Raw genomic sequence first — 55,396 nt, 5'->3', positions numbered from 1 at the left:
GGCGCGATGATCGCGTTCTACCTCGACCGCACGCACAAGGCTCAGAACGGCGAATTGCCTGAGGACATCCTCACGAGCGACATCGACGACGGAGACCCCGAGCTCGGCGAGTTCAGCCCCTGGTCCTGGTGGCCGATCGTCCTCGCGGGTTCCGCTGCCGTCTTCGTCGTGGGACTGGCCGTCGGACACTTCCTGCTTCCGATCGGCCTGGCGATCTTCGTCGTCGCGATCGTCGGCTGGGTCTACGAGTACTACCGCGGGAACTTCGCCCGCTGATCTGCATGCAGAAAGCCCCTGGGATCTCCATCCCAGGGGCTTCTGCATGTCCTGTCGCTACGCGCGGCTGCGGACCCGGGCGATGCCCGTCAGCGGGTCGACAGGCCGACGGTGGACGCCGTCGGCGTCCTCCACGGGATAGCCCTCCCTGACCCAATACTCGAACCCGCCGATCATCTCGCGCACGGCGTAGCCGAGCTTCGCGAACTCCAGAGCGCCTTTCGCGCCGGCGTTGCACCCCGGGCTCCAGCAGTAGACGACGACGGCGGCGTCGAGGGGGATCTCGGCAGGAGCGCGGCTCGCGATCTCGCTGTAGTGCATCTGTGTCGCTCCAGCGACGCGTCCCTGCGCCCACGCTTCCTCTGAGCGGACATCGATGATGACGATGTCGTCTCCGGAGCGGAGAGCGGCATACACATCGCTCGCATCGGTCTCGTAGGTGAGCTTGGCGGCGTAGTAGTCAGCGCGATCGATCATGCGCTCAGCCTAGGCAACGGCGCGAGGTCCCGCCGTCATCATCCGGACGGCGGCGCACTGGATTCCGCCAATGTGGACTGCAGGCTCAGAGCTCCACTGTCATCTGGACGCGGCGTCCGTATCGGTCGAGGCCGAGGGAGGCCTCGGTCTCCACCAGGCCGCGCTGGAACGGCGTCTCGGGGATGCTCTCGAGGAACCCGCACGACGCGTAGAAGGGCGCGTTCCACGGGATCTCGGCATAGGTCCGCAAGGTCATGCGCGTGTAGCCGCGATCCCGCGCCTCATCGAGTGCAGCGCTCACAAGGCGGCGACCGAATCCCTGTCGTCCCACGGTGGGGAGGACAGACAGCTGTTCGAGGTGCGCATGACCGTCGGAGTCCAGGACATGGACGAAACCCACAGGGGAGGAGCCCTCTGACTCTTCCAGAACGAGAACGAATCCCGGCTCGGCGAGGCGTTCGGCACCGTTCGCAGCGGGAGGCCAGACTGGCGCCCCCAGACTGTCGATCAGGAGAGCGTCAGCCTGGGCCTCGATGGCGGTCAGGAGCTCCGCATCCTCGGACGTGGCGGGCCTGATCGCAGCGCTCATCGGTTCGCCTCCGCGATCGCAGCGACCGCTTCGATCTCCACCAGCTGGTCGTCGTACCCCAGCACGGTGACGCCCATGAGTGTGCTCGGTACGTCGTGCTCCGCGAAGGCCTCGTGAACGACGTTCCATGCCGTGACCAGATCAGCCTGAGACGACGACGCCACGAGGACCCGCGTGCTGATGACGTCGGCGATCGTGGCGCCACTGGCGCGCAGCGCGAGATCGAGGGTCTCCAGGCAACGTGACGCTTGCGCGGCGTAGTCGCCGGGGGCCGTGGTGGTTCCGTCGTCCTCGAGCGGGCAGGCGCCGGCGAGGAAGATGAGTCGGGAGCCCGCCGGAGCAGTTGCCGCGTGGGCATAGGGGGCGGCAGCGAGATCGGCGGATCGGATGAGTTGGACTGCGGAGCTCATGGCACGATCCTTCCACGTTCACTTGAGAGCCTTCCGGACATGAAGAAGGCCCTGTCCGGAACGGACAGGGCCTTCTTGCGGGGGAGCGGCGATGTTACTCGTCGTCCTCGGACTTCTTCTTGCGAGGCTTCTTCACCGGCTCGGTCGCGATGACCGTGCTGGGAGTGTTCGCCGTCTCGTCGACGTGCGTCTCGCTGACCGTGATCGGAGCGTCGGGGACGCCGGCGCGCTCATGGGCGCCCTGGATCTCCGCCGCCTCGGTCTCATCGTTCTGAGCCGTGACGTGGTGCTGGTGAGCGTCCGCAGCTTCGATCTCCGCCTGCGTGAGCGGCGCGAGCCGGTCCTCGAAGAACCACCGTGAGATGGAAGAACGGAGGTTCTCCGTCCACGAGATTCGTCCCTTCGCGTTCGGACGCACGACCAGAGGCTCGTAGTTGTCCACATCGATGAGCTTCCAGCGGTCGTACGTGTCGACCGGCTGGTGCACCTCGATGAACTCGCCGCCGGGAAGGCGGACGATGCGGCCGGACTCGAAACCGTGCAGCACGATCTCGCGGTCCTTCTTCTGCAGCGCGAGCGCGATCCGCTTGGCGATGAAGTAGCCGAGGACCGGTCCGACGAACAGCAGCGCCTGGAGCGCGTGGATCACGCCCTCCATTGTCAGCATGAAGTGCGTCGCGATGAGGTCGGAGGATGCTGCAGCCCACAGGACGGCGTAGAAGATCACGCCGGCGACGCCGATCGCGGTGCGGGTCGCCGCGTTGCGCGGACGCTGAGCGATGTGGTGCTCGCGCTTGTCTCCCGTGATCCACGCCTCGATGAAGGGGTAGATCGCGACGAGCACGATGAAGAGCCCGAGGACGACCAGCGGCAGCAGGATCCCGAACGACCAGGTGCGATCGAGGAAGACCACGTCGAGGTTGGACGGAGCGAGGCGCAGGGCGCCGTCCGCGAATCCGATGTACCAGTCAGGCTGAGTACCGGCGGAAACGGGGGAGGGGTCGTACGGGCCGTAGTTCCAGATCGGGTTGATCTGGAAGAACGTCGCGATCAGCACGATCGTGCCGAAGACGATGAACAGGTAGCCGCCCATCTTCGACATGTACACCGGCATCATCGGGTAGCCGACGACGTTGTCGTTCGTACGGCCGGGGCCGGCGAACTGCGTGTGCTTGTTGACGATCATCAGCATGAGGTGCACGGCGATGAGGCCGATCACCAGCAACGGCAGCAGCAGGATGTGCAGCGTGTACAGGCGACCGACGATGTCCGTACCCGGGAACTCGCCGCCGAAGAGGAGGAACGAGGTCCAGGTTCCGATCAGCGGGATGCCCTTGATCATGCCGTCGATGATGCGGAGACCGTTGCCCGAGAGCAGGTCGTCGGGAAGCGAGTATCCGGTGAAGCCCTCGGCCATCGCCAGGACGAACAGCACGAAGCCGATCACCCAGTTGAGCTCGCGGGGCTTGCGGAATGCGCCGGTGAAGAACACGCGCAGCATGTGCACGCCGATTCCCGCGACGAAGACGAGTGCGGCCCAGTGGTGGATCTGGCGAACCAGGAGACCACCGCGGAGGTCGAACGAGATGTGCAGCGACGACTCGAGTGCCGCCGACATCTCGATGCCGCGCATCGGAGCATAGGCGCCCGTGTAGTGCGTCTCGACCATGGAGGCCTGGAAGAAGAACGTCAGGAAGGTTCCGGACAGGAACACGACCACGAAGCTCCACAGCGCGATCTCACCGAGCATGAACGACCAGTGGTCGGGGAAGATCTTGCGTCCGAGCTCCTTGACGAAGCCGGAGATGCTGGTGCGCTCATCGATGTAGTTCGACGCGGCGCCGACGAATCGGCCGCCGAGAGGCGCCTTGTTGTCCTTGTCCTCTTTGGACAGCGTTGCGGTGCTCAATGGCGCTCCCAGAAGCTCGGGCCGACGGGCTCGGTGAAGTCACTGCGTGCGACGAGGTAGCCCTCGTCGTCGACGGTGATGGGCAGCTGCGGCAGCGGACGCGCGGCAGGTCCGAAGATGACCTTGGCGTGATCCGTGACGTCGAACTGCGACTGGTGGCAGGGGCAGAGGAGGTGGTGCGTCTGCTGCTCGTAGAGTGCCACCGGGCATCCGACGTGCGTGCAGACCTTCGAGTACGCGACGATGCCGTCGTACGACCAGTCCTTGCGGTCTTCGGCCTCGATGAGCTGCTCGGGGCGCAGGCGCATCATCAGCACAATGGCCTTGGCCTTCTCCTCGAGGTAGCCGTCGTGGTGGCTGAGCTCTGCGAGATCCTCGGGGATCACGTGGAATGCGGATCCGAGGGTCACATCCGCTGCACGGATCGGGGTGCCGTCGGGGTCGCGCACGAGACGCTGGCCCTTCTCCCACATGGTGTGCTTCAGCAGCGTGACCGGATCGCCCGCGGTGGGGTCGTCGGGTGTGCTGTGCGGAGCGAGACCGCGGAAGAGCGTGACACCGGGGATGATCGAGGCCACGATCGCCGCGAACAGCGAGTTGCGGATCATCGTGCGTCGTCCGAAACCGGACTCCTCGTTGGCGGTGGCGAACGCCTCGACGACCGCCTCTCGCGTCGAGTCCTTGCCCCGAGTGGGGTGACGGTGCTCGATGTGCTCCTTGTCGCTCATCAGCGCCTTGGACCAGTGGATCGCGCCGATGCCGATCGAGAGCAGCGCGAGTGCGATGCCCAGACCGATGAAGAGGTTGTTCTGACGGATGTCGATGAGCGCGCCGCTCTCGATGGGGAAGAGCATGTAGGCGGCGACCGCCCAGATGCTTCCTGCCAGCGAGAGATAGAACAGCGTGTAGACCGTGCGCTCTGCAGCCTTCTCAGCGCGCGGGTCCTTGTCGGTCATCCGCGCGCGGTGCGGCGGCAGCCCCGGGTTCTGCACGGGATCGCTGACTGCGACACCCAGCCCCGGAGAGGGCTGGTAGGCCCTGTCAAGAGCCTGCGAGTCGTCGTCGTGTGCCATGGTGCTCCTCGTACGTTCCTCTTCGATGAATAAGCGTCAGTTGGACTTCGCCGTGATCCACACGGTGATGGCGACGAGCGCGCCGATGCCGAAGATCCAGACGAACAGGCCCTCGGAGACGGGACCGAGCGAACCGAGCGAGAAACCGCCGATCTGCACGGACTGCTGCTGGTAGAGCAGAGCCGAGATGATGTCGCGCTTGTCTTCGTCCGACAGGTTCATGTCGCCGAAGACGGGCATGTTCTGGGGGCCGGTGACCATGGCTGCGTACATGTGCAACGCGCTGGTCTCGGTCAGTGCGGGGGCGTACTTGCCCTCGGTGAGTGCTCCTCCGGCGGCCGCCACGTTGTGGCACATCGCGCAGTTGACGCGGAACAGCTCCGCGCCGTTGGCGACGTCGCCTTCACCGTCGAGGATGTGGTCCTCGGGGAAGGTGGGGCCGGGAGCCGACTCCTGCACGAAGGAGGAGATCGCGAGGATCTGCTCCTCGGTGAACTGCGGCTCCTTCTGCGGCGCCTGGGGCCCCTGCATCTGCAGCGGCATGCGGCCGGTCGACATCTGGAACTCGACCGCGAGCTCGCCGACGCCGTAGAGGCTCGGTCCGTTCGCCGTGCCCTGCAGATCGAGACCGTGGCAGGTGGCGCAGTTGGCCGTGAACAGCTTCTCGCCGTCCTCGACGGTGAGCGTGCTCGCCGCGGTGGTCTGGGTGTCGGTCGCAGCGAAGGCTGCGGACGTTCCGGCGTACACGGCGCCGGTGATCATGAGGCCTGCTCCGATGAGGGCTGCCGCAGCCAGGGGACTGCGACGGCCATTCGAACGGCGCTTCTTCTCTCGTGCCATCTCGGGGATCAGCTCCGCTCTTATTTCAGGAAGTAAATGACGACGAACAGCACGATCCAGACGACGTCGACGAAGTGCCAGTAGTAGGACACCACGATCGAGGAGGTCGCCTCCTTGTGCCGGAAATTCTTGACGGCGTACGCACGGCCGATGACGAGGAGGAAGGCGATCAGACCGCCGGTGACGTGCAGGGCGTGGAAGCCGGTCGTCAGGTAGAACGCGGATGCGTAGGAGTCAGCGCTGATCGGCATGCCTTCTGCGACGAGCTGCGCGTACTCCCAGACCTGCCCGGAGACGAAGATCGCGCCGAGGGCGAAGGTGAGGAAGAACCACTCGACCATGCCCCAGCCGAACAGGCGACGGCGGCCGGCGCCGTTCTTCTGTCCCTTGGCGATGCGGTACGGCTGCAGGTCCTCGGCCGCGAACACGCCCATCTGGCACGTGAACGAGGAGAGCACGAGGATCGCCGTGTTCACGAACGCGAACGGGACGTTCAGCAGTTCGGTGCGGTCGGCCCAGAGCTCGGGGGAGGTGCTGCGGAGCGTGAAGTAGATCGCGAAGAGTCCCGCGAAGAACATCACCTCGCTGCCGAGCCACACAATGGTGCCGACAGCTACCGGGTTGGGGCGCTTGATCGTTCTTGCCGCCGGGGCATACGTCGCTGAGGTCGTCACCATTCCATTATGGCCGATCTCCGGGCGTGATTCTCGCACCGGAGGCCCTCGTTTCGCCCGCGAACGACTTAGGGGACCCTAAGAAAACGCTGCGAATCCTCGGTGAATACGCGGGAAACGAGGGATGATCGACGCCCGGCGCCCGTTCTGCAAGAGTCTGCACGTTTTCCCTGCGCCGATAGGATCGCACACATGGCTGATTCCCTGACCTGGTCCGACGTGCTCACCACTCTTCTGGAGCGTCGCGACCTCAGCGTCTGGGAATCGACGTGGGCGATGCGTCAGATCATGCGCGGCGACGTCACGCAGGCGCAGCTCGCCGGTTTCCTCGTCGCCCTCCGCGCCAAGGGAGAGACGATCGATGAGATCGTCGGATTCCGTGATGCGATCCTCGAGGCGGCGGTCCCGCTGCCCGTGTCGCCCGACGTCCTCGACATCGTCGGCACCGGCGGTGACCGTGTCGGCACGGTCAACGTGTCGACCACCGCGGCGGTCATCATCGGGGCGACCGGCATCCCGGTGGTCAAGCACGGCAACCGCGCAGCCAGCTCCGCCTCCGGCTCATCCGACGTGCTGAGCGCGCTCGGGCTGGAGCTCACCCTCGATCCCGCGGCGGTGTCGTCGATCCTCGACCGCACGGGCATCACGTTCGCCTGGGCGGGCGCCTTCCACCCCGGGTTCAAGCACGCGGGCGCCGTCCGTGCCGAACTCGGCGTCCCCACTGTCTTCAACATGCTCGGCCCCCTCTGCAACCCGGCTCGGGCCGAGGCGAACGCCGTCGGGGTGGCGCAGCTCGAGCGCGTCCCCCTCATCACGGGAGTGTTCCGGACGCGGGGCGCCACGGCCCTGGTGTTCCGCGGAGACGACGGCCTCGACGAGCTGACGACCACGGGGCACAGCCGCATCTGGGAGGTCACGCGCGGTGACATCCACGAGCACGATCTCGATCCTCGAGATCTCGGGATCCCGATCGCGGACCTCGCGGATCTGATCGGCGGAACGCCCGACCACAACGCGGCGGTGCTGCGCCGGACGCTCGAGGGGGAGACGGGCGCGGTGCGAGACATCGTGCTCCTCAACGCGGCGGCCGGGATCGTCGCGTTCGAGCTGTCCCAGGACGCGACTCAGGTACAGCGACCGATCCTCGAGCGTCTCCGCGAGGGCTACGAGCGGGCAGCCGCGGCGGTCGACGACGGTCGCGCCATAGCGAAGCTCGACGAATGGATCGGCGTCAGCCGCGAGCTGGCATCCGCATAGGAGATGTGATGGACCCGATCGCCGCCCTGCTCGAGATCGCCTCGCTGCTGGAGCGGGAACGCGCGTCGCGGTACCGGGCGAAGGCCTTCCGTCAGGCAGCTGCGACCCTGCAGCAGCTGCCGGAGGACGTGCGCTCGGATCCGACGAGGCTGCGCGCGGCGAAAGGGATCGGCGAATCGACCTTCGGAGTCATCCGACAGGCGCAGAGCGGAGAGGTTCCCGACTATCTCGTGGAGCTCCGAGGCGACGTGGAGCCCGAGCGCGTGTCGGCCCTGAGAGCGAAGCTCCGAGGGGACCTGCACGCGCACACCGACTGGTCGGACGGAACCACGCCTATCGGCGTGATGGCGTCAGCGGCGCGGGCTCTCGGTCACGAGTATCAGGCGATCACAGATCATTCCCCGCGTCTGCGGGTCGCCCGCGGACTCTCCGCGGAGCGGCTGCGCGAGCAGATGCCGCTCGTGAGGGCGGAATCGGGTGACGGGTTCACGCTGCTGGCGGGGATCGAGGTCGACATCCTCGAAGACGGCGCGCTCGATCAGGAGGACGCCCTCCTCGGGGAGCTCGACATCGTGGTCGCATCCGTTCATTCGAAGCTGCGGATGGACGCCCGGCCCATGACCGCACGGATGATCGCCGCCGTGAGCCACCCGCGCGTGAACGTGCTCGGGCATTGCACCGGACGGCTGGTGCAGGGGGACCGAGGCACTCGTCCGGAATCGCAGTTCGATGCCCGTGCCGTCTTCTCCGCATGCGCCGAGAACGGCGTCGCGGTCGAGATCAACTCCCGGCCGGAGCGTCAGGACCCGCCCGACGATCTGATCGCGATCGCCCTCGAGGCCGGCTGCCTCTTCTCGATCGACTCGGATGCGCACGCACCGGGTCAGCTCTCGCTCCTCGATCACGGTGCCGAGCGTGCCGAGAAGGCGGGGGTGCCTGCCTCCCGCATCATCACGACCTGGGGTCTCGACCGACTGCTGGCCTGGGCGAGCTGAATCAGGCGTCGATCGTCGCGATCGCGGCGACGGCCCTGGTCATCGAGCCGCCCAGGTTCCACCGCTCAGCCAGTGCGGTCGCAGCATCAGCCTCGGACGGGTCGAGCGGACGCAGCGGGTCGCTCGGCGAGGTGATCGGGAGGTCGGTCGCGACGGCGACGACGGTGGGGGCGACCTCGAGGTACGTCGCGGCGGCGAGCACCTTCGCCCGGACCCCGGCGCTCATCCCCTCACCCGCCTCGGCAGCCGCGCGGATGCCGGCGAGATCGCCATGGGCCTGCAGGAGCGTGGCCGCGGTCTTCTCGCCGACGCCGGCCACGCCGGGAAGTCCGTCCGATGCGTCGCCGCGCATCGTCGCGAAGTCGGCGTACTGGCTCGGCAGCACGCCGTACTTCGCGACGACCACGGCATCCGTGACGATCTCGAGATTGCTCATGCCTCGTGCGGTATAGATGACGCGCACGTTCCTCGCGTCGTCGACGAGCTGGAACAGGTCTCTATCGCCCGTGACGATGTCGACCAGCATGGTGGCGTGCGTCGCGAGCGTGCCGATCACGTCGTCCGCTTCGTGCTCCGCGACGCCGATGATCGGGATGCCGAGCAGGGCGAGAGTCTCGCGGATGAGGGGGATCTGCGCCTCGAGGGGGTCGGGGACCTCCTCGACATCGGGCCCCGCGGGCACGACCTCGACGACACGGTGCGCCTTGTAGCTGGGGATCAGGTCGACTCGCCACTGGGGTCGCCAGTCGTCGTCCCAGCACGCGACCACATGGGTCGGCTCGTACAGCGTCACCAGCTTCGCGATGATGTCGAGGAGTCCTCGTGCGGCGTTGATCGGGGAGCCGTCCGGCGCCGTGACCTTGTCGGGCACCCCGTAGAACGCACGGAAGTAGAGGCTTGCGGTGTCGAGCAGGAGGAGCTTGTCGGCGCGGGGCATGCAGACAGTCTGTCAGCGCGCCGAACGCGGATGGTATCGAGTCCGTCATATCGTCTCGGGATCTGATAACCTTGACTGTCACTCGTGGCGTGCCTATGCATGCCCGGGAGGCAGAAACCAATCAATCGCTGCAGAGCTCATGATCGGCCGTGCGCGGCCGGAGCCCTCAGCCCGAGTCTCCATTCACAAGGACAACCCACTACATGACTACCGCAACGACCGCCCCGGCCACCAAGCAGGTCGCCATCAACGACATCGGATCTGCTGAGGACTTCCTGGCCGCGGTCGAGAAGACCCTGAAGTTCTTCAACGACGGCGACATCATCGAAGGCACGATCGTCAAGATCGACCGCGATGAGGTCCTCCTCGATGTCGGATACAAGACCGAGGGCGTCATCCCCTCGCGCGAGCTCTCGATCAAGCACGACGTCGACCCGAACGAGGTCGTCAAGGTCGGCGACGAGGTCGAGGCCCTGGTTCTCCAGAAGGAGGACAAGGAAGGCCGTCTGATCCTCTCCAAGAAGCGTGCTCAGTACGAGCGTGCCTGGGGAGACGTCGAGAAGATCAAGGAGAACGACGGCGTCGTCACCGGTACGGTCATCGAGGTCGTCAAGGGTGGACTCATCGTCGACATCGGCCTCCGCGGCTTCCTGCCGGCCTCGCTCATCGAGCTGCGCCGCGTCCGCGACCTCACGCCGTACCTCGGCCAGGAGATCGAGGCCAAGATCCTCGAGCTCGACAAGAACCGCAACAACGTCGTGCTCAGCCGCCGTGCGCTGCTCGAGCAGACGCAGTCGGAGTCGCGCACCACTTTCCTGAACAACCTGCACAAGGGTCAGGTCCGCAAGGGTGTCGTGTCGTCGATCGTCAACTTCGGTGCATTCGTCGACCTGGGCGGCGTGGACGGCCTCGTGCACGTCTCCGAGCTGTCCTGGAAGCACATCGAGCACGCCTCCGAGGTCGTCGAGGTTGGGCAGGAGGTCACCGTCGAGATCCTCGAGGTCGACCTCGACCGCGAGCGCGTCTCCCTGTCGCTGAAGGCTACGCAGGAGGACCCGTGGCAGGTCTTCGCCCGTACCCACGCGATCGGACAGGTCACGCCGGGTAAGGTCACCAAGCTCGTTCCGTTCGGTGCGTTCGTTCGCGTCGCAGACGGCATCGAGGGCCTCGTCCACATCTCCGAGCTCTCCAGCAAGCACGTCGAGCTGGCCGAGCAGGTCGTGTCGGTCGGCGAAGAGGTCTTCGTCAAGGTCATCGACATCGACCTCGAGCGTCGTCGCATCTCGCTCTCGCTGAAGCAGGCGAACGAGGCAGTCGACGTCAACGGCACCGAGTTCGACCCGGCGCTCTACGGAATGCTCGCCGAGTACGACGAGGCCGGCGAGTACAAGTACCCGGAGGGCTTCGACCCCGAGACCGGTGCGTGGAAGGAAGGCTTCGACACCCAGCGCGAGGCATGGGAGCAGGAGTACGCTGCAGCCCAGGCTCGCTGGGAGGCGCACAAGGCTCAGGTTGCCAAGGCAGCCGAGGCCGAGGCGGCCGCTGGCGACGACTTCGGTGGTCAGGTCTTCTCGAGCGAGGCCGCAGGCGCGGGCACGCTCGCGGATGACGAGGCTCTCGCGGCTCTCCGCGAGAAGCTCTCGGGCGGCAACGCTTAAGCATCACGCTCTGAACGGGCCGTCATCCTTCGGGATGGCGGCCCGTTCTGCGTCTCGACGCGTCCTCGGATCTCCATGACCGATCATTACGCTCGCATTCGTCACATTCCGGCGGGTTGGACAGCATGGGGACATGACCTCTCTGCTCTCGGCGCCCTCGACGGCCGGCGCGTCGGCGATCGCCGGCACCGCACAGCCGGTGCGCCTGCAGGGGGTGGAGCGCAGCTTCACGCTCTCCCGCGGCCGGCGCGACGTCCTCCGCGCGGTCGACGTCGACGTCGCCGCCGGTGAGATCGTCGCCATCGTCGGTCCCTCCGGGTGCGGCAAGTCGACGTTGCTGCGGCTCGTCGGGGGACTGGATGCGCCGACCGGCGGCAGCATCCGCATCCAGGACACGCGCGTGGCCGACGTCGACGAGCGCACCGCCGTCGCGTTCCAGGAGCCCCGCCTGCTGCCATGGCGGACCATCGCCCAGAACATCGAACTCGGTCTGCCCCGTGGCACCGCGCGCCGCGAAGGCCGGGAACGTGTTCGGGAGCTCATCGAGCTCGTCGGCCTCGAGAAGGCCGCTGATCAGCGGCCACGCGAAGTGTCGGGTGGCATGGCGCAGCGCGCCTCGCTCGCACGCGCCCTCGCTCGCAATCCCGGCGTGCTGCTGCTCGACGAGCCGTTCGGTGCGCTCGATGCGCTCACCCGCCTGCGGATGCACGATCTGCTCCTCAAGATCCATGCGGCTGAGCCGACCACCGTCCTCCTCGTCACGCACGATGTCGAAGAAGCCCTCTATCTCGCCGATCGTGTGCTGCTGTTGCGCACGCTCGGCGACGCCGACACGGAAGCGCCGTCCATCGTGCGCGCGATCACCGTCCCCGGCATCCGACCCCGGGACCGCGCCGATCGCGGTCTCGCCGACCTCCGCGCAGAGCTCCTCGAAGGACTCGGCGTGGACACCCACCACCGCACCGCCACCGAGGAGACCCGATGAGCACCATCACCCGACGAATCATCCCCGCGATCACGATCGCAGGGACGATGATGCTCGTCGCCACCGGCTGCGTCGCCGGTGAGAACGCCACCGCCTCGGACTCGTCGTCCGACGACGCGGCAGCCTCAGGGGAGTGGTCGGCGGACACTCTGTCCATCGACTTCGCGACCTACAACCCGCTCAGCCTCGTGATCCGCGACCAGGGGATCCTCGAGGAGATCCTCGGCGACGACGTCGAGGTCGAGTGGGTGCAGTCCGCGGGATCCAACAAGGCGAACGAGCTGCTGCGCTCCGGCTCGATCGACGTCGGCTCCACGGCCGGCTCGGCGGCCCTGTTCGCCCGATCGAACGGCTCACCGATCCAGGTCATCGACATCTTCTCGCAGCCCGAATGGTCGGCGATCGTCGTCGGCCCCGACAGCGACATCACCTCGGTCGAGGACCTCGCGGGCAAGTCGGTCGCGGCGACGAAGGGAACGGACCCCTATTTCTTCCTGCTCCAGTCTCTTGAGGAAGCAGGCCTCTCGGTCGACGACGTCGAGGTCCAGAACCTCCAGCACGCCGACGGCCGTGCCGCTCTCGACAGCGGCTCGGTAGACGCCTGGGCGGGCCTCGATCCCATCATGGCCGCGGCCGAGGTGGAATCGGGCGATGAGCTCATCTACCGCAACGTGGACTTCAACACCTACGGCTTCCTCAACGCCACCGAGGACTTCATCGAGAACCACGCGGACCTCGCGCAGGCGGTCGTCGACGCATACGAGCAGGCGCGCGAGTGGGCCCTCGAGAACCCCGACGAGACCGCGGCGCTGCTCGCCGAGGTCGCAGGAATCGACCCCGCGGTCGCGACGACCGTCATCGAGGAGCGGTCGAACCTCGACGTCAGCGGCATCCCCGGTGAGGCGCAGATCGCCGTGCTCGAGAAGATCGCGCCGGTGCTGGTCGAATCCGGAGATGTCCAGGGTGGCGAGGCTTCGGTCGAGAAGGCTCTCGACTCCCTCATCAACGCCACCTTCGCCGAGAAGGCGGTCGGCGGCGAGTGATCACTCCCGACCAGCGCGTGGTGGTGCCCGCGGATGCGCAGGACGCGATCGACGCGGCGCGCGGAGTCCGGCGTCGTGACGAGGCCGGTGCCCGTCATGCCTGGGATCGACCCGCGGTGCGTCTCGTCGGCGGACTGCTGCTTCCGCTCATCATCGTCGGTGCCTGGCAGCTGGTCACGACCACCGGGCTCGTCGCGCCCTACCTGCTCCCTTCGCCGGCATCCGTCTTCACCGCGGGGGTCGAGCTGGCCGAGCGCGGCACGCTGTGGACGCACGTCGCCATCTCGGTGCAACGGGTCCTGCTCGGGTTCGCGGTCGGTTCTGTCATCGGACTCGCGGTGGCCGGCATCGTCGGTCTGTCACGGGTCGGCGACGTGCTGCTCAGTCCGACGCTCTCCGCGATCCGAGCGGTGCCGTCGCTCGCCTGGGTGCCGCTGCTGATCCTGTGGATGCAGATCGGCGAGGAGTCCAAGGTGACGCTGATCGCCATCGGCGCCTTCTTCCCGGTCTACACGACTGTCGCGTCCGCACTCCGCCACGTCGACCCGCAGCTGGTAGAGGCGGGACGCTCGTTCAGTCTTCGCGGATGGTCTCTCTTCCGCACGGTGCAGCTGCCGGCCGTCGTGCCGTCGGTCGCCGCGGGGCTCCGGCTGGCGCTCGCGCAGGCGTGGCTGTTCCTCGTCGCCGCCGAGCTGATCGCGTCGTCGATGGGACTCGGCTTCCTGCTGACCGACTCGCAGAACAGCGGCCGCGTCGATCGGATCATCCTCTCGATCGTCCTGCTGGCGCTGCTCGGCACGATCACCAACGCGATCCTCGTGGTGGTCGAGAAGTACCTGCTCCGCCGGTGGATGTGACGATGGCCGAGGCGCGCCTGCACGAGACCCGTTCGTACCCGGCCCCTGCTGCGTTCGCCGCTCAGGCGAACGTCGCCGACGAGGGGTATGCGAGGGCCGCCGCGGATCCCACGGCCTTCTGGGAGCAGGCCGCGTCCCGACTCGACTGGGTAGAGCACTGGCACACGGCCCACGAGTGGGATCCGCCTGCGGGCGATGCCGTCCCGGCGGCGCGCTGGTTCGTGGGCGGGCGCCTCAACGTGGCCTACAACTGCGTCGACCGTCATGTCGACGCCGGGCGCGGGGACAAGATCGCCCTCCACTTCGAAGGAGAGCCGGGGGACAGGGCTTCGGTCACGTACGCGGACCTCCAGCGTCGCGTCTCGCAGGCGGCGAACGCGCTGACCGCGCTCGGCATCGAACCGGGCGACCGGGTGGTCGTCTACCTGCCCGTGCTGATCGAGACGGTCGTGATCACGCTCGCATGCGCACGGATCGGCGCCGTGCACTCACTGGTGTTCGGCGGCTTCTCGGCCGAAGCGGTGCGCTTCCGTCTGATCGACACCGGCGCCAAGCTGCTCGTCACGAGCGACGGGCAGTTCCGCCGCGGCACCGCGACCGAGGTGAAGTCGACGGCCGACATCGCCGCAGCGGATCTGCCGGACCTCGAGCATGTGCTGGTCCTGCGGCGCACCGGCCAGGACGTGCCGTGGACCGACGGCAGAGACGTCTGGTGGCACGACACGGTCAGCACAGCCTCGTCCGACCACATCGCGCAGGCGTTCGACTCCGAGCATCCGCTGTTCATCATCTACACATCGGGGACCACCGGAAAGCCCAAGGGCCTCGTGCACACCTCCGGTGGCTACCTGACGCATGCGAGCTGGGCACACTGGGCGCACTTCGACGCGAAGCCCGACGACGTGCACTGGTGCACGGCGGACCTCGCGTGGGTGACCGCTCACACCTACGAGATCTACGGGCCTCTCTCCAACGGGCTGACCCAGGTGATCTACGAGGGAACGCCGGACACCCCCGATCGCGAACGTCATCTCGAGATCATCGAGCGGTACGGCGTGACGGTGTACTACACGGCGCCGACGCTGATCCGCACCTTCATGACCTGGTTCGGGCCCGAACTCCCGTCGGGTCACGATCTCTCGACCCTCCGTCTGCTCGGGACCGTCGGCGAGGCGATCAATCCGGAGGCCTGGATCTGGTTCCGCCGGAACTTCGGGCGCGATGAGCTGCCGGTCATCGACACCTGGTGGCAATCCGAGACCGGGGCGGCGATGATCGCGCCGCTGCCCGGAGTCACGACCCTCAAGCCGGGGTCCGCGTCCGTGCCGCTGCCCGGCATCGATGCGACGGTCGTCGACGCGGACGGCCACGAGGTCGCTCCCGGTCGGTCGGGCACCCTCGTGGTGCGCCGCCCGTGGCCGGGTATGGCGAGGACGGTGTGGGGCGACCCTCAGCGCTACCGCGATGCATACTGGTCCGCCTACGCCGGGCACGGCGAACACGGCGGCTACTACGTGGCGGGCGACGGCGCGACGAGAGACGCCGACGGCTACATCTGGATCCTGGGGCGGCTCGATGACGTGGTGAACGTGTCGGGCCACCGGCTGTCCACGATCGAGATCGAGTCCGCGCTGGTGGCGCACGAGACGGTCGGCGAAGCGGGAACGGCCGGCGTCGCAGACCCCATCACAGGCCAGGCGGTCGTCGCCTTCGTGACTCCCTCCGGACGATCCGAGGTGTCGGTCGCCGCGCTGCGGTCGCAGGTGGCGGCTGCGATCGGTCCTGTCGCCAAGCCGAAGCACATCGTCGTGGTCGCCGACCTGCCGAAGACCCGCTCGGGAAAGATCATGCGCCGACTTCTCGCCCAGCTGTGGGAGGCCGAGCAGGATCGTCGCTCGGGACGAGCCCCGGCTCCGCTGGGAGACACGACATCGCTGCAGAATCCGTGGGCCGTCGGCGAGATCGCCGCCGTGCTCGAGAACGTTGAACTGAGGACATCATGACGGAAGAACATCGCTTCGGGTTTCGCACGAGGGCGCTGCATGCCGGCGGGACTCCCGACGCAGCGACCGGCGCAAGGGCCGTGCCGATCTACCAGACGACGTCGTTCGTGTTCGACGACGCGGCGGACGCCGGCAACCTCTTCGCCCTGCAGAAGTACGGGAACATCTACTCGCGCATCGGCAACCCCACCGTCGCCGCGCTCGAGGAACGTCTGGCCTCGCTCGAGGGCGGCATCGGTGCGGTCGCGACCGCCTCGGGGATGAGCGCGGAGTTCATCACGTTCGCGGCGCTCGTCGGAGCGGGCGACCATGTGGTCGCCGCGGCGCAGCTGTACGGGGGCACGGTGACCCAGCTCGACGTGACCCTGCGTCGTTTCGGCGTGGAGACGACGTTCGTCGCGTCGACCGATCCCGCCGACTACGCCGCCGCCATCCGTCCGGAGACCAAGGTCGTCTACGTGGAGATGATCGGCAATCCCTCGGGTGAGATCGCCGACATCGAGGGGCTGGCCGAGGTCGCTCATGCCGCAGGTGTGCCGCTGGTCGTGGACGCCACGCTCGCCACCCCGTACCTCGCGCGCCCTCTGGAGCACGGCGCGGACATCGTCATCCATTCGGTCACCAAGTTCCTGGGCGGACACGGGACGACGCTCGGCGGCGTCGTCATCGAGAAGGGCACCTTCGACTGGGGCAACGGCCGCTTCCCGCAGATGACAGAGCCGGTCGAGTCGTACGGCGGCATCAAGTGGTGGGACAACTTCGGCGAGTACGGCTTCCTCACCAAGCTCCGCACCGAGCAGCTGCGTGACATCGGCCCGGCGCTGAGCGCGCAGTCGGCGTTCAACCTCCTTCAGGGAGTCGAGACGCTGCCGCAGCGGATCGATGCGCACCTTGCGAACGCGCGGATCGTGGCCGAATGGCTCGACTCCGACCCCCGGGTCGAGTATGTGACGTGGGCGGGTCTCGAGCATCACCCGCACCACGAGCGCGCAGCGAAGTATCTGCCGCTCGGTCCTGGTTCGGTGTTCGCGTTCGGGGTCAAGGCCGACGACGGTCGCTCGGCGGGCGAGACGCTCATCGAGAATCTTCAGCTGGCATCGCACCTCGCGAACATCGGGGACGCGCGCACGCTCGTCATCCACCCGGCATCGACGACCCACCGTCAGCTCACGGAATCGCAGCTCGTCGCGGCGGGCGTGCGACCGGACCTCATCCGCATCTCGGTGGGCCTCGAGGACGCAGAAGACATCATCTGGGATCTTGACCAGGCCCTCACGACAGCGACAGGAGCCACTCGATGAGCGGAATCGAGACCACCGGCGCCGACGCCTGCGCGCTGCCAACCGCCCAGGATTCTGTGGCCTGCGCCCTGCCCGCATCCGCGCCGGCGCACCCGGATCGGACCTGGGAGGGTCCCAGCCAGCAGCAGCGCTTCGGCATACTGCGACGCGCGAAGTCGGTCGCCATCGTCGGCGCGTCGAACAATCCCGCGCGCGCCTCGTATTTCGTCGCGACGTACCTGCTCTCCAGCACCGCATACGACGTCTATCTCGTCAACCCGCGGGAATCGGAGATCCTCGGTCAGCCGGTCTACGCCTCGCTGTCCGACCTGCCGGTGGTCCCGGACGTCGTCGACGTCTTCCGCCGCCATGACGACCTGCCCGGCGTCGCCCAGGAGGCGATCGAAGCCGGGGCGCAGACCCTGTGGCTGCAGCTGGGATCGTGGAACGAGGATGCCGCGGCGATCGCCGAGGGCGCGGGGCTCTCCGTGGTGATGGATCGGTGCATCAAGATCGAGCACGCCCGGTTCCACGGAGGCCTCCACCTGGCCGGTTTCGACACCGGCGTCATCAGCTCGCGACGGCAGCTGCTGGCCCGCTGATCCGCGATCTCAGCCCCGTTTAGACTGGCGAGATGCCTCTCATCGCGCTCACCGGCGGCATCGCCTCGGGCAAGTCGACCATCGCACGACGACTCGCAGAGCTCGGCGCGGTGGTCGTCGACGCCGATCAGATCGTCCGCGACGTGCAGTCGCCCGGCTCCGAGGTTCTGGCACGGATCGAGGATGCCTTCGGCGCGGACGTCATCTCGGCGGACGGCGCACTCGACCGCGCCGCCCTGGGGGCCAAGGTCTTCGCCGATCCGGAGCAGCTGGCACGACTGAACGCGATCGTGCATCCGGCCGTCCGTGCCGAGTCGCAGCGACGATTCGAGGCGGCAGCGGCCGCCGAACCGGGCGGTGTGGTCGTGTACGACGTGCCCCTTCTGGTCGAGGCGCGCGTCGATGACCCCTGGGACCTGATCGTCGTCGCCCATGCGCCTGCCCAGGAGCGCAGACGGAGGCTCGTGGAATTGCGCGGCATGGCGGAACAGGCTGCGCAGGAGCGGATCGATGCGCAGGTCTCGGACGAGCGTCGGCTGGCGATCGCCGATGAGGTCGTCGACACATCCGGATCCCTGGAGCAGACGATGCTGCAGACCGATGCCCTGTGGAAGCGGATCCGCTCGTCGTGACCTTCACCGGTCACGCACCCGGATCCCCTGCCTATCGGCGTCTCATCGTCGGGCTCTTCTTCGCCGGCATCGCGACATTCGCCCAGCTCTATTCGCCGCAGGCCGTTCTGCCGCAGCTCTCGTCCGATCTCGGGATCACGCCTGCCACCGCGGCACTCGCTGTATCGGCCGCGACGCTGGGTCTCGCGGCGGCGGTGATCCCGTGGTCGATGGTCGCGGATCGCATCGGCCGAGTGCCGGCGATGGGGACCGGCATCCTCGCCGCTACCGTTCTGGGTCTGGTCGCTCCGCTCAGCACCGGCATGGAGATGCTGCTGGCGCTGCGCCTGCTCGAGGGCATCGCGCTGGGCGCCGTGCCGGCCGTAGCGCTCGCGTACCTCAGCGAGGAGGTGAGTGCGCGTCATGCCGCGGCGGCCGCGGGGAGCTACATCGCCGGGACGACCGTGGGTGGTCTGCTCGGTCGCGTCGTGTCCGGATTGGCGGGAGAGCAGTGGGGGTGGCGTGCGGGAATCTGGGTCGTGGCCGGTGTCTGCGCGATGGCGGCCGCTCTCTTCCTCTGGCTGACGCCGAAGGCCCGGGGGTTCGTGCCCGGTCGGCTTCGCCAGGGTGCGACAAGCGGGATGCTCGCGCGTCTCGTGTCGCCGATGCGCTCCGCACCGCAACTCGCCCTCTACGCGCAGGGCTTCCTCCTCATGGGAGCGTTCGTCGCGGTGTACAACTACCTCGGATTCCACCTCATCGACGCGCCGTTCTCTCTTCCGAGCTGGCTGGTGACCCTGCTCTTCCTCGCCTACCTCGCGGGCACCGTCTCGTCACCGACCGCCGGTGCTCTCGCATCTCGCTTCGGTCGGTACCCGGTGCTGCTGTGCTCGATCGCGGTGATGGGGATCGGAGCGCTCGCCATGCTCAGCCAGGCCGCGCTGCCGGTGGTCCTCGGGCTGCTGCTCTTCACGGGCGGCTTCTTCGGCGCACATGCGGTTGCGTCGGGGTGGGCTCCGGCCGCTGCCACGCCGGACAGTCGTGCGCAGGCATCGTCGCTCTACTACTTCGGCTACTACGCGGGCTCGAGCCTGTTCGGATGGGCGCTGGGCATCGTGTTCGGCAGGGCGGACTGGGCGTGGTTCGTGGGCGCGATCATCACGATGTGCGCGGTGTCGGCGGCACTCGCGGCGCGCGCGCTCCGGTCGTCGCCGACAGGACGCATATGATCGCGAGGCGGCACCGCCGCGCAGCCGCTCGCCGGCGCGACCGACCCGAAGGACCAGCACCATGCGCATGAGGCATCTTGCAGCGTACGACCACGAGCTGCGCACGGATGCGGAAGTGGTGCATGCCCTCGATGTGGCGACGCGCGGACCGCTGCGTCTCGCCGCCTTTCCGGGCGGGCGCGGGTTCGTGTCCTACGCCGATCTCGGCGGGGTCGATCAGGGCGGCATCGAGACGCTCGTCGATGCCGCGCTCGCGCACTTCGGGAGGCGGAGCGAGATCGACTCGATCGAGTGGAAGACGCGCGGGCATGACCGGGCACCGGGGCTCGGCGGGACTCTCGAAAGACGAGGCTTCGTGCCGGAGGAGACGGAGTCGGTGATGATCGGCGAGGCGGAGCTGCTCGCCCAGCCGGTGTCGCTCCCCGCCGGAGTCGAGCTTCGGCGCGCGCGAACGGAGACCGAGGTGTTCGCGATGGAGGAGATGCAGGGCAGGGTGTTCGGCGATCCCCGGTGGCGGGTGCGGGTGGAGACGACGCTGCAGCGCATCCGCGAGGACGACACGGTGGAGCTGTGGACCGCCGTCGCCGGAGACGAGGTGATCAGCGCTGGACGGCTCGAACCGGTCACGGGCACGCGATTCGCCGGTCTGTGGGGAGGTGCGACGCTGCCCGAGTGGCGGGGCCGCGGCGTCTATCGGGCTCTGACGGCCCAGCGGGCGCGATCCGCCCTCGCCCTCGGCAAGGTGTATCTGCACTCGGATTCCACGGAGTTCTCGCGGCCGATCCTCGAGCGGGCCGGGCTCGTCACGGTCACGACCACCACTCCCTACGTGTGGACGCGGTCGACTGACTGACGGGCAGAGATTCCGCTGGGGGCTCTCGTGGCCCCGATGTCGGTGGCCCGGCATACGCTGGAGGTATGCAAACCACGCGCAGCGTCCGTCCTTTCGAGGTCATCAGCGAATACGCGCCCGCCGGCGACCAGCCGAAGGCCATCGCCGAGCTCGCGTCGCGCATCAATGCCGGCGAGACAGACATCGTCCTGCTCGGTGCCACGGGTACCGGAAAGTCCGCGACGACCGCCTGGCTGGTCGAGCAGGTGCAGCGCCCGACGCTCGTCCTCGCGCACAACAAGACTCTCGCCGCGCAGCTCGCCAACGAGTTCCGCGAGCTGATGCCGAACAACGCCGTCGAGTACTTCGTCTCCTACTACGACTACTACCAGCCGGAGGCGTACGTCCCGCAGACGGACACCTTCATCGAGAAGGACTCGTCGATCAACTCCGAGGTCGAGCGTCTCCGCCACTCGACGACCAACTCGCTGCTGAGCCGTCGGGATGTGATCGTGGTCTCGACGGTCTCCTGCATCTACGGTCTCGGTGCGCCGGAGGAGTACCTCCGGGCGATGGTCGCGCTCCAGGTGGGGGAGCGCTACGACCGGGACGCGCTGATCCGACAGTTCATCTCGATGCAGTACAACCGGAATGACGTCGACTTCTCCCGAGGCAACTTCCGCGTGCGGGGAGACACCATCGAGATCATCCCCGTATACGAGGAGCACGCGATCCGCATCGAGCTGTTCGGCGATGAGATCGAAGCGCTCTATTCGCTGCATCCGCTCACCGGAGAGGTGATCGAGAAGCTCGACTCCGTGCCGATCTTCCCCGCCTCGCACTACGTCGCCGGCACCGACGTGATCCAGCGCTCCATCGGCACGATCGAGCACGAGCTCGAAGAGCGGCTCAAGGAGTTCGAGCGTCAGGGAAAGCTCCTCGAGGCCCAGCGCCTGAGGATGCGCACCACGTTCGACCTCGAGATGCTGCAGCAGCTCGGGTTCTGCTCGGGCATCGAGAACTACTCCCGGCACATGGACGGGCGCCAGCCGGGCGAGCCGCCGCACACGCTGCTCGACTTCTTCCCTGACGATTTCATGCTCGTGATCGACGAGTCGCACGTGACGGTGCCGCAGATCGGTGCGATGTACGAGGGCGACGCCTCTCGCAAGCGCACGCTCGTCGAGCACGGCTTCCGGCTTCCGAGCGCGATGGACAACCGGCCGCTGCGCTGGGACGAGTTCAAGAACCGAATCGGACAGACCGTCTATCTCTCTGCGACACCGGGCAAGTACGAGATGGGGATCGCCGACGGCGTGGTCGAGCAGATCATCCGCCCGACCGGACTCGTCGACCCGCACATCATCGTGAAGCCGTCGAAGGGGCAGATCGACGACCTCCTCGAGGAGATCCGGCTTCGGGTCGAACGCGACGAGCGTGTGCTCGTCACGACACTCACGAAGAAGATGTCCGAGGAGCTCACGGACTTCCTCGGCGAGCACGGCGTACGCGTGCGATACCTGCACTCGGACGTGGACACTCTGCGACGGGTCGAGCTGCTCAGTGAACTGCGTGCCGGGGTGTACGACGTCCTCGTGGGAATCAACCTGCTCCGAGAGGGGCTCGACCTGCCTGAGGTGTCCCTCGTCGCGATCCTCGACGCCGACAAGGAAGGCTTCCTCCGGTCAGGCACCTCGCTCATCCAGACGATCGGTCGCGCGGCGCGAAACGTCTCCGGCGAAGTGCACATGTACGCCGACAAGATCACCGACTCGATGGCGAAGGCGATCGAAGAGACCGATCGCCGCCGCGAGAAGCAGGTCGCGTACAACCTCGAGAACGGTATCGACCCTCAGCCGCTGCGTAAACGGATCGCCGACATCACCGAGGTGCTCGCGCGTGAGGGCGCCGACACCGCTGAGATGATGTCCGGGCGCGGGAGAGCGACCGGCAAGGGCAAGTCGCCGACGCCGAACCTGCGGCGCACCGGCATCGCCGCAGAAGGAGCTCAGCAGCTCGAAGCGGTGATCCAGGACCTCTCGGATCAGATGCTCGCGGCTGCCGCCGAGCTCAAGTTCGAGCTCGCCGGGCGGTTGCGCGACGAGGTGCAGGACATGAAGAAGGAACTGCGCGCGATGGAGAAGGCCGGCCACGCCTGAGACGCTCGGAGGCACCAGGATGGATGCAGCGGGCGAGGAGCTCGCCGATCGAGTGCGAGCGCTCCTCACACTCGATGAGGACGTCGAGGAGAAGCGCATGTTCGGCACGCGCGCCTTCCTCCTCGATGGGCACATCCTCGTCGGAGCGCGCGCGGGCGGGGTTCTGCTCGTCCGGGTCGATGGCGAGCACGGTGACTCGCTGATCACCCGCCCCGGGGTGGCGGTCGCGGTCATGGGCGCGCGGACGATGGGCACCAGCTGGCTCGATGTGTCGCCGAGCGTGCTCGTCGACGACGATGATCTCGCCTCGTGGCTCGACGTCGCACGCCAAGACGCGCAGCGCGACGACTGAGAGCGAGAGTCTCAGCTGACGCGCGAGAACGAGTCTCAGCCGACGGGTGAGATCCCCTGTCAGGGGCAGTGAACGAGGGTCTTCGGACCTGAACGGTCGATCTCGTGCTCGCTCATCGGTGCACCGCACAACGGGCAGGCGCGCTCTGCCCGCTCGGACGGGCTCGGCGGGGGAGTCTTCTCGTAGGGGCCGACGGAGGCGGGGCCCGCGAAGCGGATCAGATTCGAGTTGATCCACGCGTACAGTCCTCCGGCCTCGCGAATCCGAGTGCGGAGCGGAGGTCGATCGTCAGAACTGGCCATGTTGCTTAGTGTACTAACTATTAGGGTCAATGTATATTCGAAGCCGTGACCGCATCGGACGACCTGCTCAAACTCGACAATCAGCTCTGCTTCGCCCTGGTGACCGCAGCGCGCAACGTCGTGGCGATCTACCGGCCGATCCTCGAGCCGCTCGGGCTCACGCATCCGCAGTATCTCGTGATGCTGGCGCTCTGGGAGCGTGCTCCGCGTCCCTTGAACGATCTTGCGGCTGACCTCGCTCTCGAGCCGGCGACGGCGTCTCCCCTGGTGAAGCGTCTGGAAGCCGATGGGCTGGTCGCCAGACAACGCAGCGTCGAGGACGAGCGCCGTCTCGACATCACCCTCACGGACACGGGTCGAGCTCTGCGAGATCGCGCTCTCGACGTTCCTCGACAGGTGATGGCCGCCGTGGGGATGGATCTCGAGCAGGTAGCCACACTGCGCGACGGGTTGTCGGCATTCGCGGGTCGCCGCCCCGCCATGGAGTGACCGCACCGTAGGGTGTGGGCATGCCGAGCGAACCCCAGACGCGTCTTGCGCGCCGGAGCGTCGATCGCATGGTCCTCTCGACTCTCGTCGTGGGACTCTTCGTCGTGGCCATGATCGCTGCGGCGATCCAGGGCGCGCCGACGTTCCGCCCCGCCGCGCCGATTCCTCGGGGGACAGCGGAGCCGCTGCCGTCCAGTGATCCGGGTGCCACCGGGGTTCCCGAGCCGATGGAGATCGACTCCACCGCCGCCGCGGTCGTTCAGACGCTCGCCGTGATCCTCATGGCGCTGGTCGCTGCGGGGCTCATCGCGCTCCTCGTGATCGCCGCGAGAGCCCTGCTGCGAGCGTGGCGGGATCGCCCGCTGGGCCGTCGTGACGCGGCGGCGGTCGCATCCGAGGTCGATCACCTCACCTCGGCGCCGGAACCCGAGATCGCCGTCGCTGTGATGCAGCGCGGGATCGCCGGGGCGCTCATGCAGATAGACGAGCGCGCCCGAGCGTCTGATGCCATCGTCGCCGCGTGGATCGGCCTCGAAGAGAGTGCCGCAGACGCAGGGGTGAAGCGAGCGGCGACCGAGACTCCCGGCGAGTTCGTGGTGCGGATCATCACTCTGCGGCCCGGGGTGGCCGGGGACGCCGCGTCGCTGCTGCGTCTCTACGAGAGCGTCCGATTCGGAGCCGGGTCGGCCGACGAGGGCGACCGGGCCTCGGCGAGAGAGGCCCTGCGACGCATCGAGGAGGTGTGGCGGTGACTGTCCGCAGAACGCTGGTCGCAGCGGGGGCGGCGGTCCTCGTCGCTCTGGCGCTCCTCGGCTTCGGCTTCACCTGGCCGTTCGTGATCGCATGGGGTCTCCTGATCGGTGCGGTCGGTCTGCTCGCGCAGCTCGCGATGCCGCTCGAGCCGGGGTTCGACGCGCCGCGCATAGACGTGGAGCCGGATCGACGACCTACCGAGATCTCTCGCATGGCGTGGGCACTGAACACACACACCGGCATCGCGGGAGCGCAGATCACGCGCCGTGTCGGGGTGATCCTGCGTCAGCGGCTGATGCGCCACGGAGTGGATCCGGATGACCCTGCCCACCGCGACCGACTCCCGCGGCTGATCGACCCGGGAGTCTGGGAGCGCCTGACGGGACCGGAGACGACGATCGTCGACGTCGAGAGGGCGCTGGACGCGATCGATCGACTGGATCCCACCTCGCCGGACGAACCGTCACCCCGGTTGCACGTACCGACCCCCGACCGCGGGCGGCCCTCGCCGCCGCGTCGATGAAGGAGATGCCATGACGAGCCCCGCAGAGATCGCCGCCACCGGAGCCCGGATCCTGGCCGCCGTGCGAACAGTCGTCGTGGGCATGGACGACCCGGTCGAGATCGCTCTGGCCTCGATCCTCGCCGGCGGTCACGTGCTGTTCGAGGATGTGCCGGGCCTGGGGAAGACGCTCGCCGCGCGCAGCCTCGCCTCGGCGCTGGGGCTGTCGTTCCGGCGCTTGCAGTGCACTCCGGACATGCTGCCCGGCGATGTCACGGGGTCGTACGTCTACGCACCGGACTCGGGGGACTTCGTCTTCCGGCCGGGGCCGATCTTCACCGGACTGCTGCTCGCCGACGAGATCAACAGGACCACGCCGAAGACGCAGTCCGCGATGCTCGAGGCGATGGCGGAGCGACAGGTGACCGTCGAGGGCAACAGCTTCGCGCTGCCCGCGCCGTTCCATGTGATCGCGACGTCGAATCCGATCGAGTACGAGGGCACGTACGCGCTGCCCGAGGCACAGCTCGACAGGTTCATGGTGCGGCTGTCCGTCGGCTATCCGGCGGCGGAGAGCGAGGCCCGCATCCTGGAGAACCGCGTGAGCAGGCGCCAGGAGGCTGCTCACATCGCTCCGGTCATCGACGCCGCTCAGCTCATCTCCCTGCAGGAGGCCGTCGAGGCCATCCACGTCGACCCGGACATCTCGCGCTACTGCGTCGAGATCGCACGCGCCACCCGGACCGCGGCCAACGTCGAGGTCGGTGCGTCGCCGCGCGGTTCTCTGGGGCTGCTGCTGCTGGGACGAGCGCTCGCGGCTCTGGATGGCCGCGACTTCGTCCGTCCGGACGACATCAAGCGGATCGCCGTGCCCGTGCTGGCGCATCGTCTCACGCTCACACCTCAGGCGTGGGCCCAGGGCGCGTCGGCATCCGATGTGGTGCGCTCGGTCGTCGGACAGGTGGCTGTTCCGCCGACCGTCGGAGTGCTCGGATGACGGACGGACCCGACGCGGGGCGTCGCGGTCCTGTGTTGTCCGTGGCGATCGGAGGCGCTGTCCTGCTCGCCGCGGTCGGCCTTCTCGCGGGAAGACCCGACGTGGTGGCGATGGGGCTTCCTCTGGCCATCTGGAGCGGTCTCGCGATCGCGCGGGGCACATCCGGCGCGGTGGCGAAGATCGCGATCGACCCGGTGCCCGGGCGCGATGGCGAGCTGCTCGCATCGATCGCGGTGGACAGCGAAGCGGATGCCGTCGAGGTGGTGGTCGTGCAGTCGGAGCGTCGCAGCAGACGCGTGATCGTGCCCGGCGGTGGCTTCACATTCACTGCGCGGAGCAAGGTCCTGCACTCCGGTCCGACGATCCCGGTCCAGGCGGCAGCGAGGGGGTTCTCCTTCGAGGGAGCGGCGCTCTCGTCGACGTCGGACCTCGCCGCCATCAGGCGTCAGGTGGCCCCGCCCCGCCGATCACTCGACGCGCTCCCGCTGCCGCGACGACTGACGGGGTCGCACGGCGCGCACGAGGGGCGTCGGGCGGGTCAGGGCGGCGACTTCCGGGACATCCACCCCTTCGCGCCCGGCGACGAACTCCGCCGCGTGGACTGGCGGGCGACGGCGCGGATGTCCCGTCGGCCAGGCGATCTGCTGGTCCGTCGGACCAATACGCTCAGCGACTCGTCGGTCGTGGTCGCCATGGACACGTCTGAGGATTTGGGTGAGGTCGTCGCCTCGTGGGGGAGCGGCGACCGCGAACGCAGCGGCGTGACCTCCCTCGACCTCGCGAGGGAGGCTGCGCGAGCCATCGCCGACTCGGCCATAGGCGAGGGCGACCGCGTCGCACTTCACGTGCTCGTGCACGGCGGCCGGTCGTTGAGGAGCGGCGGCGGCTCGAGGCACCTGGCACGGGTCGTGGCGGCCATCGCCGCGACGGGCCAGGCGAGAGACGACGCGACTTTCCGTCGCACTCCTCCCGTGCCGCACGGCTCGGTGGTCTTCGTGCTGTCGACCTTCTTCGAGGGCGCCGCCGCTCGGACCGCGCTGATGTGGAGGGCCAGCGGCCACAGAGTCGTCGCCGTCGATGTCCTCCCTCCGCTCGACCGTGCTCGGCTCACCCGTGCGCAGCTGATCGGCTTGCGCACCGTGCTCGCAGAGAGGGGGAACGTGTTCGCGGATCTCCACGGCGCCGGAGTCGACGTGGTCTCGTGGGCCTCGGACCCGTCCTCGGCGATGCGTGCGATCGCGAGGGCCGGGCGATGAGAGCGAACGACACGCTACGGACGGGTCCTTCCGTCCCGGGACTCGTCGTGAGGGGCGCGCTCGTCGTCGCCGTCGCCGCGGGTGCTGCGATGCTGTGCCCGTTGCTCGGATGGCAGGTGGCGGCAGTCGTCCTGGCGATCATCGCCGCCGCTCTTCCGCAGACTTTCGCGGCCTGGGGGTCGATCGGATGCCTCGTGATCGGGATGCTGATCTCGGAGCCCGACGTCGGGCGCGCGATGATCGCTGTGCTCGCGGTGCAGGTGATCCATGTCCTCATGTCGCTCTCCCTCGTGATCCCGGCCGGCTCCCGCGTGATCGTGACCGCCCTCCGTCCGAGCCTGGTGAGGCTGATCGTCGTGCAGGCGATCGCCCAGCCGATCACCGTGGCCGTCATGGTGGTCATGCGCATCGACACCCCCGCGTCGCTGCCGACAGTGCCCTGGGCCGCTGTCGCCGGGGCCGGAGCCGTGGTCGCACTCGTCGCGACCCTGCTCACGCGGGCGAACCGCGGTACTCGAGAGCACTGATCGCTTCCCTGTGAGCCCTCACGGAGCCAATGTCGGTGGCCACTCGTAGACTTGATCAGTGCCTATCGTCCCGGTTGCAACCCCAGGAAAACTCAGTGTCCGCGGTGCCCGCGTACACAATCTCAAGAACGTCGACATCGACATCCCACGCGACTCCCTCGTCGTGTTCACCGGCCTGTCCGGATCGGGAAAGTCCAGTCTGGCCTTCGACACGATCTTCGCTGAAGGACAGCGTCGCTACGTCGAGTCGCTGAGCGCCTACGCGCGTCAGTTCCTCGGTCAGGTCGACCGACCGGACGTCGACTTCATCGAGGGCCTCAGCCCTGCGGTGTCGATCGACCAGAAGTCGACCAACCGCAACCCGCGGTCCACGGTCGGAACCATCACCGAGATCTACGACTACATGCGTCTGCTGTGGGCGCGGATCGGGATTCCGCACTGCCCCGAGTGCGGTGCGCGCATCCAACGTCAGACCGTCCAGCAGATCGCCGACCAGCTCATGGAGCTGCCCGAGCGCACCCGCTACCAGATCGTCGCGCCCATCGTCTCGCAGAAGAAGGGCGAGTTCGTCGACCTGTTCCGCGAGCTGGGGGCCAAGGGCTACTCGCGCGCGATCGTCGACGGCGACCTCATCCAGCTCGCCGAGCCGCCCACGCTCAAGAAGAGCTACAAGCATGACATCGCCGTCGTCGTCGACCGCCTCGTCGCGGCAGACGACATCCTCGGCCGAGTCACGGACTCGGTCGAGACCGCGCTCGGGCTCGCCGGCGGCGTGGTGCAGATCAACTACGTCGACGCAGAGGGCGACGACGCGTGGCAGTCCTTCTCCGAGAAGCTCGCCTGCCCGAACGGCCACGCGCTCACCCTCACCGAGATCGAACCACGCACGTTCTCGTTCAACGCGCCCTTCGGTGCCTGTCCGGCCTGCTCGGGTCTCGGCACCCGCATGTCCGTCGACATCGACCTGATGCTCGGCGACGAGGAGCTCTCCATCCGCGAGGGCGCGATCATCCCGTGGACCACTCAGGGCAAGGGGCTCTTCCAGTACTACGAGCGGCTGCTCGAGGGATTGGCCGACGACCTCAACTTCTCTCTCGACACCCCGTGGCAGGATCTGCGCGTCGACGTTCAGGACGCGATCCTGCGCGGCGACAACTACAAGGTCACAGTCAAGTTCAAGAACCGCTATGGGCGCGAGATGCGCTATGCATCGGGGTTCGAAGGCGTCGTGCCGTACATCGAGCGGCAGTACGCCCAGGCCGAGTCCGACACGCAGCGCTCGCGCTGGGGCGAGTACCTCCGCGAGGTCCCCTGCCCGGTGTGCGACGGCAACCGACTCAAGCCCGAGGTCCTCGCGGTGCAGGTGCACGGGCATTCGATCGCCGAGGTGTCGCACCTGAGCCTCGCCGACGCGCGGTCGTTCATGGAGACCCTCACCCTCACCGATCGTGAGGCGAAGATCGCGGCTCAGGTGCTGCGTGAGATCCGCCTGCGACTCGACTTCCTCCTGCAGGTCGGGCTCTCCTACCTCAACCTCAGCCGGTCGGCCGGGTCGCTCTCCGGTGGAGAAGCGCAGCGCATCCGGCTGGCGACGCAGATCGGCTCCGGGCTCACCGGCGTCCTCTACGTCCTCGACGAGCCGTCGATCGGTCTGCACCAGCGTGACAACCGTCGTCTGATCGACACCCTTCTGAAACTTCGCGACCTCGGGAACACGCTCATCGTCGTCGAGCACGACGAAGAGACGATCGAAGCCGCTGACTGGGTCGTCGACATCGGACCGGGTGCCGGCGTGAACGGTGGAGAGGTCGTGCATTCCGGTCCGTATTCGGCTCTGTTGAACGAGCCGAACTCGATGACGGGCGAATACCTCTCGGGTGCGCGCGAGATCCCCACTCCGGCGAAGCGTCGCAAGCTCGACAAGAAACGCATGCTGAGCGTGGTCGGCGCCCGCGAGAACAACCTCAAGAACGTCAGCGTGAACTTCCCGCTGGGCGTTCTCACGGCGGTGACCGGCGTGTCGGGTTCGGGCAAGTCGTCGCTCGTCAACGACATCCTGTACCAGGTGCTGGCCTCGCGGCTCAACGGCGCCCGCACGGTTCCCGGAAAGCACACGCGTGTGTCAGGGCTCGACAACCTCGACAAGGTCGTGCACGTCGATCAGGCACCGATCGGCCGCACGCCGCGGTCCAACCCGGCCACCTACACCGGCGTGTTCGACCGCATCCGCTCGCTGTTCAGCGAGACCCCCGAGGCGAAGGTCCGTGGCTATCAGCCAGGGCGATTCAGCTTCAACGTCAAGGGCGGTCGCTGCGAGGCGTGCTCGGGCGACGGCACGATCAAGATCGAGATGAACTTCCTGCCCGACGTGTACGTCGACTGCGAGGTCTGCCACGGCAAGCGCTACAACCGCGACACGCTGTCGGTGCACTACAAGGGCAAGAACATCGCCGAGGTCCTCGAGATGCCGATCGCGGAAGCGGCCGAGTTCTTCGAGCCCATTCAGGCGATCCACCGCTACATGAAGACCCTCGTCGACGTCGGGCTCGGGTATGTGCGCCTCGGTCAGTCGGCGACGACTCTCTCCGGCGGCGAGGCTCAGCGCGTCAAGTTGGCCACCGAGCTCCAGCGGCGCAGCAACGGTCGCAGCATCTACGTCCTAGACGAGCCGACCACCGGTCTGCACTTCGAAGACGTGCGCAAGCTCCTCGAGGTACTGAACGGACTCGTCGACAAGGGCAACACGGTGATCGTCATCGAGCACAACCTCGATGTGATCAAGTCCGCGGACTGGGTGATCGACCTCGGGCCCGAGGGCGGCTCGGGCGGCGGCGAGATCCTGGCGACCGGCACTCCCGAGCAGATCGCGCGAGTCGAGGACAGCCACACGGGTCAGTTCCTCGCCGAGATCCTGGATGAGGGGCGCTCTGCGCGGAAGGCCAGCTGATGGCCGACGTCCTGCCGTACAAGCCGCGGGCTGGTGAGATCCCCACCAACCCCGGCGTGTACCGCTTCCGCGATGCTGATGGACGCGTGCTGTACGTCGGCAAGGCCAAGAACCTGCGCCAGCGACTGTCGAACTACTTCGCTCCGCTGCGCACGCTCCACGAACGCACGCGGCGCATGGTCACCACGGCGTCGTCCGTCGAGTGGACCGTCGTCTCGACGGACGTGGACTCGCTTCAGCTGGAGTACATGTGGATCAAGGAGTTCGATCCGCCCTTCAACGTCCGCTACAAGGACGACAAGTCCTACCCGTTCATGGCCGTGACCCTGGGTGATGAGGCGCCGCGCGTGATCGTGACCAGGAACCGCAAGATTCCCGGTGCCCGCTATTTCGGTCCTTATCCCAAGGTCTGGGCGGTGCACGAGACGATCGACCTGATGGTCAAGGCATTCCCGATCCGCACCTGCAGCGACTCCAGCTACAAACGCGCGATGCAGACCGGCCGGCCGTGCTTTCCCGGGCAGATCGGCAAGTGCGGCGGGCCGTGCTCGATGACGGTGACGATCGAGGAGCACCGTGCCATGGTCGACGACTTCGTCGCCTTCATGGCGGGCGGCGATGAGCGCTTCACCCGAGAGCTGACCAAGCGGATGCTGGCGGCGTCGGCCGCGATGGATTATGAGGCCGCCGCCAGATACCGTGACAAGCTCACCGCGATCGAGGCCGTGCTCGGCAAGAGCGCGCTCGTGCTCGCGACCGACGAGGATGCCGACCTCTTCGGCATCGCGGAAGACGAGCTGGCTGCCGCCGTGCAGCACTTCGTGATCCGCGGCGGGCGCGTCCGCGGTGTTCGCGCGATGACGATCGAGAAGGAGATCGACATCTCGACAGCCGATCTCGTCGACCAGGTGCTGCAGCGCGCGTACGGCGATGCGCAGGATGTGCCCCGGCGGATCATCGTGCCGACCCTTCCCGACGACGCGGCCGAGCTCGAGGTCTGGCTGCGCGAGCGGCGAGGCAAGAAGGTCGAGATCGCCATCGCCCAACGGGGGCAACGCGCTGATCTCATGCGCACGGCGACCCTCAACGCGCAGCAGGCCCTGATCAGGTACAAGACCCGTCGTACGAGCGACTACGTCGCACGAACCCAGGCTCTGACCGATCTGCAGGAGGCGTTGGGGATGTCGGAGGCGCCGCTTCGCATCGAGTGCTTCGACATCTCGCACCTCGGTGGCACGAACGTCGTCGCCTCGATGGTGGTCTTCGAAGACGGACTTCCCCGCAAAGACCAGTACCGGTCGTTCAACATCGCCGAGACCACCGACGACACGGACTCGATGTACCAGGTGCTGCGTCGTCGACTCGCCTACCTCGATCGTCCGGAAGAGATCGATGAGCCCGCATCCGCAGCGGTCCCCGTGGAGGCGGGAGACGAGTCCGAGGACGTCGTCGTGGAGGTCAAGCGCAAACCGCGCTTCGCCTATCCGCCTCAGCTGCTGCTGGTCGACGGTGGACAGCCCCAGGTTGAAGCGGCGGCACGTGCACTGCGAGACGCCGGGCACACCGAGATCGCCGTGTGCGGCATCGCCAAACGGCTCGAGGAGATCTGGCTCCCGGGGGAGGACTTCCCGGTGATCCTGCCGCGCACCAGCGAGTCGCTCTACCTGCTGCAGCGGCTGAGAGACGAGGCCCACCGGTTCGCGATCACGCACCAGCGCAAACGACGCAAGAATGACATCACATCGATCCTGGCCGAGGTGCCAGGCCTCGGCTCCTCGAGGATCAAGGTCCTCCTGAAGCACTTCGGCTCCGTCACCGCGCTGCGCTCCGCGCCTCTGGAGGCGATCCAGGAGGTGCAGGGGATCGGTCCTGTCCTCGCACAGAACATCCATACGCATCTCTCCACTCGCTAGGCTGGAGCCAGCGGGGGAGAAGGAGTAACCATGACTGACGGGGACAAAGGCGAGTTCCTCATCGTCACGGGCATGTCGGGCGCAGGGCGCACGACGGTAGCCAACGCACTCGAGGACCTCGGCTGGTACGTGGTCGACAATCTGCCGCCGCAGATCCTCCGACCGCTGCTCGACCTCACGGACATGGGCGGTGACGCTCTGCCGAAGGTCGCAGCGGTGGTCGATGTTCGCGGGCGCAACCTCTTCGACGACTTCCCGGGCGTCGCGAGGGCGCTGAGATCGCGTGGTTCCGTCCGCGTACTGTTCCTGGACGCGTCGGACGATGTGCTCGTGCGTCGGTTCGAGGCGGTTCGCCGACCCCACCCGCTGCAGGCGGACGGCACTCTGCTCGACGGCATCCGCGTCGAGCGCCAGCGACTGGCGCCGATCCGCGAATCGGCCGATCTCGTGGTCGACACCTCCGCACTCAACATCCATCAGCTCGCCACCCAGGTCTCCGACCTCTTCTCGGAAGCGGGCGCAGCGAGGCATCGTGTGACGCTCATGAGCTTCGGTTTCAAGTACGGTCTTCCGACCGACGTCGACCTGGTCGCGGACATGCGCTTCCTCCCGAACCCGTTCTGGAACGAAGAGCTGCGGGGCCTGACCGGTCAGGACGAGTCCGTCAGGGACTACGTGCTGTCACGCGAGGGCGCCGCCGAGTTCCTCGATTCGTATTCGGCGGCACTCACTCCGGTGCTCGAGGGGTATCAGCGCGAGAACAAGAGCCATTCGACCGTCGCGATCGGCTGCACCGGCGGAAAGCACCGCTCCGTGGCCATGGCGGAGGAGCTGGCCCGTCGGCTCGCCTCCGTGCCGGGAGTGGCCGTCAACGTGCGTCACCGGGACCTCGGCAGGGAATAGCAAGAGCCTCCGTCAGAGTAGGCTGGAGGTTTGCGCCGCGATCCGGCGCGTGAGCGTAGAGGAGTGTCGTGGCACTAACGACCGACGTCAAGGCTGAGCTGGTCAGCATCCGTAATGCACCCCCGACGGTGCGTGTCGCGGAGGTCACCTCGATCCTCCGGTTCGCCGGCGGACTGCACTCCATCGCCGGGCGGGTCGCCGTCGAGGCGGAGGTGGATGCCGAGATCCTCGCGCAGCGTGTCGCGCGCGACCTTGCCGAGATCTACGGAGTCCGACCGGAGATCGCACAGGTGCAGTCGAGCACGGCGAATGACGGCGCGCGATGGGCTGTCCGGGTCATCGCCTCGGGGGAGACCCTCGCACGCCAGACCGGTCTGCTCGACCAGCGTCGGCGTCCGGTCCGCGGACTCCCCAACCGTCTCACCACTGGCTCTCGCGCTGAAGTGGCCGGTCTCTGGCGGGGTGCGTTCCTCGCCGCGGGAACGCTGAGCGAACCCGGCCGATCGGCCATGCTCGAGGTCGCCTGCCCGTCATCCGAGGCCGCCATGGCACTCGTGGGCGCGGCGCATCGCCTGGGTGTCGCCGCCAAGGCGCGCGAGGTGCGAGGCATGCCGCGCGTCGTCGTGCGTGAGGGCGAGGCGATCCGCACCATCCTCAGCGAGATGGGTGCTCAGAAGACCGCGGTCGCCTGGGAGGAGATGCGCCAGCGTCGCGAGGTGCGTGCGGGCGTCAACCGTCTCGTCAACTTCGACGATGCCAACCTCCGTCGCTCCGCGCAGGCCGCCGTCGCCGCCTGCGCGCGCGTCGAGCGGGCTCTGGAGATCCTCGCCGACGAGGTGCCCGACCACCTCAAGATCGCGGGCGAGCTGCGTCTCGCGCACCGCGACGCGAGCCTCGACGAGCTGGGCCACCACGCCGATCCGCCCATGACCAAGGACGCCGTCGCCGGCCGCATCCGCCGTCTTCTGGCGATGGCGGACAAGCGTGCCCAGCAGGAGGGCATCCCGGGAACGGAAGCAGCCGTGCCCGCGGGTCTCGACGTCTGACCACAGCGAACGACATCAGCGAGGCGATCCCTGTCAAGGGGTCGCCTCGCTTCGTCATATGGGGGAAGGATCAGGGTCGGCGACGCGTTGTCGTCACTAGGATGAGTTACGTCCGCTCTACGTCGCACATCGGCGGCGCAGAGGATCGGCAAGCGCCGCGGCGCGGCGCGGATTGGATGAAAGCGACATGGCGACCTACACGCTCCCCGACCTTCCCTACGACTTCGCAGCCCTCGAGCCGCACATCAGCGGCAAGATCATGGAGCTGCACCATGACAAGCACCACGCGACCTACGTCGCCGGCGCCAACACCGCCCTCGAGCAGCTCGCCGAGGCGCGCGACAGCGGCAACCTGGCGAACGTGAACAAGCTCGAGAAGGACCTCGCGTTCAACCTCGGCGGTCACGTCAACCACTCCATCTTCTGGACCAACCTCTCGCCGACCGGCGGCGGACAGCCCGAGGGCGAGCTCAAGGCAGCCATCGACGAGTTCTTCGGTTCCTTCGAGAAGTTCCAGGCGCACTTCACCGCGAACGCCCTCGGAATCCAGGGCTCCGGATGGTCCGTCCTCAGCTGGGACTCGATCGGCCAGCGCCTGATCATCCAGCAGCTGTTCGACCAGCAGTCGAACACGGCACAGGGCACCGTGCCGCTGTTCCAGCTCGACATGTGGGAGCACGCCTTCTACCTCGACTACCTCAACGTCAAGGCCGACTACGTGAAGGCCGCGTGGAACATCGCCAACTGGGAGAACGTCGCCCAGCGCTTCGAGGTCGCCCGCGAGAAGACGAACGGCCTGCTGGTACTGTCGTAATCGGGTCGCGTCCCGACGGGCCAAGTCTCGTCGGGACGCCATCTCAGCCAAAAACCCCCGCGCACCGCGCACGCACGATTGCTGCGCACAGCGCACGAGAAACAGGGAGACCTGAGTGTCTGTCAAGATCGGTATCAACGGCTTCGGCCGTATCGGACGCAACTACTTCCGCGCGGCTCTCGCGCAGGGAGCGGACATCGAGATCGTCGCTGTCAACGACCTCACCGACAACAAGACCCTTGCCCACCTTCTGAAGTACGACTCCGTGGGCGGCGTCCTCGATGCTGACATCAGCTACGACGACGAGAGCATCACAGTCAACGGCAAGGCCATCAAGGCGTTCGCCGAGCGCGACCCCGCCGGCCTCCCGTGGGGCGAGCTGGGCGTCGACATCGTCATCGAGTCGACCGGCTTCTTCACCAAGGCCGAGCTGGCCAAGAAGCACATCGAGGCAGGGGCCAAGAAGGTCCTCATCTCGGCTCCTGGCACCGGCGTCGACGGCACGTTCGTCATGGGCGTGAACGAGGACACGTACAACCCGGAGACGGATCACATCATCTCCAACGCCTCCTGCACGACCAACTGCCTCGCCCCGCTGGCCCAGGTCTTCAACGACGCCTTCGGCATCGACCGTGGCTTCATGATGACGGCTCACGCCTACACGGCAGACCAGAACCTGCAGGACGGTCCGCACAGCGACCTGCGTCGTGCACGCGCCGCAGCGATCAACATCACCCCGGCGTCGACCGGTGCCGCGAAGGCGATCGGCGAGGTTCTGCCCGAGCTCCAGGGCAAGCTGAGCGGCTCGTCGTACCGCGTTCCGGTTCCCACCGGCTCGATCGTCGACCTCACGCTGATCACCGACCGCGAGAACCTCACGGTCGAAGAGGTCAACGAGGCGTACAAGAAGGCTGCTGCCGACGGACGCCTCGCCGGTTTCCTGCAGTACAACGAAGACCAGATCGTGTCGAGCGACATCGTGCACAACCCGCACTCGTCGATCTTCGACGCCACGCTGACCAACGTCAGCGGCAACCTGGTCAAGGTCTCCAGCTGGTACGACAACGAGTGGGGTTACTCCAACCGTCTCGTCGACCTGACCGAGTACGTGGCAGAGCGTCTCTGAGACATCTCCCATGACTCTGCGCACCCTGGATTCACTGGGTTCGCTCGAGGGCAAGCGCGTCATCGTCCGTTGTGATCTCAACGTCCCCCTGCGGGATGGGATCATCACGGACGATGGCCGTGTCCGCGCCTCGTTGCCTACCCTCAACGCACTGATCAACGCGGGCGCCCGCGTCATCGTGTGCTCGCACCTCGGCCGCCCCGACGGTGCGCCCGACCCGCAGTACAGTCTCGCGCCGGTCGCCCAGCGGCTGTCCGAGCTGCTCGGCAAGCCGGTGGCGTTCGCTCGCGACACCGTCGGCGAGTCGGCGCAGGAGGCCGTGGCCTCGCTCGAGGACGGCGGCATCGTCGTCATCGAGAACCTGCGGTTCAACCCGGGGGAGACCTCGAAGGACGACGCCGAGCGCGGCGCCTTCGCGGCTCAGCTGGCAGAGCTCGGAGACGTCCTCGTCTCCGACGGCTTCGGTGTCGTGCACCGCAAGCAGGCGAGCGTCTACGACCTCGCCGAGCTCCTGCCCTCGGCCGCCGGTCTGCTCATCGCAGCCGAGCTGGACGTGCTCGACCGTCTCACCGAGAACCCCGAGCGCCCGTACGCGGTCGTCCTCGGCGGGTCCAAGGTCAGCGACAAGCTCGGAGTCATCTCGCACCTGCTGCCGCGCGTGGATCGCATCCTCGTGGGCGGCGGCATGCTGTTCACCTTCCTGAAGGCGCAGGGTCACGCGGTGGCGTCCAGCCTCCTCGAAGAGGACCAGCTCGAGACGGTCCGCGGCTACATCGCCGAGGCCGAGAAGCGCGGTGTGGAGCTGGTGCTCCCGACCGATGTCGTCGTCGCATCCTCGTTCTCCGCTGATGCGGAGCACGAGGTCACCGCCGCCGACGCCATCGAGAGCACCGCGTTCGGCTCCTCGGGCATCGGCCTGGACATCGGCCCGGAGACGGCTGCGCGGTTCGCGGAGGTCATCCGTGGGTCGAAGACGGTGTTCTGGAACGGCCCGATGGGCGTCTTCGAGTTCCCAGCCTTCGCCGGCGGCACCAAGGCCGTTGCGCAGGCGCTCACCGAGGTGGACGGCCTCAGCGTCGTCGGCGGCGGGGACTCGGCCGCGGCCGTGCGTCAGCTCGGCTTCACCGACGACCAGTTCGGTCACATCTCGACCGGCGGCGGCGCAAGCCTCGAGTTCCTCGAGGGCAAGAAACTACCCGGCCTGGAGGTGCTCGGATGGGTGTGAACACCCGTACCCCGTTGATCGCGGGAAACTGGAAGATGAATCTCGACCACCTGCAGGCGGTCGCCTTCGTGCAGAAGCTGCACTGGACGCTCAAGGACGCCAAGCACGAGGACGGCTCGGTCGAGGTTGCGGTCTTCCCGCCCTTCACCGACATCCGCAGCGTGCAGACGCTCATCGACGCCGACAAGATCCCGTTCGCCCTCGGCGCGCAGGACCTCTCGGCTCACGACTCCGGCGCCTACACCGGGGAGATCTCGGGAGCCTTCCTGGCGAAGCTCGATGCGAAGTACGTGATCATCGGTCACTCGGAGCGCCGTGAATACCACGCGGAGTCCGATGACGTCGTCGCGGCCAAGACGAAGGCCGCGCTGAAGCACGGTCTGTCGCCCGTCATCTGCGTCGGGGAGACGGCTGAGGACCTCGAGAAGTTCGGGGCCAGCGCAGTGCCCGCGGGGCAGCTCGAGGCCGCTCTCCAGGGTCTGTCGAAGGATGCGGACATCGTCGTGGCGTACGAGCCGGTCTGGGCCATCGGCTCCGGGCAGGCAGCGACGCCGCAGCAGGCGCAGGATGTCTGCGCTGCGCTGCGCACGGTGATCGCCAAGGTTCTCGGTGACGACGCTGCGGCGCGCACCCGGATCCTGTACGGCGGATCGGTCAAGGCGGCCAACATCGCCAGCTTCATGCGCGAGCCTGATGTCGATGGCGCACTCGTCGGAGGCGCGAGCCTCGTGGTCGACGAGTTCGCGGCGATCATCCGCTTCGAGAAGCACGTCGGCGTGTGAGTGTGGCGGGGCTCCGGCCCCGCCGCACCGTATACTTGACCGTTACCGGGGCAATCCTGCCCCAGCGAAAGGCTCTTCCTCGTGGAAATTCTCGAGTTCGTCCTGCAGGTGGTGCTGGGCATAACCAGCGTCCTGCTGACTCTCCTCATCCTCCTCCACAAGGGTCGCGGTGGCGGCCTCTCCGACATGTTCGGTGGAGGCATGACGTCAGCTGTCGGCTCGTCGGGTCTCGCTGAGCGCAATCTCAATCGCTTCACGGTCATCCTCGCTCTGGCGTGGTTCGTGTCGATCGTGGCGCTCGGTCTCATCACGAAGTTCGAGGTGATCTGATGGCTACCGGCGGCAACGCGATCCGAGGGACCCGAGTGGGTTCCGGCCCCATGGGCGAGCAGGACCACGGCTACCACGCCGACCGCATCGCGGTCTCGTACTGGGACGGTCTCGGCAACGAGACGGTCCGCTACTTCGCCGCGGGGCTCCCTGAAGAGGAGATCCCCGAGACGATCGACCACCCGCAGTCCGGTCTTCCGGCGGGTCGCGACAAGGCCAACCCGCCTGCCCTCGCGAAGCCGGAGCCCTACAAGACGCATCTCGCGTATGTGAAGGAGCGTCGCACCGACGCAGAAGCCGTCCAGCTTCTCGAAGATGCGCTCACCCAGCTGCGTGAGCGTCGGGGTCAGTGACCTCGATCTGATCTCCTGACAGAAGCCGCCGCGATCCGATCGCGGCGGCTTCTCTCGTACCAGGCGGACGTGCTCACCGGCACCCGTACGCGGCGTCGATGTAGGACTGAGGCGGGTAGCCGTACGCCCAGACGCCGTTGGCATCGTCGGTGAAGCCCATGCTGATCGCCCACGCCGTGGCCCACTTCTCGATGCTGTCCTGCGTCGACGAGTCGTACATGTCCTCGCACTTCACGCTGATCGCGTGGCCGACCTCGTGGGCGATGAGAGCCTTGCTCCGGTCCGCCGGCCACTGCTCGGCGACCGAGTTCGACAGCTCGATGGCGGCGCGGTCGGGATCGTCCCACCACCAGGTCGTGAGGCCTCCCATGCTGCCGTTGGAACCGGCGTTGTTGACGATCTGATTCCAGTCGAACTCGAGCAGCACCCCGGGTGCGAGCGACCGGGCGAACGCCTCGATCTCGAGGCGATCGCCCTGCAGGGGTCCCGCCTTCTCGGCGAGTTCGGCCTGTTCGGTCGCCACGACCTGTCCTGCGGCGTCCTGCATGGACACCAGTGATTCGACCGCCGTCACATCGAGGAGCATGGTGTCGGGTACTCGCGACGCCGCATCGCGCAGGGCGATGACGGCGTCGTTCTTGGCCGAGAGGTGTGCCGACTCGAAAGCCGGGGCTGCGTCGGCCGCCGAGCGCAGGAGGGCCACGCCGGCCTCGGTCACTTCGGCACTGGCGGCGGTCATAGCAGGTGTCGCCGCGTCGAGGTCGGCAGCCAGGTCGTCCAGGTCGCCGGCGTCGACGGCGAGCTGATCGGATGCTGCGAAGAGCTCCCAGAACGCCGACGGCTTGGAATCCGCCGAAGGCAGCGGTTCGGTGAGCAGTTCCTTCGCCGGGCCGGCTGCTTCATCGGCATCCGTCGACGCCGTCGTGAGCGCGTCCCTCGCGGAGGGCACGGTGAGCACGCCGGTATCGGCCGTCTTCAGCAGATCAGCGACATCGATGACGGATGTGAGCGTGTCGAGCTCCTGCTGGACCGTCGTCGCGCTGTCGCGAGCCGAGGCCGCTGCTGCGTCGAACTCGGCGCGTGCCCCGTCGTATCCGAGGTTGGCGGTGACCTGGAGCACGCCGACGGCCGCCGCGACCAGGACTCCCGCAGCGCCCAGCATGAACCCGATGCGCCGTCCTCGGCGATTCGGTGCTGCGCCGTCGGTGCTGGCGAAGTGCGGGGGGAGTGCGTGGCCTCCGGCGGGGGAGGTGGCCACGTCGACGGATGCAGTCATGCGGGGGGACCTCCGTGGGGAACCGGCTCATGATGACTCTAATCAGTGAGCCGTCCGGTGCGAGAACCCCCGGGGACGAGAAAGGCCCCCGCATCGCGGGGGCCTTTCTCGAGTGGAGGGGCTGACGAGAATCGAACTCGCATCATCTGTTTGGAAGACAGAGGCTTTACCACTAAGCTACAGCCCCGTTGTCAGCTGCATCCGGGAGGACTGTGCCGACTCATCGATCATAGCGGACTGACGGAGGTGCTCGTGTCCGTTAGACTCGGTGGGGCTGAATCTGCATGCGGATTCCCCGGGGCGTAGCTCAGTTTGGTAGAGCGCCCGCTTTGGGAGCGGGAGGTCGCAGGTTCAACTCCTGTCGCCCCGACATGGCTTCAACGGCCTGACAGCCGCGATTCAGCGCGGAAATCACAAGGAGAGCACACCAGAATGGCGAACAGCACCGTCGAGAAGCTGACCCCGACCCGGGTCAAGCTCAGCATCACGGTCACCCCTGACGACCTCAAGCCCAGCATCGCGCACGCCTACGAGCACATCGCTCAGGACGTCCAGATCCCCGGCTTCCGCAAGGGCAAGGTCCCCGCTCCGATCATCGACCAGCGCATCGGTCGTGGCGCGGTCATCGAGCACGCGGTCAACGAGGGCCTCGACAAGTTCTTCCGCGACGCGACCGTCGAGCACAAGCTCCGCGTCGTCGGACGTCCGGCCGCCGACATCACCCAGTGGCCGAACGAGAAGGACTTCTCGGGCGACCTCCTGGTCGACATCGAGGTGGACGTGCGTCCCGAGATCGAGGTCCCGGCATTCGACGGCATCACCCTGACGGTCGACGCCGTCGAGGCCGACGACGCCGCGCTCGACGCAGAGCTCGAGAACCTGCGCGCGCGCTTCGGAACGCTCGTTCCCGTCGACCGTCCCGCCGCGAAGGGCGACTTCGTCGAGCTCGACCTGGTCGCCACGATCGACGGTGCGGAGATCGACCGCGCCGAGGGCGTCTCCTACGAGGTCGGCTCGGGCGAGCTGCTCGAGGGCATCGACGACGCGATCGAATCCCTCACCGCCGGTGAGGACACCACGTTCCGCTCTGCGCTCGTGGGCGGCGACCACGCCGGCTCCGAGGCTGAGGTCTCCGTCACCGTCAAGGCGGTCAAGGAGCGCGAGCTCCCCGAGGCCGACGACGACTTCGCGCAGATCGCCAGCGAGTTCGACACGATCGCCGAGCTCCGCGCGAGCCTCGCCGAGCGCGTCTCGCAGCAGGGCGTCTTCACGCAGGGGTCCGCGGCTCGCGACAAGCTCGTCGAGACGCTGCTCGAGCAGATCGACATCCCCGTGCCGCCGAAGCTCATCGAGGACGAGGTGCACAACCACCTCGAGGGTGAGAACCGCCTCGAGGACGACGTGCACCGCGCCGAGGTCACCGAGGCCAGCGAGAAGCAGTTCCGCACGCAGGTTCTGCTCGACACGATCGCCGAGCAGGCTGACGTGCAGGTCTCGCAGGAGGAGCTCTCGCAGTACCTCATCCAGTCCGCCTCGCAGTACGGCATGGCTCCCCAGGAGTTCGTCGAGGCTCTGCAGTCGTCGAACCAGCTTCCGGCGCTCGTCGGAGAGGTCGCCCGCAACAAGGCCCTCGCGATCGCCCTGGGCAAGGTCAAGGTCGTCGACACCAACGGCAAGCCCGTCGATCTGTCCGACTTCGTCGTGACCGACGACGAGGCCGAGTCCGAGACGGCTGCCGACGAGAAGCCGGCCAAGAAGGCTCCCGCGAAGAAGGCTGCCGCGAAGAAGGCCGACGACGCCGACGCCGCTGAGAAGCCGGCAGCGAAGAAGCCCGCTGCGAAGAAGGCGCCCGCGAAGAAGGCCGACGACGCGGAGGCCGCTGAGAAGCCCGCCGCGAAGAAGCCCGCAGCCAAGAAGGCTCCGGCCAAGAAGGCTGCCGACAAGGCGGAGTGATCGGACACGATCTCATGAGGGGCGGATGCTGCGGCATCCGCCCCTTTCGCGTCAGCGGGGAGAGCAGATGAACGAGGAGACCATGAAGACCTGGGACGAACGCATCGACGAGGTGTGGGACGACGCGTCCGGCGAAGAGGTCGGAGACCAGACGATCGCCCGGATCGACGCGCTGGCCGCCGAGCGCGGCGTCGATGACGCCCGCGCGGAGTTCGAGCGCGCCGGGGCACGTGATTCGGCCGGCCGCCCCGCCGAGGCAGTCGAACTCTACCGGCGTGCGCTCGCACTGGGTCTCGACGACGAGCACCGCCCGCAGTGCGTGATCCAGCTGGCGAGTTCACTGCGCAATCTGGGCGAGTACGACGATGCCCTCGCCGTCATCCGTTCGGAGGAGGAGCTCTCGGCGGACGGCCCCTACCGGGATGCCGTGGCGACGGTCCACGCGCTGATCCTGGCGAGTTCCGGACGCCCGGCGCGGGGCCTGTCGGTCGCTCTCCTCGCACTCGTGCCGCACCTGCCGCGGTACCACCGCTCGATGACCGCGTACGCACACGAGATCGCGGAACTCGACGCCTGATATGCCGACGGCGAACACGGCCTGAGCGCTGCGTTGTCGCCGGTAGATTCGAATCACTGAAACACGGAATCAGGAGCTGACATGGCTGCAGAACCCCTCCTCGCTACGAGCGTCTTCGACCGACTGTTGAAAGACCGCATCATCTGGCTGGGATCGGAGGTGCGCGACGACAATGCGAACGAGATCTGCGCGAAGATCCTCCTTCTCGCCGCAGAGGACTCCGAGAAGGACATCTACCTCTACATCAACTCGCCCGGTGGATCGATCACCGCGGGCATGGCGATCTACGACACGATGCAGTTCGTCCCGAACGACATTGTCACCGTGGGCATCGGCATGGCCGCATCGATGGGTCAGCTGCTGCTGACCGCGGGCACGAAGGGCAAGCGCTACATCACGCCCAACGCCCGCGTGCTGCTGCACCAGCCGCACGGTGGCTTCGGCGGAACGTCGAGCGACATCCAGACGCAGGCGCAGCTGATCACCTCGATGAAGAACCGCCTCGCCGAGATCACCGCGGCGCAGACCGGCAAGTCGGTCGAGCAGATCAACGAAGACGGTGACCGCGACCGCTGGTTCACCGCCGACGAGGCGCTCGAGTACGGCTTCGTCGATCACATCCGCGACTCGGCCACCGACGTCATCGGTGGCGGCGGAACCGACCAGGACATCAAGTAACGGAAAGCGAAAGGACTCTCATGTACGCACCCACCTTCCGCTCTGCCGGCGATCTGCCCTCCAGCCGCTACGTGCTTCCTCAGTTCGAGGAGCGCACGGCATACGGCTTCAAGCGCCAGGACCCCTACAACAAGCTGTTCGAAGATCGAGTGATCTTCCTCGGCGTCCAGGTCGACGATGCGTCGGCCGACGACGTGATGGCGCAGCTGCTCGTTCTCGAGAGCCAGGACTCCGAGCGTGACATCACCATGTACATCAACTCGCCCGGTGGTTCGTTCACCGCGATGACGGCGATCTACGACACGATGCAGTACGTCGCGCCGCAGATCCAGACCGTGGTGCTCGGCCAGGCGGCTTCGGCCGCATCGGTGCTGCTCGCAGGCGGTCACCCCGGCAAGCGCCTGGCTCTGCCCAACGCCCGTGTGCTCATGCACCAGCCGGCGATGGGCGAGGCGGGGCACGGCCAGGCATCCGACATCGAGATCCAGGCGGCCGAGATCCTGCGCATGCGCACCTGGCTCGAGGAGACCATGGCTCGTCACACGGGCAAGTCCGTCGAGCAGGTCAACCGCGACATCGACCGCGACAAGATCCTGTCCGCCGCTGAGGCGCTGGACTACGGCATCGTCGACCAGGTGCTCACCTCGCGCAAGCGCATGTGATCGCATCTCCATGGTGAGAGGACGTCGGCCCTTCGGGGTCGGCGTCCTTTCGTCGTGTCCGGCGAATGTGCGACCACTGGAAGCGTGATTGCTCATATGAGCATCGGGGTGCGCGAACGGTGCCACGGACGTATGCTGGAGACGGAAGGAGGATGCCATGGAAGAAGAACTGATCATGGTCCGCGTCGCCGAGCTGTACTACGACGAGGACAAGACGCAGGACGAGATCGGCGCCCTCCTCAAGCTGTCCCGCTGGAAGGTGGGGCGCCTTCTCACACAGGCCAGAGAGCGTGGCATCGTCCGCATCGAGATCGTGCACCCGCGTGCGCGCCGACTCGGACTCGAGCGCCAGCTCGTCGAACGCCATGGCCTCACGGCTGCCGTCGTCGTTCCCTCCCCGGACGGCGATGACGGGACCCTCGAGCGGGTCGCCCAGGCCGCGGCCGACTACCTCACTGCGATGCGGCCGGTGCCCCGCACGCTCGGCGTCAGCTGGGGGCGTACGTTGCGCGCCGTCGCAGAGTCGCTGCCCGAAGGATGGGCGACCGGCGTCACCGTCGTGCAGCTCAACGGGGGAGTGAGCCTCAACCGCCGTTCGGGCGGAGCCGCGGGCCTCGCCGTCACCATCGCCCAGCGTGCATCCGGACACGTGTCCCTCCTGCCGAGCCCGGCGATCCTCGAACGCGTCGAGACCAAGCAGGCGATCGAAGCCGACCGCACCGTCGCGGCCGTCCTCGTCGAAGCGGCCGAAGCGCAGGCGTTCCTGTTCACCGCGGGGCCCTGCGATGCGACCTCCGCGCATGTCGAGAACGGCTACCTCTCGGCATCCGATGTCGAAGAGCTCGCGCGCCGTGGTGCCGTAGGCGACGTCCTCGGGCGGTACATCGACGCCGACGGCAACATCGTCGACCCGCAGCTCGACGCCCGGACGGTCGGAGTCGACCTCGGGCGCCTGCGCGCCGCGAAGCGCTCGATCTTCGTCACCGCCGGTGACGCCAAGCATGACATCGCGCGCACAGTCGTGACCAGCGGCCTGTGCAGCGTTCTGGTGACAGATGAGACCACAGCACGAGCATTGTTGGAGGAACGATGACGACCCAAGAACTCAGCCGCAGATCGGCGGTGGACGTTCTCGGCGGTGAGCCGGATGACGCCACGCTCCGCCGGTTCCTGCACGGACTCCCGGGGGTCGACGCCGTCGGCCTGGAGCAGCGCGCGGCCGCACTCGGCACGCGTTCGATCAAGACCACGTCGAAGGCCTGGGCACTCGACACGATCATCAAGCTGATCGACCTCACCACCCTCGAAGGCTCCGACACGCCGGGCAAGGTGCGCTCGTTGGTCGCCAAGGCGAAGAATCCGGATGCCGCCGACCCGACGACCCCCCGGGTCGCCGCCGTCTGCGTGTACGGCGACATGGTCGGCGACGCCGTCGAGGCGCTGGGAGCTCTGCACGGCGATCCGGACGACGGACTCATCTCGGTCGCCGCGGTCGCCACCGCGTTCCCCAGCGGACGTTCTTCGCTGGCCATCAAGCTGGCCGACACCGCCGAAGCGGTCGCGGCCGGCGCCGACGAGATCGACATGGTCATCGACCGAGGAGCGTTCCTCTCGGGCCGATACGGACTCGTATACGACCAGATCGTCCAGGTGAAAGAGGCATGCCGTCGTGCCGACGGTTCATACGCCTCGCTCAAGGTGATCCTCGAGACCGGCGAGCTCAACACCTACGACAACATCAAGCGCGCATCGTGGCTCGGCATCCTCGCCGGGGGCGACTTCATCAAGACCTCCACCGGGAAGGTGCAGCCGGCGGCGACGCTGCCGACGACGCTGCTCATGCTCGAGACAGTGCGCGACTGGCACCGGGGTACGGGAGAGCGCATCGGCGTCAAGCCCGCCGGCGGGATCCGCGCGTCGAAGGATGCGGTGAAGTACCTCGTGACGGTCGCCGAGACCGTGGGGGAGGAATGGCTCCAGCCGCACCTGTTCCGCTTCGGCGCCTCGAGCCTGCTGAACGACGTGCTGCTGCAGCGCCAGAAGCTCACCACCGGCCACTACTCCGGCCCCGACTACGTCACGATCGACTAGGAGCCCGCATATGTCATTCCTGGAATACGCTCCGGCACCGGAGTCGAAGGCAGTACTCAACCTCAAGGACAGCTACGGACTGTTCATCGACGGCGAGTTCGTCGACGGATCGGGCTCGAGCTTCGCGACGATCTCGCCGGCTGACGAGAGCCACATCGCCGAGATCGCCTCGGCGAGCGACGCGGACGTCGACCGGGCGGTCGCCGCCGCGCGTCGCGCCTACGAGAAGACCTGGTCGAAGATGAGCGGCCGCGATCGCGGCAAGTACCTCTTCCGCATCGCACGTCTCGTGCAGGAGCGGGCTCGCGAGCTCGCGGTCGCCGAGAGCCTCGACAACGGGAAGCCGATCAAGGAGAGCCGCGATGTCGACGTGCCTCTCGTCGCCTCCTGGTTCTTCTACTACGCGGGGTGGGCTGACAAGCTGGACTACGCCGGACTCGGCGCCAACCCGCGTGCGCTCGGCGTGGCCGGGCAGATCATCCCCTGGAACTTCCCGCTGCTGATGCTCGCGTGGAAGCTCGCTCCTGCTCTGGCGGCAGGCAACACCGTGGTGCTCAAGCCTGCGGAGACCACGCCGCTGACGGCGCTGATCTTCGCAGAGATCCTGCAGCAGGCGGATCTGCCGGCCGGTGTCGTCAACATCATCACGGGTGCCGGTTCCACGGGGGCCACGCTCGTGCGTCACCCCGACGTCGACAAGGTCGCCTTCACGGGTTCGACCGGTGTCGGCCGCGACATCGCACGGGCCGTCGCGGGGACCGACAAGAAGGTCACGCTCGAGCTCGGCGGCAAGGCCGCCAACATCGTGTTCGATGACGCGCCGATCGACCAGGCCGTCGAGGGCATCGTGAACGGCATCTTCTTCAATCAGGGGCATGTGTGCTGCGCCGGAAGCCGACTGCTCGTGCAGGAGTCGATCCATGACGAGGTCATCGATCGCCTGAAGAGCCGCCTGTCGACGCTGCGCCTCGGCGACCCGCTCGACAAGAACACCGACATCGGCGCGATCAACTCGGCGGCACAGCTCGCCCGCATCCGTGAGCTGAGCGACATCGGCGAGGCCGAGGGCGCAGAGCGCTGGACCGCGGACTGCGCGATCCCCGACAAGGGGTTCTGGTTCGCTCCGACGATCTTCACCGGTGTCGAGGCGTCGCATCGCATCGCCCGCGACGAGGTCTTCGGGCCCGTCCTGTCGGTGCTGACGTTCCGCACGCCGGCCGAGGCGATCGCCAAGGCGAACAACACGCCGTACGGCCTCTCCGCCGGCATCTGGTCGGACAAGGGCTCGCGCATCCTCGCGGTCGCCGACCGTCTGCGTGCCGGTGTCATCTGGGCGAACACGTTCAACCGATTCGACCCGTCGAGTCCGTTCGGCGGCTACAAGGAGTCCGGATACGGCCGTGAAGGCGGACGTCAGGGTCTCACCGCATACCTGAAGGGGGCCTCCGCATGAGCAAGCGATTGACCGTTCCGAAGACTTACAAGCTGGCGATCGGCGGCGCCTTCCCGCGCAGCGAGTCCGGCCGCACCTACGAGGTGCTGTCGGCGAAGGGGACATTCCTCGCGAACGCCGCCCAGGGCTCGCGCAAGGACGCACGGGATGCCGTCGTGGCCGCACGTGCCGCCGTGAAGGGGTGGTCCGGCGCCACCGCATACAACCGCGGGCAGGTGCTGTACCGGGTCGCCGAGGTCCTCGAGGGTCGCCGCGCGCAGTTCATCGACGAGATCGCCGCGCAGGAGGGCGTCTCCACGTCCGCCGCCGCCGCGCAGGTCGACGAGGCGATCGACCTCTGGGTCTGGTACGCCGGCTGGTGCGACAAGTACGCGCAGGTCGCGGGCAACGCGAACCCGGTCTCGGGTCCGTACTTCAACATCTCGGTGCCGGAGCCGACCGGCGTGGTCGCGATCGTCGCACCGCAGGACTCCGCGCTGCTCGGTCTTGTCTCGGTCGTGGCTCCTGCGCTCGTCGCAGGCAACACGGTCGTCGTGATCGCGAGCGAGCGGTTCCCGCTGTCGGCCATCAGCCTCGCTGAGGTGCTCGCCACGAGCGATGTGCCCGGGGGCGTCGTCAACGTGCTCACCGGGTCTCCCGCCGAGATGGCGCCCTGGCTCGCCTCGCACCAGGACGTCAATGCGCTCGATCTGGCCGGTGCCGGCGATCTCGAGTGGATCGACATGCAGATCGCCGCCGCCGAGACGCTCAAGCGCGTGCTGACTCCCGGCGCGGTCACCGCGTCTCCGGAGCGCATCGGCGCCTTCACCGAGGTCAAGACCGTCTGGCACACCAAGAGCCTCGTCTGATTTGAGTCGTGACCTCAGCGATGGTTACTGCGCAAGAGCAGCTGCGTTCGATGCTGCGAGAAGATGTCGCGCCGATTCTGCGGGCGGCGGGATTTCGAGGTACGGAGCGGACGTTCGTGTTCCCCGATGCCGACTGGTTCGCTCAGGTCGGTATTCAGACATCGACTGCGAGTACGAGCAGTCGGTCGAGGTTGACGATCAACGCGCAGGTGATCCCGAAAGCCTTCTGGAACCAGGTGCGCGCGGAGCGACACTATCCGGCGAAGCCGTCGCCGAACGTCGGATACGGGCGCATAGGAGAGTTCTGGGGAGGTGCGAGCAGGGCAACTCATCGACGGCCAGGACCGTTGGTGGTCGCTCGATGCGAGCGGGAGGGGGTGCCGAGAGCTCGCGGTCGAGATCGCTGACCTGATCGTCGACGTCGTGCTTCCGGCGATGCAGCTCTGCATGGCCACGGGTGACCTGACCGAGCCTGGAAACACGTAGACCGTCTGGCACACCAAGAGCCTGGTCTAGCGTCGGCGGAATCCGCCCCCCGCGCGCACGAGAGCCCCGCAGCATCAGCTACGGGGCTCTCAGCATTCGGCATCGTTCGAGTGGACCGGCACTGCCGATCAGAGACCCGGCAACTCCTGATCGTGCGATGACGGCATGGTGCGGGAACCCCTGCGAGCTGGCCGCCAAGCCGCTGGCGACGTCGCGTTCTCTCTCGAGACCGATGATTTCGAGCAGCAGCACGCGCGCATGCTGGCCCACGGCATTCGGTTCCGGGAGGACCCGCGTCGCCACGGACAGTGGCCAGGTCCTTGCCGTCGAGACGCACTACATCGCACAGGGTCGCACTGATATCCCTTCGCCTTCGGTGACGGGCTATTTCGCCTGGCGCAGATAACGTGCCCTCCGATGCTCTGCGCGAAGTCTGGGCGGAGCAGACGCGGACGGGCGATACGGACTCGAGATGTACGACGCCGCGCCAATGCGTCCCGGTGTCGGATGCAGCGGTTAGGCTCAGTAGACGATCTCAGGATCCCCCCTAGGAGGACGCGCATGGCCCGTATCGGCGAAAGCGCTGACCTGTTCAAGTGCTCATTCTGCGGAAAGAGCCAGAAGCAGGTGCAGCAGCTCATCGCAGGACCCGGTGTGTACATCTGCGACGAGTGCGTCGAGCTGTGCAACGAGATCATCGAGGAGCGGATGGCCGAGTCCTCCGCCGACGGCACGGCGGACTTCGAACTCCCCAAGCCGCGCGAGATCTTCTCTTTCCTCGAGGAGTACGTCGTCGGACAGGAGCCAGCCAAGAAGGCACTGGCCGTCGCGGTGTACAACCACTACAAGCGGATCCGCGCGCACGGCACCCTCCAGACGGCCGAGCAGAAGGCCGAGAGCGTCGAGATCGCGAAGAGCAACATCCTGCTCATCGGGCCGACCGGATGCGGCAAGACCTACCTCGCCCAGACCCTCGCGAAGAAGCTCAACGTGCCGTTCGCTGTCGCGGACGCCACGGCGCTCACCGAGGCCGGCTACGTCGGCGAGGATGTCGAGAACATCCTGCTCAAGCTCATCCAGGCGGCGGACTACGACGTCAAGCGCGCAGAGCAGGGCATCATCTACATCGACGAGGTCGACAAGATCGCCCGCAAGGCGGAGAACCCCTCGATCACCCGCGATGTCTCAGGTGAGGGCGTCCAGCAGGCCCTGCTGAAGATCATCGAGGGAACGGTCGCATCGGTGCCCCCGCAGGGTGGGCGCAAGCACCCGCACCAGGAGTTCCTCCAGATCGACACGTCCAACGTGCTGTTCATCGTCGCGGGCGCGTTCGCGGGCCTCGAGGACATCGTGTCGGCACGCGTCGGCAAGCACGGAATCGGCTTCGGTGCTCCGCTGCACGACAAGGGCAAGGACCTCGACCTGTTCAGCGAGGTGCTTCCGGAGGACCTGCACAAGTTCGGTCTGATCCCCGAGTTCATCGGTCGTCTTCCGGTCGTGACATCGGTGTCTCCGCTCGACCAGGATGCGCTCATCGACATCCTCACGGGTCCGCGCAACGCACTCGTCAAGCAGTACCAGCGCATGTTCGAACTCGACGGCGTTCAGCTCGAATTCGAAGAGGGCGCGCTCCGTTCGATCGCCGACCTCGCCGTCGAGCGCAAGACCGGCGCTCGCGGACTGCGGGCCATCCTCGAAGACGTGCTCGGTCCGATCATGTTCGAGATCCCCTCGGCCGAAGACGTCGCGAAGGTCATCGTCACCCAGGCGGCCGTCGACGAGGGCGCTCCGCCGACGATCGTGATGGAGCGCAAGCGCAAGAGCGCGTGAGTTCCGCTCCCTCGCCCTGGCGGGTGGTCGACAGCGAGCTGGTGCATGCAGACCCCTGGATCCGCGTGCGCGCGGATGACTGCGTCGACGAGCGAGGACACTCGATCGCTCCGTACTACGTGCTCGAATACGGCGACTGGATCTCGGTGCTCGCCGTCGATCGGGATGGCCACGCGATCGTCGTCGACGAGTATCGCCATGGTGCAGGAATCGTCGCGGTCGGGACGATCGGTGGCGGTGTGGAGGCCGGCGAGTCACCGGAAGTGGCCGCGATCCGCGAGCTGCGCGAGGAGACCGGGTACGAGCCCGACGAGATGATCGACCTCGGTCCCACCTGGGCCAACTTCGGCAGCCACACCAACCGGGTGCATCACTTCCTCGCGCGGGGCTGCGTGCGAGTCACCGAGCAGTCGCTCGATGAGAGCGAGGCGATCGCCGTGCACGTCGTGTCTCTCGACGGCCTCGGCGATCACCTCGCGCAGAGCTACCACCAGCTCACCTGGTACAAGGCGATGGAGCTGCTCGACCGCTGAGGTCACGTGGCGTGCGACCTGATCACGCCTCGAGTCCGCGCCGCTTCAGGAGCGGTGCGATCTCTGCATCGCGCCCGCGGAAATCGCGGTAGGCGTCGAGCGGATCCTTGGACCCTCCGACGCCGAGGAGACGGAAGCGGAACCGGTCGCCGTTCTCACGGGTGAGTCCGCCGTTCTCGCGGAACCACTCGACGGTGTCCGCGTCGAGAACCTCACTCCAGATGTAGGAGTAGTAGCCGGCGCTGTATCCGCCCGAGAAGACGTGTGCGAAATAGGTCGACGAGTAGCGGGTCGGCACGGCAGGATCGTCGAGTCCGATGTCGGCGAGGGCGGCGGCCTCGAAGTCGGCCACGTCGAGGATCTCCGTCTGCGTGCTCACGCGATGCCATGCCTGGTCAAGCCAGGCGGCTGCGAGGTATTCGCTCGTGTCATGGCCCTGGTTGAACGTCTCCGTCGCGCGCAGTCGTTCGACGATCGCGGGGTCGAGCGGCTCTCCCGTCTCATGATGCCGGGCATAGTTGTCGAGGACCTCGGGCCACAGGATCCACATTTCGTTCACCTGACTCGGGAACTCCACGAAGTCGCGGAAGACGTTCGTTCCGGCGAAGTGCGGGTAGGTGACGACGGCGAAAAGGCCATGCAGAGCGTGGCCGAACTCGTGGAAGAGCGTCGTGACCTCGTCGAGGGTGAGCAGCGTGGGCTCTCCCTCTCCGGGGAGCGCCACGTTGAGGTTGTTGACCACCACGGGCAGCGTCCCGCGCAGGCGCGACTGGCTCACGATCGGATTCATCCAGGCGCCACCGCGCTTCGAGTCGCGGGTATAGAGATCGAGCACGTACAGTCCGACCGCGCTCCCGTCCGCGTCCCTCACCTCGAACACACGCGCACCCGGGTGGTAGGCCCGGAGGTCCCGGCGCTCTGCGAACGTCACCCCGTAGAGCTTCGTCGCAGCGAAGAACACGCCGTCCTTCAGGACCCGCTCGGCCTCGAACCACGGACGGAGCGCGCTCGTGTCGATCGCGTATCGGGCGGTCCGTACCTTCTCCGTGTAGAAAGCCCAGTCGTGCGCCTCGACCGCGAAGGGCGTCGCCTCGGTCTCGTCGACGATCGCCTGCAGGGCTTCCTTCTCGGCTCGTGCGTTGCGTGCAGATGGCGCCGCGAGATCGCGCAGCATCCGCTCGACCGCGTCCGGCGTGCCGGCCGTCTCGTCTGCCGTCACGTACGCGGCGTGCGAGGCATAGCCGAGCAGTGCCGCGCGCTCGGCGCGGAGGCGCACGATCTCGGCGAGCACGGGACGATTGTCGTTCCCGTTGTTACGCGACGCGCGCGACTGCGAGGCCGCCAGGATGCGGCGACGCGACTCGCGATCGCGGAGCTGCGCCAGGTACGGATGCCCGGTGAACAGCGGGAGGGAGATGACGAAGCGTCCGTCGAGGCCGCGATCCGCCGCCGAGCGAGCCGCTGCGGAGAGCTCACCGCTGCTGAGGCCCGCGAGCTCCTCGGGCGAGTCGAACACCACCGCGAGGTCGTTCGTGTCGTTGAGGAGGTTGCGCTCGAAGGTGTTGTTCAGCGTCGACAGCTGCTGGTTCAGGGCGGTGAGTCTGCTCTTCGCCTCGTCGCCGAGGGCCGCGCCCGCGTGGGTCATCTCGCGGTGGTGCCGTTCGACGAGGTACCGCTGCTCATCATCGAGCTCGAGATCGTCGAGGTGCGAGTGCACCTGCTGGACGCGCCAGTACAGCGCAGCGTCGAGAGTGATGGCATCCTGATGGGCCGCCATGAGAGGAGCGAGCTGTTCGTCGATCTCCTGGATCTCCGGCGTCGCATCGGCCGAGGTCACGGTGTAGAACGCGTGCGCGACGCGGTCGAGCAGCTCTCCTGAGCGCTCCAGCGCCTCGATCGTGTTCTCGAAGGTGGGCATCGAGCGCACCATCGTGATCCGGGCGATCTCTCGGAGGTGCTCGTCGAACGCGGCGTGGAATGCCGGCAGGTAGTGCTCGGGCCTGATGGCAGCGAAGTCGGGAAGACCGTAGGGGAGCGTGGACGGCTGAAGCAGGGGATTCGCGACGTCGGTCATCCTCTGAGCCTAGCCATCACCCGCTACAGGGACTCGCTTCCCGGCGGCGGCGTCCGTGACGGCACGGGCTCTGGCCGTATGACGCAGACGCCTGCAAAGGTTAATTTGCAAAGATTAGCTTGCAAAGAAGTCTTTGCAACAGTATCGTCGACGGTATGGAAGACGAACTGCAGTTGCGACGCCTCGACGCGGGGGCGCTCAAAGCCCTCGCTCACCCGCTGCGTGTGAGGATCTTCGACCTGCTCAGCACTCACGGGCCGCAGACGGCGAGTTCGCTCGCCTCGATGCTGGGTGAGACATCCGGGTCGACCAGCTATCACCTGCGAACGCTCTCGGCGCACGACCTCATCCACGAGGTCGAGGGCCGCGGCACGGCCCGAGAGCGCTGGTGGGAGCTTCCCGAAGGACGCATCGACATCCCCGGTCCCAGTCAGAGCATGTCACCGGCGAATCGAGCCGCGGCGCAGATCGTCTCGTCCGAGTTCTTCCGACTTCGCCACGAGACCCTGATGTCCTACGTGAATCGGCCGGACACGGACGTGCCCGAGGGCTGGAAGGACACCGGGTTGATCGCCACGACTCTGCTCGAGATGACCCCCTCGCAGATGGCGGGTCTCAAGGATGAGCTCATGGCGGTGGTCGACAGCGCGGTCGAGCGATTCCGCGGCCAGACCGGGCCGGATGTGCGCCGGGTGTCGCTGCGCACCGAGCTCTTCGACCTGCCGGCCTCCGGTGCTGTGCTCGCGGATGCCGCCGACTCGAAGACGGAGGAATCATGACCAGCGCGACCATCCGACTCGTCGCCCCGACGCGCACTGAGCGCAGGCTGCTCGGCCTCGCCGGGCTGCTCACGGCCTTCGTGGAACATCGCATCGAACGTCGGGCCGAGAGGCGGACGCTCGCGCTGGATCTCCTGCGCGAGCAGCAGACCAGACGCCAGGATCCCCACGCCGTCGACCACATGCTCGCGCAGCTCGGCCTGCCGCGTCGATGACATCGCCACACGCAGCGAAGCCCCCTGTCTGGAGTTCCGGACAGGGGGCTTTCTGATCAGAGTTCGTCAGTCCTCGAACGGGCGGGCGATCACGTCGCCGGCCCCGGTCTGCACGACCTCCCAGCCCGCATCGAGCTCGGCGATCGCACGGCCCTCGAGCCATGTGAGCGTCCAGTGTCCGGTGAGGCCGCGGGATTCGACCTCGGCGATCGCCGGCCGGAGCGCGGCGGGAACGGATGCCGGCGGCTCCGAGCCGGTGGCCCACCGCGTACCCAGCTGCATCATGCCCCCTCGACCGGAGCGAGCTCGATCGCGGTGACCGCGAACTCGTCGGCCTCGGTGAACTCGAGGTCGGCGATGCGGCCGACGGCCTTGAGATCTTCGGCTGCGGCGCGGAGTGCGTCGAGCTTGGCGGCGGGCGCCGCTATCGCGGCACGAGATACCGGAGTCTTCTGCGATGCCTTCGCCTCGGTCTTGGCGCGGCGGATGCCGATCAGTGCCTCACTCGCGGCCGACAGCACCGCCGTGTCACCGTCGATGCCGAGAGGTTCCGGCCACGCGGCGGTGTGGACCGAGCCTTCTTCGAACCACGACCACACCTCTTCGGTCGCGAACGAGAGGATCGGCG

57 protein-coding genes, 2 tRNA genes and 1 pseudogene (2 of these 60 cut by a window edge) are annotated in these 55,396 nt (G+C 67.3%); 46 read left to right on the top strand and 14 right to left on the bottom strand.

Going from position 1 to position 55,396, the window contains the following annotated elements; genetic code table 11:
- A protein-coding gene (locus ACIPV5_RS12950; RefSeq protein ID WP_053096714.1) for a cytochrome c oxidase subunit 4 crosses the window boundary here: on the top strand, positions 1 to 276 show its 3' portion. 159 nt of this gene lie to the left of the window's left edge; the window shows 276 of its 435 coding nt (coding positions 160–435); the start codon falls outside the window, past its left edge; it ends in the stop codon at positions 274 to 276.
- A 57-nt stretch (positions 277 to 333) separates the two neighbouring features.
- Here the strand turns inward: ACIPV5_RS12950 and ACIPV5_RS12945 are convergent, their stop codons facing one another.
- From ACIPV5_RS12945 to ACIPV5_RS12915, 7 genes are all read right to left on the bottom strand, one after another.
- Positions 334 to 753, bottom strand: a complete 420-nt coding sequence (locus tag ACIPV5_RS12945; protein ID WP_400341158.1) for a rhodanese-like domain-containing protein — start codon at positions 751 to 753, stop codon at positions 334 to 336.
- Positions 754 to 838: 85 nt separating this feature from the next.
- Complete coding sequence (locus ACIPV5_RS12940) at positions 839 to 1,342, bottom strand: GNAT family N-acetyltransferase (RefSeq protein ID WP_285363345.1); 504 nt, start codon at positions 1,340 to 1,342, stop codon at positions 839 to 841.
- Positions 1,339 to 1,752 (bottom strand): RidA family protein, encoded by a 414-nt coding sequence (locus ACIPV5_RS12935; protein ID WP_400341157.1) that lies wholly within the window; start codon positions 1,750 to 1,752, stop codon positions 1,339 to 1,341. Before ACIPV5_RS12935 ends, ACIPV5_RS12940 begins: the two co-directional genes overlap by 4 nt.
- A 94-nt stretch (positions 1,753 to 1,846) precedes the next feature.
- On the bottom strand, positions 1,847 to 3,661 hold the full coding sequence (locus ACIPV5_RS12930) for a cytochrome bc complex cytochrome b subunit (protein ID WP_053096706.1): 1,815 nt from the start codon (positions 3,659 to 3,661) through the stop codon (positions 1,847 to 1,849).
- Positions 3,658 to 4,734 (bottom strand): ubiquinol-cytochrome c reductase iron-sulfur subunit, encoded by a 1,077-nt coding sequence (locus ACIPV5_RS12925; protein WP_042538395.1) that lies wholly within the window; start codon positions 4,732 to 4,734, stop codon positions 3,658 to 3,660. The genes ACIPV5_RS12930 and ACIPV5_RS12925 overlap by 4 nt, the downstream gene beginning before the upstream one ends.
- A gap of 36 nt (positions 4,735 to 4,770) precedes the next feature.
- Positions 4,771 to 5,574, bottom strand: a complete 804-nt coding sequence (locus tag ACIPV5_RS12920; protein ID WP_053096702.1) for a c-type cytochrome — start codon at positions 5,572 to 5,574, stop codon at positions 4,771 to 4,773.
- A 20-nt stretch (positions 5,575 to 5,594) separates the two neighbouring features.
- The gene (locus tag ACIPV5_RS12915) at positions 5,595 to 6,251 is read right to left on the bottom strand and encodes a heme-copper oxidase subunit III (RefSeq protein WP_053096700.1); all 657 of its coding nucleotides are present in this window, start codon (positions 6,249 to 6,251) and stop codon (positions 5,595 to 5,597) included.
- A 189-nt stretch (positions 6,252 to 6,440) separates the two neighbouring features.
- Here ACIPV5_RS12915 and trpD point away from each other — a divergent pair, with 189 nt between their 5' ends.
- Positions 6,441 to 7,505 (top strand): anthranilate phosphoribosyltransferase, encoded by a 1,065-nt coding sequence (trpD, locus tag ACIPV5_RS12910; RefSeq protein WP_053096699.1) that lies wholly within the window; start codon positions 6,441 to 6,443, stop codon positions 7,503 to 7,505.
- Positions 7,506 to 7,513: 8 nt separating this feature from the next.
- Complete coding sequence (locus ACIPV5_RS12905) at positions 7,514 to 8,500, top strand: PHP domain-containing protein (RefSeq protein WP_285363344.1); 987 nt, start codon at positions 7,514 to 7,516, stop codon at positions 8,498 to 8,500.
- A 1-nt stretch (position 8,501) separates the two neighbouring features.
- On the opposite strand, the gene ACIPV5_RS12900 is transcribed toward ACIPV5_RS12905, so the two are convergent.
- The gene (locus ACIPV5_RS12900; RefSeq protein ID WP_400341156.1) at positions 8,502 to 9,437 is read right to left on the bottom strand and encodes a 5'-3' exonuclease H3TH domain-containing protein; all 936 of its coding nucleotides are present in this window, start codon (positions 9,435 to 9,437) and stop codon (positions 8,502 to 8,504) included.
- Between the two features lie 203 nt (positions 9,438 to 9,640).
- Between ACIPV5_RS12900 and rpsA the strand changes: the two genes are divergently transcribed.
- From rpsA to ACIPV5_RS12840, 12 genes are all read left to right on the top strand, one after another.
- Positions 9,641 to 11,095 (top strand): 30S ribosomal protein S1, encoded by a 1,455-nt coding sequence (gene rpsA / locus ACIPV5_RS12895; protein ID WP_053096692.1) that lies wholly within the window; start codon positions 9,641 to 9,643, stop codon positions 11,093 to 11,095.
- A 133-nt stretch (positions 11,096 to 11,228) separates the two neighbouring features.
- Entirely contained in the window at positions 11,229 to 12,080 is an 852-nt protein-coding gene (locus ACIPV5_RS12890) for an ABC transporter ATP-binding protein (protein ID WP_053096690.1), read from the top strand.
- Positions 12,077 to 13,123: an aliphatic sulfonate ABC transporter substrate-binding protein gene (locus ACIPV5_RS12885; protein WP_056278943.1), complete on the top strand. Its 1,047-nt coding sequence runs from the start codon at positions 12,077 to 12,079 to the stop codon at positions 13,121 to 13,123. Before ACIPV5_RS12890 ends, ACIPV5_RS12885 begins: the two co-directional genes overlap by 4 nt.
- Positions 13,120 to 13,980 (top strand): ABC transporter permease, encoded by an 861-nt coding sequence (locus ACIPV5_RS12880; protein ID WP_150115086.1) that lies wholly within the window; start codon positions 13,120 to 13,122, stop codon positions 13,978 to 13,980. Before ACIPV5_RS12885 ends, ACIPV5_RS12880 begins: the two co-directional genes overlap by 4 nt.
- Positions 13,981 to 13,982: 2 nt before the next feature.
- The gene (gene acs / locus ACIPV5_RS12875; RefSeq protein ID WP_400341155.1) at positions 13,983 to 15,983 is read left to right on the top strand and encodes an acetate--CoA ligase; all 2,001 of its coding nucleotides are present in this window, start codon (positions 13,983 to 13,985) and stop codon (positions 15,981 to 15,983) included.
- Positions 15,980 to 17,284 carry an O-acetylhomoserine aminocarboxypropyltransferase/cysteine synthase family protein gene (locus ACIPV5_RS12870; protein ID WP_056278941.1) on the top strand — a complete coding sequence of 435 codons (1,305 nt, stop codon included), beginning with the start codon at positions 15,980 to 15,982 and terminating at the stop codon, positions 17,282 to 17,284. Before acs ends, ACIPV5_RS12870 begins: the two co-directional genes overlap by 4 nt.
- The gene (locus ACIPV5_RS12865) at positions 17,281 to 17,865 is read left to right on the top strand and encodes a CoA-binding protein (protein ID WP_083569349.1); all 585 of its coding nucleotides are present in this window, start codon (positions 17,281 to 17,283) and stop codon (positions 17,863 to 17,865) included. The genes ACIPV5_RS12870 and ACIPV5_RS12865 overlap by 4 nt, the downstream gene beginning before the upstream one ends.
- A gap of 32 nt (positions 17,866 to 17,897) precedes the next feature.
- Positions 17,898 to 18,497 (top strand): dephospho-CoA kinase, encoded by a 600-nt coding sequence (gene coaE, locus ACIPV5_RS12860; protein WP_072591439.1) that lies wholly within the window; start codon positions 17,898 to 17,900, stop codon positions 18,495 to 18,497.
- Positions 18,494 to 19,705: an MFS transporter gene (locus ACIPV5_RS12855; RefSeq protein WP_082298029.1), complete on the top strand. Its 1,212-nt coding sequence runs from the start codon at positions 18,494 to 18,496 to the stop codon at positions 19,703 to 19,705. Before coaE ends, ACIPV5_RS12855 begins: the two co-directional genes overlap by 4 nt.
- Positions 19,706 to 19,772: 67 nt before the next feature.
- Positions 19,773 to 20,558: a GNAT family N-acetyltransferase gene (locus ACIPV5_RS12850; RefSeq protein WP_400341154.1), complete on the top strand. Its 786-nt coding sequence runs from the start codon at positions 19,773 to 19,775 to the stop codon at positions 20,556 to 20,558.
- Between the two features lie 65 nt (positions 20,559 to 20,623).
- On the top strand, positions 20,624 to 22,696 hold the full coding sequence (gene uvrB / locus ACIPV5_RS12845; protein WP_053096678.1) for an excinuclease ABC subunit UvrB: 2,073 nt from the start codon (positions 20,624 to 20,626) through the stop codon (positions 22,694 to 22,696).
- A 19-nt stretch (positions 22,697 to 22,715) separates the two neighbouring features.
- Positions 22,716 to 23,048 carry a TfoX/Sxy family protein gene (locus tag ACIPV5_RS12840; RefSeq protein WP_072591436.1) on the top strand — a complete coding sequence of 111 codons (333 nt, stop codon included), beginning with the start codon at positions 22,716 to 22,718 and terminating at the stop codon, positions 23,046 to 23,048.
- A gap of 59 nt (positions 23,049 to 23,107) precedes the next feature.
- On the opposite strand, the gene ACIPV5_RS12835 is transcribed toward ACIPV5_RS12840, so the two are convergent.
- Positions 23,108 to 23,350 (bottom strand): hypothetical protein, encoded by a 243-nt coding sequence (locus ACIPV5_RS12835; RefSeq protein ID WP_053096676.1) that lies wholly within the window; start codon positions 23,348 to 23,350, stop codon positions 23,108 to 23,110.
- A gap of 45 nt (positions 23,351 to 23,395) precedes the next feature.
- Between ACIPV5_RS12835 and ACIPV5_RS12830 the strand changes: the two genes are divergently transcribed.
- From ACIPV5_RS12830 to ACIPV5_RS12755, 16 genes are all read left to right on the top strand, one after another.
- Positions 23,396 to 23,839, top strand: a complete 444-nt coding sequence (locus ACIPV5_RS12830; protein WP_053096674.1) for a MarR family winged helix-turn-helix transcriptional regulator — start codon at positions 23,396 to 23,398, stop codon at positions 23,837 to 23,839.
- Positions 23,840 to 23,859: 20 nt separating this feature from the next.
- Positions 23,860 to 24,591 carry a DUF4129 domain-containing protein gene (locus tag ACIPV5_RS12825; RefSeq protein WP_072591434.1) on the top strand — a complete coding sequence of 244 codons (732 nt, stop codon included), beginning with the start codon at positions 23,860 to 23,862 and terminating at the stop codon, positions 24,589 to 24,591.
- On the top strand, positions 24,588 to 25,115 hold the full coding sequence (locus ACIPV5_RS12820; RefSeq protein ID WP_400341153.1) for a hypothetical protein: 528 nt from the start codon (positions 24,588 to 24,590) through the stop codon (positions 25,113 to 25,115). Before ACIPV5_RS12825 ends, ACIPV5_RS12820 begins: the two co-directional genes overlap by 4 nt.
- A gap of 10 nt (positions 25,116 to 25,125) precedes the next feature.
- Positions 25,126 to 26,091, top strand: coding sequence for a MoxR family ATPase (locus ACIPV5_RS12815; protein ID WP_056278936.1), 966 nt, complete (start codon positions 25,126 to 25,128; stop codon positions 26,089 to 26,091).
- The gene (locus ACIPV5_RS12810) at positions 26,088 to 27,347 is read left to right on the top strand and encodes a DUF58 domain-containing protein (RefSeq protein ID WP_400341152.1); all 1,260 of its coding nucleotides are present in this window, start codon (positions 26,088 to 26,090) and stop codon (positions 27,345 to 27,347) included. Before ACIPV5_RS12815 ends, ACIPV5_RS12810 begins: the two co-directional genes overlap by 4 nt.
- Entirely contained in the window at positions 27,344 to 27,874 is a 531-nt protein-coding gene (locus ACIPV5_RS12805; protein ID WP_187249803.1) for a hypothetical protein, read from the top strand. The genes ACIPV5_RS12810 and ACIPV5_RS12805 overlap by 4 nt, the downstream gene beginning before the upstream one ends.
- Positions 27,875 to 27,932: 58 nt before the next feature.
- Positions 27,933 to 30,821, top strand: coding sequence for an excinuclease ABC subunit UvrA (gene uvrA, locus ACIPV5_RS12800; protein ID WP_400341151.1), 2,889 nt, complete (start codon positions 27,933 to 27,935; stop codon positions 30,819 to 30,821).
- Positions 30,821 to 32,734, top strand: a complete 1,914-nt coding sequence (gene uvrC / locus ACIPV5_RS12795) for an excinuclease ABC subunit UvrC (RefSeq protein WP_053096661.1) — start codon at positions 30,821 to 30,823, stop codon at positions 32,732 to 32,734. Before uvrA ends, uvrC begins: the two co-directional genes overlap by 1 nt.
- Before the next feature lie 30 nt (positions 32,735 to 32,764).
- Positions 32,765 to 33,637 carry an RNase adapter RapZ gene (gene rapZ, locus ACIPV5_RS12790; protein ID WP_400341150.1) on the top strand — a complete coding sequence of 291 codons (873 nt, stop codon included), beginning with the start codon at positions 32,765 to 32,767 and terminating at the stop codon, positions 33,635 to 33,637.
- 68 nt (positions 33,638 to 33,705) lie between these two features.
- A complete protein-coding gene (whiA, locus tag ACIPV5_RS12785) occupies positions 33,706 to 34,683 on the top strand; it encodes a DNA-binding protein WhiA (protein WP_285363332.1) in 978 nt (325 codons plus the stop codon).
- A gap of 187 nt (positions 34,684 to 34,870) precedes the next feature.
- The gene (locus ACIPV5_RS12780; protein WP_042540783.1) at positions 34,871 to 35,497 is read left to right on the top strand and encodes a superoxide dismutase; all 627 of its coding nucleotides are present in this window, start codon (positions 34,871 to 34,873) and stop codon (positions 35,495 to 35,497) included.
- Between the two features lie 115 nt (positions 35,498 to 35,612).
- A complete protein-coding gene (gene gap, locus ACIPV5_RS12775; RefSeq protein ID WP_053096657.1) occupies positions 35,613 to 36,623 on the top strand; it encodes a type I glyceraldehyde-3-phosphate dehydrogenase in 1,011 nt (336 codons plus the stop codon).
- A gap of 10 nt (positions 36,624 to 36,633) precedes the next feature.
- Positions 36,634 to 37,848: a phosphoglycerate kinase gene (locus ACIPV5_RS12770; protein ID WP_187249801.1), complete on the top strand. Its 1,215-nt coding sequence runs from the start codon at positions 36,634 to 36,636 to the stop codon at positions 37,846 to 37,848.
- Entirely contained in the window at positions 37,839 to 38,630 is a 792-nt protein-coding gene (tpiA, locus tag ACIPV5_RS12765) for a triose-phosphate isomerase (RefSeq protein ID WP_053096653.1), read from the top strand. The genes ACIPV5_RS12770 and tpiA overlap by 10 nt, the downstream gene beginning before the upstream one ends.
- An 81-nt stretch (positions 38,631 to 38,711) precedes the next feature.
- Positions 38,712 to 38,960: a preprotein translocase subunit SecG gene (gene secG, locus ACIPV5_RS12760; RefSeq protein ID WP_053096652.1), complete on the top strand. Its 249-nt coding sequence runs from the start codon at positions 38,712 to 38,714 to the stop codon at positions 38,958 to 38,960.
- Positions 38,960 to 39,313 carry an RNA polymerase-binding protein RbpA gene (locus tag ACIPV5_RS12755; protein WP_042540778.1) on the top strand — a complete coding sequence of 118 codons (354 nt, stop codon included), beginning with the start codon at positions 38,960 to 38,962 and terminating at the stop codon, positions 39,311 to 39,313. Before secG ends, ACIPV5_RS12755 begins: the two co-directional genes overlap by 1 nt.
- Positions 39,314 to 39,386: 73 nt before the next feature.
- Here the strand turns inward: ACIPV5_RS12755 and ACIPV5_RS12750 are convergent, their stop codons facing one another.
- Positions 39,387 to 40,589, bottom strand: coding sequence for a hypothetical protein (locus ACIPV5_RS12750; RefSeq protein ID WP_400341149.1), 1,203 nt, complete (start codon positions 40,587 to 40,589; stop codon positions 39,387 to 39,389).
- Between the two features lie 113 nt (positions 40,590 to 40,702).
- Positions 40,703 to 40,776 (bottom strand) — tRNA-Gly (locus ACIPV5_RS12745).
- 109 nt (positions 40,777 to 40,885) lie between these two features.
- Between ACIPV5_RS12745 and ACIPV5_RS12740 the strand changes: the two genes are divergently transcribed.
- The 13 genes and pseudogenes from ACIPV5_RS12740 (at position 40,886) to ACIPV5_RS12680 (ending at position 51,700) form a co-directional block, all read left to right on the top strand.
- Positions 40,886 to 40,959 (top strand) — tRNA-Pro (locus ACIPV5_RS12740).
- Between the two features lie 62 nt (positions 40,960 to 41,021).
- The gene (gene tig / locus ACIPV5_RS12735; protein WP_400341148.1) at positions 41,022 to 42,542 is read left to right on the top strand and encodes a trigger factor; all 1,521 of its coding nucleotides are present in this window, start codon (positions 41,022 to 41,024) and stop codon (positions 42,540 to 42,542) included.
- A gap of 67 nt (positions 42,543 to 42,609) precedes the next feature.
- A complete protein-coding gene (locus ACIPV5_RS12730; RefSeq protein ID WP_400341147.1) occupies positions 42,610 to 43,119 on the top strand; it encodes a tetratricopeptide repeat protein in 510 nt (169 codons plus the stop codon).
- 81 nt (positions 43,120 to 43,200) lie between these two features.
- Positions 43,201 to 43,797, top strand: a complete 597-nt coding sequence (locus ACIPV5_RS12725) for an ATP-dependent Clp protease proteolytic subunit (RefSeq protein ID WP_053096644.1) — start codon at positions 43,201 to 43,203, stop codon at positions 43,795 to 43,797.
- Positions 43,798 to 43,817: 20 nt separating this feature from the next.
- Positions 43,818 to 44,459: an ATP-dependent Clp protease proteolytic subunit gene (locus ACIPV5_RS12720; protein WP_042540774.1), complete on the top strand. Its 642-nt coding sequence runs from the start codon at positions 43,818 to 43,820 to the stop codon at positions 44,457 to 44,459.
- 157 nt (positions 44,460 to 44,616) lie between these two features.
- Complete coding sequence (locus tag ACIPV5_RS12715) at positions 44,617 to 45,552, top strand: sugar-binding transcriptional regulator (protein ID WP_056278928.1); 936 nt, start codon at positions 44,617 to 44,619, stop codon at positions 45,550 to 45,552.
- The gene (deoC, locus tag ACIPV5_RS12710) at positions 45,549 to 46,550 is read left to right on the top strand and encodes a deoxyribose-phosphate aldolase (protein ID WP_400341146.1); all 1,002 of its coding nucleotides are present in this window, start codon (positions 45,549 to 45,551) and stop codon (positions 46,548 to 46,550) included. Before ACIPV5_RS12715 ends, deoC begins: the two co-directional genes overlap by 4 nt.
- Before the next feature lie 10 nt (positions 46,551 to 46,560).
- Positions 46,561 to 48,003, top strand: a complete 1,443-nt coding sequence (locus tag ACIPV5_RS12705) for an aldehyde dehydrogenase family protein (RefSeq protein ID WP_053096638.1) — start codon at positions 46,561 to 46,563, stop codon at positions 48,001 to 48,003.
- Positions 48,000 to 48,851 (top strand): aldehyde dehydrogenase family protein, encoded by an 852-nt coding sequence (locus tag ACIPV5_RS12700; RefSeq protein ID WP_400341145.1) that lies wholly within the window; start codon positions 48,000 to 48,002, stop codon positions 48,849 to 48,851. Before ACIPV5_RS12705 ends, ACIPV5_RS12700 begins: the two co-directional genes overlap by 4 nt.
- 20 nt (positions 48,852 to 48,871) lie before the next feature.
- Positions 48,872 to 49,096: pseudogene (locus tag ACIPV5_RS12695) on the top strand (DUF4304 domain-containing protein); the annotation flags it as partial.
- Positions 49,097 to 49,163: 67 nt separating this feature from the next.
- On the top strand, positions 49,164 to 49,337 hold the full coding sequence (locus ACIPV5_RS12690; RefSeq protein WP_400341280.1) for a hypothetical protein: 174 nt from the start codon (positions 49,164 to 49,166) through the stop codon (positions 49,335 to 49,337).
- Positions 49,338 to 49,898: 561 nt separating this feature from the next.
- A complete protein-coding gene (gene clpX, locus ACIPV5_RS12685; RefSeq protein ID WP_053096617.1) occupies positions 49,899 to 51,167 on the top strand; it encodes an ATP-dependent Clp protease ATP-binding subunit ClpX in 1,269 nt (422 codons plus the stop codon).
- On the top strand, positions 51,164 to 51,700 hold the full coding sequence (locus ACIPV5_RS12680; protein WP_400341144.1) for an NUDIX hydrolase: 537 nt from the start codon (positions 51,164 to 51,166) through the stop codon (positions 51,698 to 51,700). The genes clpX and ACIPV5_RS12680 overlap by 4 nt, the downstream gene beginning before the upstream one ends.
- Before the next feature lie 22 nt (positions 51,701 to 51,722).
- On the opposite strand, the gene ACIPV5_RS12675 is transcribed toward ACIPV5_RS12680, so the two are convergent.
- A complete protein-coding gene (locus tag ACIPV5_RS12675; protein ID WP_400341143.1) occupies positions 51,723 to 53,774 on the bottom strand; it encodes a M3 family metallopeptidase in 2,052 nt (683 codons plus the stop codon).
- A 155-nt stretch (positions 53,775 to 53,929) separates the two neighbouring features.
- Between ACIPV5_RS12675 and ACIPV5_RS12670 the strand changes: the two genes are divergently transcribed.
- Both ACIPV5_RS12670 and ACIPV5_RS12665 read left to right on the top strand, forming a co-directional pair.
- Positions 53,930 to 54,553 carry a transcriptional regulator gene (locus tag ACIPV5_RS12670; protein ID WP_053096611.1) on the top strand — a complete coding sequence of 208 codons (624 nt, stop codon included), beginning with the start codon at positions 53,930 to 53,932 and terminating at the stop codon, positions 54,551 to 54,553.
- A complete protein-coding gene (locus tag ACIPV5_RS12665) occupies positions 54,550 to 54,768 on the top strand; it encodes a hypothetical protein (protein WP_056278923.1) in 219 nt (72 codons plus the stop codon). The genes ACIPV5_RS12670 and ACIPV5_RS12665 overlap by 4 nt, the downstream gene beginning before the upstream one ends.
- A 66-nt stretch (positions 54,769 to 54,834) precedes the next feature.
- Here the strand turns inward: ACIPV5_RS12665 and ACIPV5_RS12660 are convergent, their stop codons facing one another.
- Both ACIPV5_RS12660 and valS read right to left on the bottom strand, forming a co-directional pair.
- The gene (locus ACIPV5_RS12660; RefSeq protein ID WP_056279118.1) at positions 54,835 to 55,050 is read right to left on the bottom strand and encodes a hypothetical protein; all 216 of its coding nucleotides are present in this window, start codon (positions 55,048 to 55,050) and stop codon (positions 54,835 to 54,837) included.
- Positions 55,050 to 55,396, bottom strand: the 3' portion of a protein-coding gene (valS, locus tag ACIPV5_RS12655) for a valine--tRNA ligase (RefSeq protein WP_400341142.1). The gene runs 2,248 nt beyond the window's last position; 347 of the gene's 2,595 nt are visible here — the last part of the coding sequence; its start codon lies off the right edge, out of view — the gene reads right to left on this strand; the stop codon is at positions 55,050 to 55,052. Before valS ends, ACIPV5_RS12660 begins: the two co-directional genes overlap by 1 nt.

The sequence above is a fragment of the Microbacterium sp. NPDC090014 genome (genome assembly GCF_044748285.1).
Classification (GTDB): domain Bacteria; phylum Actinomycetota; class Actinomycetes; order Actinomycetales; family Microbacteriaceae; genus Microbacterium.
This window is presented reverse-complemented; position numbering and strand designations above follow the sequence as displayed.

Excerpts from the sequence above, each read along its gene's own strand:
- acs (WP_400341155.1), top strand. The coding sequence starts at position 13,983 with ATGGCCGAGGCGCGCCTGCACGAGACCCGTTCGTACCCGGCCCCTGCT.
- coaE (WP_072591439.1), top strand. The coding sequence starts at position 17,898 with ATGCCTCTCATCGCGCTCACCGGCGGCATCGCCTCGGGCAAGTCGACC.
- ACIPV5_RS12725 (WP_053096644.1), top strand. The coding sequence starts at position 43,201 with ATGGCTGCAGAACCCCTCCTCGCTACGAGCGTCTTCGACCGACTGTTG.
- ACIPV5_RS12715 (WP_056278928.1), top strand. The coding sequence starts at position 44,617 with ATGGAAGAAGAACTGATCATGGTCCGCGTCGCCGAGCTGTACTACGAC.
- ACIPV5_RS12770 (WP_187249801.1), top strand. The coding sequence starts at position 36,634 with ATGACTCTGCGCACCCTGGATTCACTGGGTTCGCTCGAGGGCAAGCGC.
- ACIPV5_RS12920 (WP_053096702.1), bottom strand. The coding sequence starts at position 5,574 with ATGGCACGAGAGAAGAAGCGCCGTTCGAATGGCCGTCGCAGTCCCCTG.
- ACIPV5_RS12815 (WP_056278936.1), top strand. The coding sequence starts at position 25,126 with ATGACGAGCCCCGCAGAGATCGCCGCCACCGGAGCCCGGATCCTGGCC.
- tpiA (WP_053096653.1), top strand. The coding sequence starts at position 37,839 with ATGGGTGTGAACACCCGTACCCCGTTGATCGCGGGAAACTGGAAGATG.
- ACIPV5_RS12810 (WP_400341152.1), top strand. The coding sequence starts at position 26,088 with ATGACGGACGGACCCGACGCGGGGCGTCGCGGTCCTGTGTTGTCCGTG.
- ACIPV5_RS12665 (WP_056278923.1), top strand. The coding sequence starts at position 54,550 with ATGACCAGCGCGACCATCCGACTCGTCGCCCCGACGCGCACTGAGCGC.
- ACIPV5_RS12890 (WP_053096690.1), top strand. The coding sequence starts at position 11,229 with ATGACCTCTCTGCTCTCGGCGCCCTCGACGGCCGGCGCGTCGGCGATC.
- rapZ (WP_400341150.1), top strand. The coding sequence starts at position 32,765 with ATGACTGACGGGGACAAAGGCGAGTTCCTCATCGTCACGGGCATGTCG.
- ACIPV5_RS12660 (WP_056279118.1), bottom strand. The coding sequence starts at position 55,050 with ATGCAGCTGGGTACGCGGTGGGCCACCGGCTCGGAGCCGCCGGCATCC.
- ACIPV5_RS12700 (WP_400341145.1), top strand. The coding sequence starts at position 48,000 with ATGAGCAAGCGATTGACCGTTCCGAAGACTTACAAGCTGGCGATCGGC.
- ACIPV5_RS12925 (WP_042538395.1), bottom strand. The coding sequence starts at position 4,734 with ATGGCACACGACGACGACTCGCAGGCTCTTGACAGGGCCTACCAGCCC.
- ACIPV5_RS12840 (WP_072591436.1), top strand. The coding sequence starts at position 22,716 with ATGGATGCAGCGGGCGAGGAGCTCGCCGATCGAGTGCGAGCGCTCCTC.
- ACIPV5_RS12720 (WP_042540774.1), top strand. The coding sequence starts at position 43,818 with ATGTACGCACCCACCTTCCGCTCTGCCGGCGATCTGCCCTCCAGCCGC.
- ACIPV5_RS12865 (WP_083569349.1), top strand. The coding sequence starts at position 17,281 with ATGAGCGGAATCGAGACCACCGGCGCCGACGCCTGCGCGCTGCCAACC.
- ACIPV5_RS12730 (WP_400341147.1), top strand. The coding sequence starts at position 42,610 with ATGAACGAGGAGACCATGAAGACCTGGGACGAACGCATCGACGAGGTG.
- ACIPV5_RS12850 (WP_400341154.1), top strand. The coding sequence starts at position 19,773 with ATGAGGCATCTTGCAGCGTACGACCACGAGCTGCGCACGGATGCGGAA.
- ACIPV5_RS12870 (WP_056278941.1), top strand. The coding sequence starts at position 15,980 with ATGACGGAAGAACATCGCTTCGGGTTTCGCACGAGGGCGCTGCATGCC.
- trpD (WP_053096699.1), top strand. The coding sequence starts at position 6,441 with ATGGCTGATTCCCTGACCTGGTCCGACGTGCTCACCACTCTTCTGGAG.
- ACIPV5_RS12935 (WP_400341157.1), bottom strand. The coding sequence starts at position 1,752 with ATGAGCTCCGCAGTCCAACTCATCCGATCCGCCGATCTCGCTGCCGCC.
- deoC (WP_400341146.1), top strand. The coding sequence starts at position 45,549 with ATGACGACCCAAGAACTCAGCCGCAGATCGGCGGTGGACGTTCTCGGC.
- ACIPV5_RS12835 (WP_053096676.1), bottom strand. The coding sequence starts at position 23,350 with ATGGCCAGTTCTGACGATCGACCTCCGCTCCGCACTCGGATTCGCGAG.
- ACIPV5_RS12705 (WP_053096638.1), top strand. The coding sequence starts at position 46,561 with ATGTCATTCCTGGAATACGCTCCGGCACCGGAGTCGAAGGCAGTACTC.
- ACIPV5_RS12915 (WP_053096700.1), bottom strand. The coding sequence starts at position 6,251 with ATGGTGACGACCTCAGCGACGTATGCCCCGGCGGCAAGAACGATCAAG.
- ACIPV5_RS12940 (WP_285363345.1), bottom strand. The coding sequence starts at position 1,342 with ATGAGCGCTGCGATCAGGCCCGCCACGTCCGAGGATGCGGAGCTCCTG.
- uvrC (WP_053096661.1), top strand. The coding sequence starts at position 30,821 with ATGGCCGACGTCCTGCCGTACAAGCCGCGGGCTGGTGAGATCCCCACC.
- clpX (WP_053096617.1), top strand. The coding sequence starts at position 49,899 with ATGGCCCGTATCGGCGAAAGCGCTGACCTGTTCAAGTGCTCATTCTGC.
- ACIPV5_RS12900 (WP_400341156.1), bottom strand. The coding sequence starts at position 9,437 with ATGCCCCGCGCCGACAAGCTCCTCCTGCTCGACACCGCAAGCCTCTAC.
- uvrB (WP_053096678.1), top strand. The coding sequence starts at position 20,624 with ATGCAAACCACGCGCAGCGTCCGTCCTTTCGAGGTCATCAGCGAATAC.
- ACIPV5_RS12885 (WP_056278943.1), top strand. The coding sequence starts at position 12,077 with ATGAGCACCATCACCCGACGAATCATCCCCGCGATCACGATCGCAGGG.
- ACIPV5_RS12945 (WP_400341158.1), bottom strand. The coding sequence starts at position 753 with ATGATCGATCGCGCTGACTACTACGCCGCCAAGCTCACCTACGAGACC.
- ACIPV5_RS12750 (WP_400341149.1), bottom strand. The coding sequence starts at position 40,589 with ATGACTGCATCCGTCGACGTGGCCACCTCCCCCGCCGGAGGCCACGCA.
- ACIPV5_RS12670 (WP_053096611.1), top strand. The coding sequence starts at position 53,930 with ATGGAAGACGAACTGCAGTTGCGACGCCTCGACGCGGGGGCGCTCAAA.
- ACIPV5_RS12675 (WP_400341143.1), bottom strand. The coding sequence starts at position 53,774 with ATGACCGACGTCGCGAATCCCCTGCTTCAGCCGTCCACGCTCCCCTAC.
- ACIPV5_RS12905 (WP_285363344.1), top strand. The coding sequence starts at position 7,514 with ATGGACCCGATCGCCGCCCTGCTCGAGATCGCCTCGCTGCTGGAGCGG.
- ACIPV5_RS12825 (WP_072591434.1), top strand. The coding sequence starts at position 23,860 with ATGCCGAGCGAACCCCAGACGCGTCTTGCGCGCCGGAGCGTCGATCGC.
- ACIPV5_RS12755 (WP_042540778.1), top strand. The coding sequence starts at position 38,960 with ATGGCTACCGGCGGCAACGCGATCCGAGGGACCCGAGTGGGTTCCGGC.
- ACIPV5_RS12780 (WP_042540783.1), top strand. The coding sequence starts at position 34,871 with ATGGCGACCTACACGCTCCCCGACCTTCCCTACGACTTCGCAGCCCTC.
- tig (WP_400341148.1), top strand. The coding sequence starts at position 41,022 with ATGGCGAACAGCACCGTCGAGAAGCTGACCCCGACCCGGGTCAAGCTC.
- ACIPV5_RS12805 (WP_187249803.1), top strand. The coding sequence starts at position 27,344 with ATGAGAGCGAACGACACGCTACGGACGGGTCCTTCCGTCCCGGGACTC.
- rpsA (WP_053096692.1), top strand. The coding sequence starts at position 9,641 with ATGACTACCGCAACGACCGCCCCGGCCACCAAGCAGGTCGCCATCAAC.